Raw genomic sequence first — 55,877 nt, 5'->3', positions numbered from 1 at the left:
CCGAGTACGGCGTCCACTTCGCTACTGGCCGAATCGAGACCTGATCGCAGGTTCCGCGCGATATCGGCGACGAACTGTCCCACCGCCAGGACTTCGTCGGGTACCACCGTGATGTCGGCGGGCTGGTTCGGATTTCCCCCGGAATCGACCATGTCCCGCAGATTACCAGCGCTGTCTGCCGTACCCAACCAGTTCACGGCTGAGCTACCTGGGCGGCTCGAAAGCACGGCCAACAGCGCCCGAGTGGCGACCGAAGTCGGCGGGCATCCGCCCGGCGGCGGGCACAGCAGCACCGGCAATCGGGGTAGTCCTCGACGTGGGGTCAGGACGTATTCACCGATGCTCGCCGATACCCGCCGTAGGAACGCGGTATCGCGGCGCACGGATTTGTCGACGATTGCCGCGACGGCTGCTCAGGTTCTATGTGCGCTCCCGGCTTTCGCGCACCACTACTGTTCCCAGCGTGTCGTACTCCACGCGCTCGAACGTGGCGAATCTCAGCTCGTTCAGTGCTTTCAGCGCGGCGTGCGAGTTGTAATTGGTGGTCTCGCCGGACCTTGCCGGTACCCGGTGGCCAGTCCGATGAGTTGGGTCGGCGGCCAGAGAGCGCTGTTGACGAACACGGCATAGGTCTGCGGTCGGAATTCGCTCTCCAATTGTTCCGATCGGTGCACCGGAAACTGGGGAGCGTGCGCTGCGATCCGGAGACCGAGCGCGAACTGTATGCGGCGGCCGGCGAGATCGGCGAGGTCACGGGATGGCTGCTCTACGACGCAGGCAAACACGAACTCGTGCGGCAAGTGAACAACGAAGCATTGCACCTGACCCGGTTGGCGGGCGATCGGAGCATCGAGCTGCTGACCTTGCAGAACATGGCCATGCACGCCGGTGACCTCGGCCGCCCGGCGGAAGCGCTGCGTATCGCGAGAATGGTGCTGGAAACTCGGGCGCTCTCTCCCCGATTGGAAGCGCTGTTCCGCATTCGTGAGGCCCGCGCTTTGGCGCAGGCGGGCGACGAGGCCTCGGCCAAACACTCGTTCCGCCGAGCATGCTCCCTATACCTCGATGGCACCCGTGATGGCGACCCGGCTTGGGCCTGGTGGATCGACGACCGGGAAATGGCTTGGCACGAGGCCGTTATCCATAGCAATTGTGCCGACTGGAGTGCAGCGGTCGATACTTTCGCTGCCTCGGTCGAATTCACTCCCTACCGAGAGGTCCGCTCCCGCTACCACCACCTCGCCGCGCTGTTCAACGCACAAATTCGAGCGCGTGCGTGGAGGGACACTAGCGATACGGTCCGGCGCGTGATGCCCCTGATCGATGAGATTCGCTCTACCCGTACCGCGACCACCCTGTTGGATGCGATCGACTACCTCGACACTGTTGAATCTGCACCTTCGGCGCGCGACGATGCCGGGCAATTGCGGGAGATTCTGGCTGATGTGGGATACACGGGCCGCAGGTGAGCCGGGGATGCAACCCCGGCCACGACACCGCCCGGGCGAGGCCATAACAATCGGTATCGGAGCCGGTCGCCGCCGAGAGCGCGGGATGCGTCCCCGGATCGGCCAAGGCGAACACCCGGCCGTGCCGGGCCGGTCGCCCGTCGCCGGTCCTCGGTTCGGGCGGAAAGCAGAACACTCGAGACGAACACACCCGACCCACCAGTACTACCGGCAGATCATTTCCGGGTGGTCACCGGCGACAACGCGTACACGGTGTGGTCACAGCAGGTATCCAGAGCGGTGCCGGACATCCGGGTCGAGCGCCCCGGAACTCCCGCCGTATGGCCGGGCTGATCATGTGCATGCTGAAGAAGAAGCCCGAGAGCCGCCCGGCCGGGGCGGGCACGGTCCACACCGTACTGATGCGCCACGCCACACCGCTCGGTGACCTCGTCAACGACGTGAACAGTCCCGCCCGTATGTACGTGGTCGCTGCCGCCGTCCCCGCCGACGACCACTCCGCGGTCATCCTCCCGGACGAGCCGCGTCCCAGTGTCTCAGCTCCTCCGGTACCCACTGGAGATGTGAGTCGTGGCGATCTCCACCGAGCAATCGACCGGGCGCGCCGGTTGGCGGACGAGTCCCGCTACCATCCTGCAATCAGACACTTGAAAACGGTTGTCAGCGAGGCGATCCCGGTGCTGGGGCCGCGGGATGCCGATGTGGTGGACGCTCGGATCGAACTGGCCGGGTTGCGGTTCGACTCGGAGGACTGGGGCGAGGCCGGTGATCTCTACCGGGCCCTGATCGATGACCTCACCGCCGAACGCGGCCCCTACGACGATCAGGTCATGTACTGCCAACGCCGGCTCGCCGAGTGCATTCTCCATATGGGCCGGCGAGATGAGGCGGTGGACCGGCTGACGCGATTGCAGGGGCAGATGGACGCGCGGTACGGCGGAGCGGATCGCCGCGTCCGGGAGCTGGCGGAGCTGATCGAGAACATCCGGCGGTGAGGCGGTCGAGGTCATCGCGGCCCGGCCGTCGCTCGCCGGATGAAACACCCTCGGCACCGCATCCGGTCCGGGCCGCAGGGGCGTTACGGTGTACGCCGACCTGCCACGCGACCCCGGCCGCCGCCGCGGAAACTTCGGAACGAGGAGCCCATGTCGGGATATGTGTTCGATACCAAGCACGACCGCTACCCGGTGGCGGCCCATGTCTTTCTCATCGAGCACGGCCGAATCCTGTTGTTGCGGCGGGCCGGTCGTGGTTACGCCGACGGGCGGCTCGGGCTGCCGGCCGCCCATGTCGACCGCGGCCGGGCGCTGACCGAGTCGGTGGTCCGTGAGGTTGCCGAGGAACTCGGTATCACCCTCGCCCCGGATGATCTACGCCCGAGCGGCACGATGTTCCGCTGGGCCGGAGAACCTCGGGTCGATATCTTCTTCGCCGCGGAGTCGTGGCAGGGCACACCGGAGATCCGTGGGCCACACAAGTGCAGCGAACTCATCTGGGCCGACCCGGACAATCTGCCCGGGGACACGCTCGATTTCGTGGCCACCGCATGGGCGGATGCGCGAGCGGGCCGGATATTGCGGGAATTCGGTTTCGCGTCGGTCCCGATGTGAACGTGACCGGGTGCTCCGGTACGGCACCGCGGACCGCCGAGCGTGGTCGGCCGTGCCTATCAGGTCGGATACCGCCCGGATGAACTGCGGCGATATCAAGTCCGACTTGTTCACGGGGGAGTTGTGTATTGGCCCGGCGCCCGGGTGTGGTGGTGTGCTGCGGGGGTGAAATTCTCCGCACTCGTTCAGCTCGTCTCATTCGACCGCCGCCGGCTCGCCGCCGCCGCACTGGCGGTGTCCGCGCTCTCGGCGGCGACCGCATGCGAGGCAAGTCCCGGCACCACGGTCGCGACCGCGCCGGCCAGTACTACCGACCACACCGTGACGACGCAGCAGTTCGCCGATCTGGAAGCGGCGCACGGTGCGCGGCTGGGGGTGTTCGCGGTGGACACCGCCGACGGCCGCAGTGTCGCCTACCGTGACGGTGAGCGGTTCCCGATGGCTTCCACGTTCAAGGGTCTCGCGTGCGGTGCGTTGCTGCACGAGCATCCGCTGTCGTCGGGGTTCTTCGACCGAGTGATCCGGTACCCGCGTACCGACCTCGTCGCGAACTCGCCGGTGACCGAGCAGCACGTCGATACCGGGATGACGGTGGCCGCCCTGTGCGACGCCGCCATCACCGTGTCCGACAACACCGCCGGCAACCAGATCCTGAAACTGCTCGACGGGCCCGCGGGCTTCACCGCGTTCCTCCGCACCCTCGGTGACGACACTTCGCGACTGGATCGCTGGGAAACCGAGCTGAACACCGCGATCCCGGGCGACGAACGCGACACCACCACCGCCGCGGCGCTGGCCGCCGATTATCGCGCGCTCGTGGTCGGCGACACCCTCGCGGAACCCGAACGCGCGCAACTGGCCGCGTGGCTCGTCGCCAGCGCGACCGGTGGCAATCGCATCCGGGCGGGACTGCCCGCCGACTGGAAGGTCGGCAACAAAACCGGGTCCCCGGCGTACGGTTCCGCCCTCGACGTCGCCGTGGCCTGGCCGCCGGGGCGGGCTCCGCTGGTCATCGCGGTGCTCACCACCAAATCCGAGCAGGATGCCGAACCGGCCAACGATCTCGTGGCCGCCGCCACCCGGGCCGCTGTGGAAGCACTCGGGAACAGCCCGATCGGCTGACGCGGTACTCGGTCACCTCCCGGACCGAGCTGTGGGCCTACCGGCGACCGGTCGATTCCGGTAACCCGCGCGGTGTGGTCGAGAGGCGTGGTCCGGACCGCGCCGCGCGGGTCAGGCCGAGATGGTGCCGCCGTAGACGGTGAACCCGCGCCCCTTGGACTGGCACCCGAAGCTGCCGTGGAGCCCTACATCGCAGCGCGCGCCGGCGTGTTCGACGTAGGGCCCCCACGTGCCTACCCCGGTTTTGACGTCGCTGATCTGCGGGTTTCCGCCGGGCGGCGTATACGGCGTGCCACCGTCGAAGGTCGGGTGCGCGGGCAGCCACGATTGGTCGATGACGATCTCGCTCGTCTGCAACGGGATCGGCAGAAAGCGGTATTGGAGGCGGGTGGGTTGCGCGATATCGCAGCCGACCGTTCCGTCGCCGTAGATGGCGCAGCTGAAGGTTCCGGCGGTGAAGTGCACGGTGTCCGCTTCGGCGTGGGCAGGCGCGGTCAGCAGTAGCGGCGCCGGTCCCACGGCTGCCAGCACGCCGGCTGCGACGAAGGGGCGGCCACACTCTTCGGCGATCAGCCGTGACCGGCAGTGCGATGTGGATGGTCGAGCGCGGCGTAGAATCGGCTGCGTCAGAGGGCCGAACCTATGCAACAGCGATGGTGGATTTGGATTGCCGCGTTCCTGACGACATTGGGAATGTGCGCGGTGTTCGCGTGCAATAGCGGCACCCGACCCGAGCGCGCTCCGCCCGGTCCGGCGACCTCCGGGGTAGGGGCGCCCGTGCTGGTCGCGAAGATAGACAACAGCCCGCGGGCACGGCCACCGGTCGGGCTCGCAGCCGCCGATATGGTCTACGTCGAGCCGGTCGAGGGTGGTTCCAGCCGGTTGGCTGCGGTGTTCTCGACCGACAAACCCCCGGTGATCGGTCCTATCCGAAGCGTGCGGGAAACGGATCTGACGCTCTTGGACCAGTTCGGGGACCCGACGTTGGCCTCCTCCGGTGCCGCGCCCGAGCTGGTTGCCTCCGTCGATCGCTCGTCGCTGCAGAACGCCTCGGCCGATCGGCAACCCGGCGCGTACTACCGCGACTACAGTCGCGACGCCCCGCACAACCTGTTCGTCCGCTCGGATCGGTTACCCGTGGGCGGCGGCTGGCCGCCGGCTTCGCAACCGTACTTCGGTCCCACGCCTGCCGGTGGCCGGCCCACACAACATCAGGAAGCGCGGTATCCGGATACGCTGATCGGTTTCGACTGGTCACCCGAACATCAGCGGTGGCTGGTGTCCATGGATGGTGCCGCCTACACCGGTGCCGATACCGGACAGGTCATGGCAGGTACGGTCGTGCTGCAGAGTGTGCAGGTGCAGGACTCGGCCATCAGCGATACCGCGGGCAGCGTCTCACCGCTGGCCCGGACGACCGGTAGCGGTCGGGCACTCGTACTCCGCGACGGTCGAGCGTTCCGGGCCGAGTGGTCCCGGCCCTCCCCACAGGCCGGCACAACCTATACAACCTCCACCGATACCGCCATCCCCTTCGCGCCGGGGCAGGTGTGGACTGTCCTGATTCCAGCGCAGCTCTGGTCACCGGGGGCGTAAGCACCGCGAGCGATATCGTCGCCGTTTCGCACGTATTCCCACCGCGACTGCCCGTGCACCTGTATGGCGGGACTGATCATGTCCATGATTGCGAAGAAATCCGAAAGCCGCGCCGCCGGAGCCGATATCGTCCACACGGTATTGATGTGGCACGCGGCCGAGTTCGGCGCATCGACTTCCCGTCGATGGTCGAGGGGATGCCCCAGTACTGTGGACTGTGTCGAGCACGACGCAGCGAAAGGGTCAATTGATATGAATTCGGGTTCCGCGGCCGCCATGGAGAATATTCGTCAGGGCTACCTCAATGGCGATCCTGTCGCCACCGCCCTCTTCATTCCCCTGTTCTTCATCGCGGGCGCGTTCGCGCTCCTGCAGGGTCAACCTTTCTGAGCCCTCTGCCACAGAGAGAGCCGGACTACCCCAGGACGGGCGTGTCTCGCGTGCCATCGCGCGGGACACGCTTCCCGGTCGCCCGCGGGACCTGCATTCCGGGTGCTCGTCGCACTCGGGGGTGCGGCGCCTGCGCGATGAGGTGTGACCGGATAGTTTCTCGTAGGAATTTCTGGTGTCCGCGCCGCCCGCACTCCAGGAGACAAATCTCCAAGTCGGTGCGTGGCGGCTCGGCACATACTCCACTCATGAGTATCGAGCAGATCACGCCGAAATTGATCATCGAGGGCGCCGACGCGGCGATCCGCTACTACACCGACGTATTCGCTGCCGATCTTCAACAGCGGCACGAGGCGGATGGCAGGGTGGTTTTCGCCGCGCTCGAACTTCCGTGCGGAGCCGTATTCGAGGTGAAGGACGCCGACGATATCGACCACGACCCACTGCGGCTCGGCGGTCGCGGTCTTCTTCTCTCCGTACTGTCGGCCGATCCCGACCGCCTCGCCCGGCAGATGGTGGAGGCGGGTGGCGAGATCGTGTTCGAGGTGGCGGATCAGCCGTACGGGGCGCGTCAGGGGCGGGTGCGGGATCCGTTCGGTCACGAGTGGATCGTCGGAAAACCGATCCCGTGAGGCGGGGTGCGCCGTGATCTGTTCCGGCACCGGAATCGGATCGCGCCCGAGTTCGCGCCGATCGTGATCAGGAATGCCACGTCGGCCGACCGCGAAGCGGCGAGCGGCGCGCCCCCAGCGTCCTCGGACAATCCCCGCCGGCCCGCCCGGTCGGGGCCGACTTCCGGCCGGGTCCGCGTAGGTCAGGCGGGCACCCGGTCGCCGGTGAGGAAATCGTCGACGAAACGCCCCGCCCGGTCTTCCAGCGCCGCGTAGTGGGCCTGGCGCACCGCGCCGGTGAGTGCCTCGTCGAGCAGCAGATTGCCGTCGGCGTCCAGGCGCTGTCGTTTCTCCTCCGCACCGGGCAACAGCCCCACCGACGACTCGGCCAGCCCGCAGTAGTACGCGATACCGTCGTTGAGCTGCATGCCCAACGATTGCTGCATGAGGTCGACGGCGCTGTCGTCGTCCGCGGCACCGGCCAGGCCGAGCCACAGCATCCGTTTGCCCGCGAGCCGGGGTTTGCTGCGGCCGTAGGCGAATCCGTAGTTCCAGACGCGGTCGATCCAGCCCTTGAGGATCGCCGGGACCTGCACCCAGTAGACCGGGAACACCGCGACGATGACATCGGCGGCGAGGACGCGCCGCATATGGTTCTCGACCTCCGGAGAGTAGGTCTTCTCCCGGTTTCCCCATTCCGGAAGGTCGGCGGTATTCATCCGGGGATCGAAGTTCTCGGCGTGCAGGTCGAGCAGGTCGATGCGGTAGCCCGCCGCCGTGAGCCGCCGGGCGGCCAGAGCGGCGATATGGGCGGTCAGCGAGTCGGGGCGGGGGTGAGCGACGACGACCAGTGCGGTGCGGGTGGTCGGGGCGTCGTCGATCGTGCTGTGCGACACGGGGTCCTCCATCTCGATCCGGCTCTCCGGATGCTCGGTTGTGCGGTCTGATCTCATTCCACACGCCATCAGATGGACGATCTATGGGTAAAGATCTACATCTGATAGGAGTTCGTCTAACCTCGGTGGGGTGGACCCCTTGAGCACACTGCTGAGCGGCATCCGCGCCGAAGGTGCCGTACTCACCAATGCGGTGCTGGAAGCACCGTGGAGTATTCGGTTCGCCGACCGCGCACCGCTCACCATGATCACCGTGCTGCGCGGCGGGGGCACGCTCCTGCTGCCCGGCGGGAGCGAGCGCCGGATCGAGGCCGGCGACACCGCGATCGTGCGGGGCCCGGAACCCTTCCTCTTCGCCGACCACGCGGACACGGTGGGCCTGCCCCACGACGAATACGAGGTCGCCTGTTTCGCGCCGGACGCCAAATGCGATGCGGCGCTGGACGACGGCCGCTGGGGCGACGACCTGGCCGGCGAGACCGCGCTGATCGTCGGCGCCTACCGGGCGTCGGGGCGGCGCCACGAACGCCTGCTGCGCGCGGTGCCGCCGATTCTGGTGGTCTCCGACGAGGTGGAGGTGTGCGCGTGGATGGAGTCGGTGGCCACGGATGCGGTGCGCCGGCCGGCGGGTGCGCAGGCACTGATGGACCGGCTGCTCGACTGGGCGCTGGTGTGCACGCTGCGTGATTGGTTCGACCAGCAGGACGCGGGCGCACCGGGCTGGTATCGCGGGCCGGCCGATCCGGTGGTGGGGCCGGCGTTGGAGGCCATGCACGGAAAGCCCGCCGCCGGGTGGACGGTCGCCTCGCTGGCTTCGGAAGCGGGGGTATCGCGGGCGTTGTTCGCACGGCGGTTCTCCGAGATCATGGGGCAGTCGCCGCTGGCGTATCTCACCGAATGCCGGATGGACGAGGCGGAAGAGCTGCTCGCCGATCACAGCCTGACGGTGGCGCAGGTGGCGAGGGCCGTGGGTTATGCGGACGCGTTCGGTTTCAGTGCCGCGTTCAAACGGCATCGAGGTATCCGGCCGAGTGATTTTCGTGCCACCGCCGATATCGGAGCGTGAACTGCGCGTCCGGCGCCCGACCGGGCGGGTGCCGGACGGGTGTGGGAGGGTCGGAGAGTCCTACCGAAGATCACGAAAGGTTCGATATGTACAGCAATATCCGACATTTCGGCTTCGCCGCGGCGCTGGGGGCTCTGGGCGTTGCGGCAGCGTACGCGGCACCGGGTGCGGGAGCGGCCGTGACGGGAGTGGAGGTGGCCGCCGGCCCGGACGGGCTGCAGGCCGGGTGCGCCTATACGGTGACCGCGACGGTCGACGCACCGCCGTCCGAGGCGGGTGAGGTCACCATCATCAACAGTGGTGGGGAGGTTCCGGGTGGCGGAGAGCGCCTGGGCCAGGCCGTCTATCACCCCGAGAACGGGACCGCGACCTTCGAATGGACGCCGAAATATCCCGGCCGTCAGAACATCACCGCACAGCAGTTCACCCCGGGGCAGTACACCTCGGCGAAATACATCGAAGTCGATGTGCGAGGGCAGGGACTCGACGCCGGTAGTTCGTGTCTGCCTCTTCCGTAGGCGATTCCACGCACGCCGCCGGATCCGATGATCGGTATGCCCGGCCCGGGATCGGGTACCGAGGCTGCCGCGGCAGAACGGATAGTGGCGGCCGCCGGCGTGGCGCCGAGGTCGTGCCCGGCGATGAGCCCCGCCCGAGCGGCGCTCATCGCCGGCAGGAAGAGCTAGCCTATACCGATCGACTGTGCCACGAACGGCCAGGAGGTGCGCAGATCGTCCTCCCAGTAACCCCAGGAGTGTGTGCCGACCGGCCGATCGTCCAGCGTCACCGGGATGTCCAGCTCACGCAGCCGGTTCGCCAGGTTCACCGTGCAGTACCGGATGGCGGCCTCGATCGGCCCGCCGAACGCGAGCTGCACCGGGAGTGGAATGCGACCTTCCTGTACCCGGCGATCGAAGGGGGTGTCGTGCGGCGCTGCCGGAATACCGCTGCCCGTACTGAGGTAGACCTCGGTGCCGCGTAGTCCTTCCGCATTGACCAGTGGGTCGTTGGCCCGCCACAGCGGCCCGTTCTGCGGACCCCACATGTTCTCGACGCTCTGCCCGCCACCCCACAGTTCCACGGTGAGCCGGACGAACTCGTGGCCGACCGGGTCGGAGGTCTGGGCGCAGCCGCTGTAGGAGGCCACACTCTTCCAGAAGCCGGGTTTGGCGATGGCCAGGTTCAATACCGAGGTGCCGCTCATCGAAACACCCGCGAGTGCCCGGTTGCCGTCGGCGCCGAGGAACTTCTCGATCACGGGCGGTAGTTCCTCGTTGAGGAATGTCTGCCATTTGTTACGGCCGAGGGCGGCGTCGTCGCGAATCCAGTCGGTGTAATAGGAATTGGCGCCGCCGTAGGGTGTGACGACATTGACGTCTTTACCGCTCAGGAACTGGAAGGCGTCGGTCTGCTTGTCCCAGCCGCTCTCGTTCGGGCCGCCACCGGAACCGTTGAGCAGGTACAGTGTCGGCCGCGGCCGCGACGTATCGGCCGCGCGGATCACCTGGATGGGGATCGGCCTGTTCATCGCGGGGGAGAAGACCGTTACGGTCTGCTGCCGGTCGCTCACGTTCTCCGCGGAGACGACGTGCGCCGCATCGGGGGCCGCGGTGGCGGGGCTCGCGGTGCCCGCAAGCCCGGCCGCGGCCAGCGCGGCCGCCAGTCCCCAGCGCAGTGCGCTCGTACGTGTCCATCGCCGTGCAGTCACAGTCGCGAACCTCTCGTGTCGTCGGCCGGGGTCTTCTGACCTCGGCACCTGGAACGGCATCGGGAGGGAATTCGCGTGGGTCCTGCTTCCGGTTTGGTGGTGCGCCGGAGTTTTTCGGAGCCGACCGTGCACGGCGGGTGGCGCACCGGGATTCTCCGGGCACTCCGGCCGCCCACGATCGACGAACAGAACCGGGTGGCGAGGAGCTTCCTCGTCGCCCGGTTCCGGCTCGCGCGGTTCGCCCGGTCGGGCTCAGACCGCGGCGGTCGCCAGCGCCTCGGTGGCCTGGACGGCCTGCCCGACCCCGGCCACGATCGCCGCGGCACGCAACGCCTCGAAGATCACCTCGCGCGAAACACCCGCCTCACGCAGCGTGTGCTCGTGCGCTTCCAGGCAGTGCCGGCAGCCGTTGATCGAGGACACCGCGAAGGACCAGAGTTCGAAATCGGCCTTGTCGACGCCGGGGGCGCCGATGATCTGCATGCGCAGACCGGCCCGCAGATCGTCGTACTTACCGTCCAGGAACGCCTTGCTCCGGTAGAACACATTGTTCATGCCCATGATGGAGGCGGCGCCCAGCGCGGCGTTGTAGGCCTCGGCGGACAGCACATCGGCCGCCTCTTCGGCGATCTCCCGCAGGGTCGCCGTGGAACGGGTCGCGGCGGCCGCGGCCAGTAGGGTGCCCCACAGCTGCTGCTCGTTGAGCACCGTCGTCCGCGAGATGGACGAGAGGTTGAGCTTGAGGTCCTTGGCGTACTCGGGAAGCGAGCTCTTCAGATTGTCGATACTCACCAGTTCTCCTTCCGCTCAGACGCTCGCGGCCAGCAGTTCGCGCGCGTCGATGGTCGGGTCGCCCTTCTTCCAGTTGCAGGCGCACAGCTCGTCGGACTGCAGCGCGTCCAGCACCCGCAGCACCTCGTCGACATTGCGGCCCACGGAACCGGCGGTCACCGACACGAACTGGATCTCGTTGTTCGGGTCGATGATGAAGGTGGCGCGGTCGGCGACGCCGTCGGCATTGAGAACGCCGGTGGCGGTGGCCAGTTCACGCTTGAGGTCGGACAGGATGGGGAAGGGCAGGGTCTTCAGGTCCTCATGCTGGGCCCGCCACTGGAAGTGCACGAACTCGTTGTCCACGGACGCGCCGAGGACCTGGGCGTCACGGTCGGCGAACTCCTCGTTCAGCTTGCCGAACGCGGCGATCTCGGTCGGGCACACGAAGGTGAAGTCCTTCGGCCAGAAGAACACGATCCGCCACTTGCCCGCGTGATCGGCGCTGGTGACCCGGGTGAAATAGTCGTCCGGCTGCTGAGCGTCGACCTTGGACAAGTCACCGCCGATCACCGCGGTGAGGTCGTAGGCGGGGAACTGGTCGCCGATGGTCAGCAGGGGCATGCCCGAAACTCCTTCTTGTATCAGTGGTACCGGCGTGGTCGATTTCCAGCCGGTAAGGCGAAAGCTCGTAACTAATCTTGCCGAAACACCGGCAAAAGGCAAAAGTGATGAGTGGCACTAGACTGATAGGTATGTCCGATCAGTCTTATCAGCCCACCCTGTCGCAGCTGCGTGCGTTCGTCGCGGTCGCCGAATACCGGCATTTCGGTACGGCCGCGGCCCGGCTCGAGGTGAGCCAGCCCACGTTGTCGCAGTCCTTGGCCTCACTGGAAAGCGGACTCGGACTGCAGCTCATCGAGCGCAGCACCCGGCGCGTACTGGTGACCGCGGCAGGAGCCCGGCTGCTCCCCGACGCCACGGCCACGCTGGAAGCCGCGGACCGTTTCCTGGCCTCGGCGACGGGTGAAACCCTCGCCGGGGTACTCCGCATCGGAATCATCCCCACTGCAGCCCCCTACATCCTCCCAGCTCTGCTGCCCACCCTGCATCGCAAACTTCCCGCGCTGACCCCGCAGGTGATCGAGGACAAAACGGCCCGCCTGATCGACGAACTGCGCGCCGGACTGCTCGACGTCGCAGTGCTCGCCCTTCCCGCCGAGGCTGCGGGTCTGGTCGAGATTCCGCTGTATACAGAGGAATTCGTTCTGGTGACCCCCGCCGGCCACGCATTGGCCGGTCGGGCCGATCTCGAACCCGCGGCGCTGAGCGCGCTCCCGATGCTGCTCCTCGACGAGGGGCACTGCCTGCGAGACCAGACCCTCGAGCTGTGCCGTTCCACGGAAGTCCACCCGGGCGGGGTCGGGGACACCCGCGCGGCGTCGTTGTCCACGGTGGTCCAGTGTGTGGCCGGGGGGCTCGGGATCACTCTCATCCCGGAGATGGCGGTCGCGGCCGAGACCGGCCGCGGCGCACTCGAAACCGCACGTTTCGCGAATCCGGCGCCGGGACGCACTCTCGGCTTGGTCTTCCGTGCCTCCAGCGGCCGGGCCGACGACTACGCCTACCTCGCCGAAATTATCTGCACCCAGCGGCCGTTCTGACCCTTTGTGTGCTTCCGCCGGGTACGGGGGTCGGGTGCAATGCCGCGAGTCGGCGGATCGAGGTGGGTGTCAAGTCGCGGTGGTGGGTTTCGGGTGATCTGAGATGGGACAGGGGAACTGCGGGTAGAGAGGTTGTCGACCGAGATCGTCCTCGTTGCAGGAGCTCCACTGTTCGTTCGCACCGCGCACAAGGAAACATCGATCGTAAAACCTATAAAACCCGCATCAGCGTGCACCCCTACCCGGTTGACAACCGGACAGAAACACTAACTGCGCTGCATTGCCGTTAACCTGGGTGATAGATATCGACGGCACTGCCATTGGCAGCGTAAAGGTCATCCGTACATCTGCATCATCTGATAGAAGAACATGATCGAGGTGTTGAACGTATCACCGAAATGGAGGACAAGTCCGTTCATCATGGCTGCGTCTCTCCTTCAGTAAGGGAAGTGGCACTGGGAGGTGCTGCGCTATCTCGGGGCCAATGATACTGGTCCGGCGCTGACTACACCAGAGATCCCCGTGGGGCGAGGTCGGTGCCGGATCAACCGAGGTTCTGCAACATTTGATACATGAGGTTGAAATCTATGTTAAAGACAGGGCCGAGATGAATTACGATAGACCCCAGCATTGTGGCAATTTCCTTTCTTGTACCTTGCCGACCTCTCGTCTCTTTTCGCCGGACCGTGCAGGATGACGCCAGCCATAAAACAACTGAACGATCACCACATGGCGTCGAGTGTCGAGTGCTGCGCGAGGAAGTCCGATCGGAACCCGCTCTTCCGAACTACCTGAGCTCTTTCCCGCCGCTGCATCCGGCTCCGCTGCTCAGAATCTACACGACCAAGCGGTTGTTGCTGTCATCTACGGTAAAGGCGCGGCCGACCTTTGATAAAGACACGCGCCACCGCTCTCTGCTCGGTCGACGCCACACAAGTTCCAGCACCGTTGGAGTGAGCAGCATCCGGATCGAGGTGGCGTCCAGCACCATTTTCACCGCCGCCTTGTACGCCGCCCGCGATCGGGTCATCCAGGCTGACGGTGTCATCGCCGCCGCACCGTCGATTCATCGGCAGCGCTGTCCTGGCCGATCCGCTACCGGCCCGCCGGATACGCACCGGCCCGCGCGTGGTCAACGCGGCATCACTTGCGCGGAGTCGGCGAGCGGGGTCGGCTGTGCCGGGGTCAGTTGCCACCGGCTGCGTCCGAGTGGTCCGCAATATCGAGGACGGCGAGAAACGCCGATGCCGCCGGGCTGCGGGAGAAGCTGTTCCAGATGAGGTACTCGACCCGGGCGGGGGCATCGGCGACCTCGACGGTGACCACGCCGGTGAGCTGCGGTGTGTAGGCGGAAGGCAGCATGGCCACGCCCAGGTCCTGTTCGACGAGGCGGGCGATGTACTCGGCGGAGGACACCTCGAAGGCGACTTCACGGTCGATTCCGGCGGCGGCGAACGCCTGATCGGATTGCGCGCGCCCGGCGGTCCCGGCCGGGAGGTCGACGAAGGTTTCGGCGGACAGGCGCAGCAGGTCGACCGAGGCCTCGCGGGCGAGTGGATGTTCGGGAGCGACCACGGCGACCAGGCGATCACGGGCGAGTTCGTGAGCAGTGACACCGCGAGGACGCGCGGTGGTCGGCAGACCGAGAAAAGCGATATCGAGTGCGTCTTCGCGTACCTGATCGGTGAGCTCGTCGCTTGCCCCCATCCGGAGGCTGATCCGGACATTCGGGTAACGGCCGCGGAACTCGCGCAGCGCGGCGGGGAGGTCGACCGCGGTGACCGAGGGAATCAGGCCGACAGCGAGCCGGCCGCGCACCTCGCCCACTGCGGCGGCGGCCGCGGCGACGGCGCGTTCGGCGGCGTCCAGGCATTGGCGCGCGGCCGGGAGGAACGCAACGCCTGCGGGGGTCAGCCGGACCCGGCGGCTGGTGCGCTCGAACAGTTTCGCGCCGAGTTCGCGCTCCAGGCGGGCGATCTGGTGGCTGAGCGCTGATTGGACGACCAGGCAGCGCTGGGCGGCTCGGGTGAAGTTGTGTGTTTCGGCGACGGCCAGCACATAGCGCAGCTGTTGCAGCTCCATGGGATCAATCTTGTATCGAGATCGTTCGAGTGACAAACATGTGTTGGACTCATCGAAATCGCGGAGCGAGACTTCGAGAGTGAAAAGTCCAGCTGCCCAAAAACTCCCCGCGGGCGTCGGGGATTCGCGCCGGGGCGATCTGCCCCGGGCCGCGCTCACCGCGTTCGCGCCGGTCGCCTGGGGCACGACCTATATCGTCACGACCGAGCTGCTCCCGCCGGGGCATCCGTTCTTCGCGGGTCTGCTGCGCGCGCTACCGGCCGGACTCATCGCCCTGGCGATCACTCCGACCCTGCCGCGCGGAGCGTGGTGGGGCCGGGCCGCGGTCCTGGGGGTGCTCAATATCGGCCTGCTGTTCCCGCTGCTGTTCATTGCGGCCGAACGGCTGCCCGGCGGGGTCGCCGCCACGCTGGCGGCCGCGCAACCGCTGGTCGTCGCGTTGCTGGCGGTAGCCGTGCTGCACGAGAGCCCGTCGGGGTGGCGGATGGCCTGGGGCACGACCGGATTGGTGGGCGTCGGTCTGGTGGTGCTCGGACCGGCCGCGGCGTTCGACCTCATCGGGGTCGCCGCCGGACTGGGCGGCGCGGCCTCGATGGCGCTGGGCCTGACGCTCACCAAACGTTGGGGCCGGCCCGCCGGGGTGGGCCCGACCGCTTTCGCCGGTTGGCAGCTCACGGCGGGCGGGCTCTTCCTGGCGCCACTCACGCTCCTGATAGAGGGCTCTCCGCCGGCGATCGGGCTGTCCGCTGCATTCGGGTATCTCTGGCTCGGCCTGTTCGGTGGGCTCATCGCCTATGTGCTGTGGTTCCGCGGTGTCACCACCCTGCCGGTGAACTCCGTCGCGATCCTCACACTGCTCTCGCCGCTGGTGGCCGCCGTTCTCGGTGCCGCCCTGCTCGGCCAGACCCTCGGCCCGATTCAGCTGGCGGGGTTCGGGCTCGCGCTGGCCGCGATCGTCGCGGGCCAGCTTCCCGGGCCGGTCAGGCGGCGCGGCACCCCTGTCACTCTCGCGACGAAGGAGATATCACGATGAAGATCGTTGTCGTCGGAGCCGCCGGGATGGTCGGTTCCCGGGTCGTCGCCGAAGCTGCTCACCGCGGACACGACCCGGTGGCCGTCTTCCGGAACGGGCGACCGGTCCTGCTGCCGCCCGGTGTGGTCGCCGTACAGGGTGACGCGAACGATCGCTCGCGGATCAGCGAAATATCGGCCGGTGCGGATGCTGTCGTGGTCGCCACCCGGCCGGTTCCCGGCCAGGAGCATACGGTGGCCGCGAGCACCCACACGCTCCTACGACAGCAGCGCTCCCGTGCTCTACGGTAACGGCCGCTTCATCCAATGCCCCGCGGTCGACCGCTATCACTTCAACGCCGAAGGGCTGATGGAAGAGGGCGAAACCCGCTACGACGCCTTCGATCACCCAGCGCGGTGGAATACTCCCGCGCGACGACAGCTGGCAGTTCAAGGCACTCATGTCGGCCTCGAAGATCCCGGCGCTACTGCAGCGCATCAAGTTCTAGCCGGCATTCAGGTCAGCGAACGGATTTCGGCGATCACGTATTCGGCTACCGAAGCGCCGCGAATCGCCGAATTCTGTTCGTCGCCGATACCCGAGCCGCGGAACGCCTCCACCGATTCCAGGTCCACCCAGCGCTCGAAGATATTGATGCGCGCAGGATCGGTGAGATCGGGGCTCAGTGCGAAATCCAGGCAGCCGGGCGTCGAGCGGGCCTGCTCGACCACCCCGATGCACCCGTCGAGGTAGGCGGCGCGGGCCGATGGATCGACGGTGAGATGTCCGGCGACGATGAGCATGCTGTGTCTCCCTGGGTATCCGGTGATGTCACCGTTCCCGACGGGTCGACACGGGCGAACTCATCGCTGATCCGCCAGCGAATCACCCGGCGCGAGTGGGCCGTCCGATGGCGGACCCTATCCGCCGGCGGACGCAAGCGATCAGACCCGAGACCCGAACCGTTCCAGGACGGCACTGGCCTCCTGGGTGGCGGTGCCCTCGGCGGCGAGATGCGCCATGGCTTCCGGGATGGGGCGGCCGTGGTGGGCCATGGCCTGGGCGTACAACCGGCCCGCGCGGTAGGAGGACCGCACCAGCGGTCCGGCCATCACTCCGGCGAAACCGATTTCCTCGGCGAGCTTCGAATGCTCCACGAACTCCTCGGGTTTCACCCAGCGGTCCACCGGGTGATGGCGCGGCGAGGGGCGCAGGTACTGGGTGATGGTGAGGATATCGCAGCCGGCCTCGTGCAGGTCGCGCATGGCCTGGGTGACCTCGTCGGGGGTTTCGCCCATACCGAGGATCAGATTGGACTTGGTGACCAGGCCGTCGGCGCGGGCCGCGGTGAGTACCTCGAGCGATCGCTCGTAGCGGAAGGCGGGGCGGATCCGCTTGAACACCCGGGGCACGGTCTCCAGGTTGTGCGCCAGTACCTCCGGGCGGGAGGAGAAGACCTCGGCGAGCTGATCCGGTTTCGCGTTGAAATCGGGGATGAGTAGTTCGACGCCGGTGGCCGGGTTGAGTTTCTTGATGGCCCGCACGGTTTCGGCGTAGAGCCAGGCGCCGCCGTCCTCCAGGTCGTCGCGGGCGACGCCGGTGATGGTCGAATAGCGCAGGCCCATGGCCTGGACGCTCTCGGCGACCCGGCGGGGTTCGTCACGGTCCAGCGGCGAGGGCTTGCCGGTATCGATCTGGCAGAAGTCGCAACGCCGGGTGCACTGTTCGCCGCCGATGAGGAAGGTGGCCTCGCGGTCTTCCCAGCATTCGAAGATATTGGGGCAGCCCGCTTCCTCGCAGACCGTATGCAGACCCTCACGTTTCACCAGGCCCTTGAGCTCGGTGTATTCCGGGCCCATGGTGGCGCGGGTGCGGATCCAGCCGGGTTTGCGTTCGATCGGGGTCTCGGCATTGCGGGCCTCGATACGCAGCAGTTTGCGGCCGGTGGGAGCTTGGGCGGAGGTCATGCTGCGTCCATCGGGCATGAGCGAGGGCCCTCCGTGGTTACGCTGCGCTGCCGCCTCCGGGCCTGACTCGCTCATGCTGTTGCACCTTTCGGATCGCGTGCCGCGGTGGCGGCGGCGTGGTCCGCGACGGCCGGGGTGGCGGCCCGCGGGATATCGTGCTCGGTGACCGGGATCGCACCGTCGAGCGCGGCCGGAAGGGTCTCGGCGATACGCGGCGTGACCTCGGCGACGGTGACCTCGCGGCCGAGCTCCTGGCTCAGGCTGGTCGAACCGACATCGCGGATCCCGCAGGCGACGATGGCGCCGAACGCGCCGAGATCGGCATTGCAGTTCAGCGAGATGCCGTGCAGGGTGACCCCCCGCTGTACCCGGATCCCGATCGAGGCGATCTTGCGCTCGGGCAGCAAACCGGACGCGGGCAGCCAGACACCGGAGCGTCCGGGGACCCGTCCGCATTCGACGCCGAGATCGGTGACGGTCCGGATGAGGGCCTGTTCGAGGCGCCGGACGTAGTCGACCACGTCGATCGGTTCGGCGAGCCGGATGATGGGATAGCCGACCAGCTGTCCCGGACCGTGCCAGGTGATCTTGCCGCCTCGGTCCACATCGATCACGGGGCTGCCGTCGGTGGGCCGATCGGCCTCCTCGGTACGGCGGCCGGCGGTGTAGACGGAGGGATGTTCGAGCAGGAGCAAGGTGTCGGTACCGGCGCCGTCCGCCCGGCAGGCGGCGAGTTCACGCTGCAGATCCCACGCCTGCTGATAATCGATGAGACCCAGTTCACGCACGTCGACGGGGGTGCTGTCGTAACGAGCCGACCGGGTTGCGGTGCGGGTGTTGTTCACCTTCATGACGTTACGCTCATCTCCAGGCTGAGCTGCATCAGCGTCAGATCCATCCAGCGGCCGAACTTGCGGCCAACCTCCGGAAGTACGCCCACCGTGCGGAAACCGAATCGTTCGTGCAGGGCGATGGAACCGGTATTGCTCGCTTCGATGGCCGCGACCATGGCGTGGATATCACCGGACTTCTCGGCGCGGCCGATCAGCTCGGTCAGCAGGGTGGCGCCGATCCCGCGCCGCTGGAACCGGTCGGCGATATAGACCGAATTCTCCACGGTGTGGCGATACCCGGATTTGGGCCGCCACGGCCCGTAACTGGCGTACCCGGCGAGTTCGCCGCCCACTTCGGCGACGAGTACGGGCCGGCCGTGTTCGGTGCGGTTGCGGAACCAGGCGATGCGCTCGTCCAGCCCGACGGGTTCGTCGTCCCAGATGGCCGTGGTCTCGGCGATGGCGCGATTATGGATCTCCAGGATCGCGGGAAGGTCCTCGGTGCGCGCCTCCCGGACCGAGGTGACGCCGGCGGTCATCGGCCCACCGCGGCGGCCAGTGCCGCGCCGACGGTGGCGTGCCGGAACTCGTACCCCGTGTCCTCGAGCACGCGCGGCAGGGCCCGCGGACTGTGCAGGATCGCTTCCTCCGCGAACTCGCCGACCACCAGGCGCAGCGCGATACCCGGGACGAACAGCGGTGTCGGCCGATTCAGGGCCTTACCGAGCGCGCGGGTGAAGGCGGCATTGGTAACCGGGGCGGGGCCCACGGCATTGAGCGGGCCCCGTACCGATTCGTTGGTGAGCGCATGCCGGATCGCGCCGATCTCGTCGTCGAGCGAGATCCACGGCTGATACTGGCGTCCGCTGCCCAGCCGGCCGCCCAGACCCAGCAGGAACAGCGTGCGCAGTTGCGGAAGCATGCCACCGGCGCCGGTGAGTACGACCCCGCTGCGCAGCAGCACCGTGCGGGTCCCGGCCTCGGCGGCCGCGTGGGTCGCGGCCTCCCAGTCGCGACACAGCGTGGGCAGGAAACCGGTTCCCAGCGGGCCGCTCTCGTCCACCGCGCGCACGCCGGTATCCCCGTAGTAGTGGACGCCGCTGGCATTGACCAGCGTCGGGACCCCGGCCCGGGCCACCGCCGTCGCGAGGACATCGGTCGGGGTGATCCGGCTGTCGCGGAGCAGTTGCTTGTACGCGCCGGTCCAGCGTTTGTCGCCGATACCGGCCCCGCACAGGTTCACCACCGCGTCGGCGCCGTCCAGGATCCGCGGATCGAGTTCACCCTGGGCGGGATCCCAGTGACGCTCGTCGGGCGCGGCGGCCGGGCGCCGGACCAGCCGGATCACCTGTTCCTCGTCGCGGCGCAACGCCGCGACGAGCGCGGTTCCGATCAGTCCGGACGAACCGGCCACCACAACCGACATCGCCATCGCCCCTTACAGGCCCAGATCGGCCTCGAACGCCGCCTCTTCGAGGCGGTGCCGGATGGTCGTGAGGAACCGGCCGGCATCCGCGCCGTCGACGAGGCGGTGATCGTAGGTCAGCGGCAGGTAGCACATCGAGCGGACGCCGATGAACTCGCTACCGGACTCGTCGGTGACCACGGTCGGGCGCTTCACGATGGCACCCGTGCCCAGCATCCCCGCCTGCGGCGGGACGAGGATCGGGGTATCGAACAGGGCGCCCTGGCTGCCGATATTGGTGATGGTGAAGGTGCCACCGGCCAGCTCGTCCGGCTTCAGGCCGCCGGTGCGGGCCCGGTTGGCGATATCGGCGATGGCCCGGGCCAGGCCGGCCAGCGACAGGTCGCTGGCATTGTGGATCACCGGGGAGAGCAGGCCCTGTTCGGTGTCCACCGCGATACCCAGGTGCACCGACGCGTGGTAAGTGATCTCCTTGCTGTTCGCGTCGTAGCTGGCATTGACGTTCGGGTGCACCCCGAGCGCCTCCACCACGGCCTTGGCGAAGAACGGCAGGAAGGTCAGGTTCACGCCCTCGCGCTTGGCGAAATCGGCCTTGGCCCGCTTGCGCAATGCGGCGATCTTGGTGACGTCGGCCTCGTGCACCTGGGTGAGCTGCGCGGTGGTCTGCAGCGACTCCAGGGTCTTGGTCGCGGTGATCTGCCGGATCCGATTGGCCTTCTTTGTGGTTCCGCGCAGGGCCGCCAGCGCGGGGCTGGGGGCGGCGGCCGCCTTGGCCGGTGCCGCGGCGGCGGGCGCGGCGGCCGCCGGTGCCGCGGCGGCCGGAGCCTTCTTGGCCTCGGCGGCGGCGAGCACATCCTGCTTGCGGATCCGGCCGCCGACCCCCGAACCGGTGACCGACGCCAGGTCGACGCCGTTCTCCTCGGCCAGTTTGCGGACCAGCGGGGTGACGTACGGGGTGGCGCCGTTACCGGCGGCGGCCGGGGCGGGAGCCTGGGCGGCGGGGGCCGGAGCGGCAGCCGCGGGTGCGGGAGCCTGAGCGGGGGCAGGTGCCGGTTCCGGGGCCGGTGCGGGAGCCGGGGCCGGCGCGGGAGCCGGTTCGGGCTCGGGGGCGGGCGCCGGTGCGGGAGCCGAACCGCTCGCGGGAGCGCCGGAGCCGATCACACCGAGCTGACCGCCGACCTCGACCACATCGTCTTCCTGCGCGGTGATCTCCAGCAGGGTGCCCGCGACGGGGGACGGGATCTCGGTGTCGACCTTGTCGGTGGAGACCTCGAGCAGCGGCTCGTCGACCGCGACCTCGTCACCGATCGCCTTGAGCCACCGTGTCACTGTGCCCTCGGTGACCGATTCGCCGAGCTCCGGCATCTTCACCGAGGTACCGGAGGCGGCGGAATCGGCGGCGGAGGCCGGGGCCTGGGCCGGGGCGGGCTCCGGTTCCGTGGGGGCCTGCTGGGTCTGCTCGGCGGGAGCGGACGTGGGTTCGGCGGCGGCCGGTTCGGGAGCCGGGGCGGGCTCGGCGGCCTCGCCGGCGTCACCGATGACACCCAGTTCGCCACCCACCTCGACGACGTCGTCCTCATTGGCGACGATCTTCGTCAACACACCCGCCGCGGGGGACGGGATCTCGGTGTCGACCTTGTCGGTGGAGACCTCGAGCAGCGGCTCGTCGACCTCGACCGTGTCTCCTTCCTGCTTCAGCCACCGTGTCACCGTTCCCTCGGTGACGCTCTCACCAAGAGCGGGCATCTGGACGGAGAAGGCCATGTCCGTTGACTCCTCTAACTGCTCGACGGGTCTACAACAGTTCGTTCCGGTGGAATCCTGTCGCGGGTCGCGGCGGTGTTCCAGCCGGCGTTCATTCTGCGCGGCGCCGGAGATCCGTGTGGTTGTTGTTCCGTCCACCATCCTTGCATTCGCCGCGCGACGCGTTTACCGGAGGGCATCCAATTTTGGTAGCTGGCACCATGGAATCACCGCCGGATCCGGCGGGTTTCGGGTGGTCAGCAGGAGGTCGGCTGCAGTGGGTTTGCTGGACCGTTTCCGTCGTGTCAGGGCCGGGCGCAGCGGAGTTTCCGGAGGTCGGGGCGGGGAGACCCGTTATCTGCGCGAATGGGTGCGCACACATACCGGGGTCGAGGGCTTTGTCGAACCGAAGACCACTGTGACAGATGTCACGGTCGTGCTGGTTGCCGTAGATGGTGAATGGACCCGGCGGGTCGTCGGCGAAGGCGGCGCCCGCCGCCTCGCGCGGGATCTGAAGATTCCCGTATACGACGTCGAGCGGACCGGGTATCCGCAGCGTATGCGCGATTACGACGCACGCCGGCGGATCGAGCGCAGACGGGATGTCGAGCGCGAACTCGGCGAGCCGTGACCTCCCACCGTGCCGGGACCGGGTGGGCACGCCACTGTTCCGGCCGGTGCCGCTCGCATGGCCCGAGCCGCGCGGGGCACGTGCGTCCTGCCGAATCTCGCGGCCGGTTCGGCTGCCTGCGGGATCGTCGGTAACCAGGCGCGCGCAGTGGCCCGGCGAGCCCGGATCTCGGAGGCCGGGCGCGCCGGTCGGCCCGCCGGCGGAAGCGCCAGCGGCAGCGCCAGCGGAAGCGCCAGCGGAAGCGCCGGGGCCGCGCCGGGGCCGCGCCGCCGCAACTCGGCGGCGCGGCCCCGGCCCGTTCTCGGTTGCTGGGACGACCGGACGGCCGCCCGGCAAACCGCCGGCCGCTATTCGGCGGCGATATCCTCCAGTACGGCGATGAGGGTGCGGACCGGGACACCGGTGCCGCCTTTGCCGATGTAGCCGAAGGGCCCACCGGTGTTGTACGCCGGGCCGGCGATATCGATATGGGCCCATTCCACGCCCTCGGGCACGAATTCCTTCAGGTACGTGCCGGCGACGAGCATGCCGCCCCACCGATGCGATGTCGCGTTGACCATATCGGCGACCTTGGAGTCCAGATCGGCGCGCAACTCCTTGGGCAGCGGCATCGGCCAGCCGTGCTCACCGACGGCCTGCGAGATCCGGGCCACCCGGTCGCGGAATTCGTCGGTACCCATCACACCCGGGGTGCGGGTGCCCAGCGCCACCATCTGGGCGCCGGTGAGCGTCGCGACATCGATGAGATAGTCCGGGCCGTCCTCACCGGCGCGGACCATGGCGTCGGCCAGGATGAGCCGGCCCTCGGCGTCGGTATTGGTGACCTCGATGGTGGTACCGCCGTACTGGGTGAGCACATCACCGGGCCGCTGGGCGGTACTCGACGGCATGTTCTCCGCCATCGGGACCGTCGCGATCACGGTGACCGGCAGGCTCAGCCGCGCGGCGAGCAGCGTGGTCGCCACGACCGCGGCCGCGCCGGCCATATCCGAGGTCATGTTCTCCATATTCGCGGCCGGTTTGATGGAGATACCGCCGGTGTCGAAGGTGATGCCCTTTCCTACCAGCGCGACCTTCTTCTCACCGCCCCGGTAGGTGAGCCGGACCAGACGCGGCGGACGCGACGAACCCTTGCCCACCCCCAGCACGCCGCCGAAACCGCCGTCTTCCAGGGCCTTCTCGTCGAGTACCTCGACCTCGAGGCCGGCGCCCTCGGCCAGCAGGGCGCTGCGGCGGGCGAATTCGGCCGGGTACAGATGGCTCGGCGGGGTGTTCACGAAATCACGGGCGGTGGCCACCGCTTCGGCGGTGAGCTGGGCGCGCAGCAGCGCGTCGCCGCCGAATTCGGGTTCCGGGACGAGCAGTTCGATACGGGCCGGCGGCGCGGCCTCCGGCTTCGGCGCGGACTTCGCGGAGCGGAACTCGGTGAAGGAATAGGCACCGAGGTAGAAACCCTCCACGGCGGCGCCGATATCCAGACCGGACAGGGTGGTGACCGCACGCGCGACCCCGGTCAGGGAGCGGGCAGCGACCCCGGCGCTGCGGCGGATCTGTTCGGCGTCGATATCCGCGGCGGCGCCGAGACCGACGGCCAGCACGCTGGCGACATCGTCCAGGCCGGCGGGCGCGGGAATCCGGACCAGCTGTTCGGCCTTGCCCGTGGCGCCGACCGCGGTCAGCTGGTCGAGCAGCCGGGTACGCACATCGGTGTCGAGCACATCGCCGAAGAGGTCCTCGGGGACGAGGACGGGACCGTCATCGGTGGTGGCCAGGCCGACGACGAGGACATCGGTGCCGGGTTCGAGGGTCTGGGTACGTGCCAATTCCGGTCCGAGCGGACGATCTGCGACTGCGGTCATGACCCCCAGGCTATTCGGTGGACCCGGTACGGCGTGCCGCGACGCCGTCCAGCAGCATGTCCACCGCGTCGGTGAGCAGTTCGTCGAAATCGAGGTCGGGCGGCGGGCCGGTGGGGCCGAACGCCTTGTACAGGGCCGGGCGCGCGACCGGGTCGACGAGCGCGGCCACTTCGGCGGGCACGTCGGCGGTCGCTTCCGGGCCGCCGATCCGGTCGGACCGTTCGGCGGTCCACACCAGGGCCAGCCCCTGCACCAGCGCGGAGTAACTCAGATACGTCGAGATCAGCTGTGTCCTGGACAGGTCCGGTTCGTCGAGCGCGCTCAGCGTCCGTTCCAGGGTGTCGAACAGGGACAGGCCCAGCGGCGGGCGGATCCGGGCCAGCACCGTGAGAATCCACGGATGCCGTCGGTAGATCTGCCATTCCTGTTGTGCCTCGTACCTGATCCGGGCCCGCCGGTCGACCAGATGCGGCGGCGGTGGTGGGGTTTCGGCGAGCACCAGATCGGTCATGGCGACGAGTAGCTGGGCCCGGTCGTCGAAGTACCGGTACAGCGCGGCGGTGGCCACCCCCAGCTCGCCGGCCAGGCGGCGCATCGTCAGGCCGTCGGTGCCCGCACGGTCGGCCAGGGCGACCGCCGCGTGGGCGATCACGAGTTTCGACAACCGTTGCGGCCGCGGGCGCGGCGGGGCGGCCGGTGCCCGGCGCCGGGCCCGGTAGGCGCGGGCCTGGCAGGAGCGGGAACAGTACCGCCGCCGGCGGCCGCGGGCCGGTTGCCGCAGGTCCGCACCACATAACGCACACGCTGTCACCGCGCTATTCCATCACACGAAATACCGTGACGAAATAGTGGTTTTCCGCTGATTGAGGACATAAGTTCGCTGGTGGTAACACCATTCACAGGAGGCGGTATGGGAACAGAACTGACCGTGCGGCGCGTCGGAACGAGTGATCTCGAACCGCTGACGGAGGCGTTCCGGAAGGCAACCCTGGACGAGGCGGTCACCGAGTGGATCCTGCGCGACTACCCGGTGGACGAGTTCCTCGACGAATGGGTTCCGCAGATCATCGACCGCGGCCTGCGCGACGACGAGATCTGGGTCGCCGGGGGCGACGGCGAGATCTGGGCGATCTCGATCTGGCAGAAGCTCACCTCGGCCGACCGGCTCATCGCCGAGGCCACCACGATGCGGGGCCACGCGGAACGGGCGCCGGACGTGCGTCCGCTGCAGCGGTCGGCCTATGTGACCGAATTGCTGGCCCGGGAGCATCCGCGCAGGTTCCCGCACAGCTACCTGGAACTGATCATCACCGTGCCGGAGTTCCGCGGGCGCGGTGCGGGCGCGGCCATCCTCACCGAACGGACCCGGCAGTTCCGCGCGGCGGGGCTCCCGGCGTATCTGGAGGCCAGCACCGAACGCTCGTCGCGGCTCTACACCCGGCAGGGTTTCGTTCGCACCGGCGAAACCCACACCCTGCCGGAGGAGGGACCCACATTGATCCCCATGTGGTTCGAGGCCTGACCCGCCGCGGTGGCCGCGGGCCGGGCACGGTGTGATCCCGGCCCCGGCCGGCACCGGGATAAGCTCGCCCGGTGAGTGACGCCGAGCTGCAACAGGGCCCTGTCCACGGAGTGCATGTCGAACTCGGAGCGAAATTCGCCCCGTTCGGCGGCTGGGAGATGCCGGTCTCGTACGCGGGCACCGTGGCCGAGCACACCGCGGTGCGGGAGTCGGTGGGGCTGTTCGATGTGAGTCATCTCGGGAAGGCGACCGTACGCGGTGTGGGCGCGGCCGAATTCGTGAACTCGGCGCTGACCAACGACCTGGGCCGGATCGGGCCCGGCCGGGCGCAGTACACGCTGTGCTGCAATGCCGACGGTGGCGTGGTCGACGATCTCATCGCCTATTTCGTGCGCGACGACGAGATCTTCCTGGTGCCGAACGCGGCCAATACCACCGCGGTGGTGCAGAAGCTGGCAGTGGCCGCGCCGCCGGCGATCACAGTCACGGGGGAACACCGCGACTACGGTGTCTTCGCCGTCCAGGGGCCCCGGTCGGCGCAGGTGCTCACCGCGCTGGGTCTCCCGGTGGATCTGTCCTACATGGCGTTCGTCGACGCGGACTGGTCGGGGCAGCCGGTGCGTGTGTGCCGGACCGGCTACACCGGTGAACACGGTTACGAATTGCTGCCGCGCTGGGACGGCGCCGAGGCCCTGTTCCGGGCGCTGGTGGAGCAGGTGCGAGCGACCGGCGGCCAGGTCGCCGGGCTCGGTGCCCGCGACACCCTGCGTACCGAGATGGGCTATCCGCTGCACGGGCACGAATTGTCGGCCGAGATCACGCCGGTGCAGGCGCGCGCGTCGTGGGCGGTGGGCTGGGCCAAACCGGATTTCTGGGGCAGGGCCGCGCTGGAAGCGGAACGGGCGGCCGGACCGGGCCGCACCCTGCTCGGCCTGGAAGCACTCGACCGCGGGATCCCGCGGGAGAACCAGGACGTGCTGCTCGACGCCACGAAGATCGGGGTGACCACCTCCGGGACCTTCTCGCCGACCAGGCAGATCGGGATCGCGCTGGCGCTGCTGGACCCGGCGGTGCAGGTCGGCACCGAGGTGACGGTGGACGTCCGCGGCCGGTCGCTGCGCTGCGCGGTGGTGCGGCCTCCGTTCGTCGAAGCACACACCAGCTGAGACGGTCGGGCCGGGTCGTCGTGACCGGCTGCGGCGCGGCCGGTACGGACATGCCCGGCACGCGAGACGGACCACCGCGGATTCGGTGCGGACCCAGGACATAGACTGCTGGTCATGACCGCTGCTGCACAGTTCGCCCGTATACCTCATCCTGCGCCCACCCCGGCGCAGCGGGTACAGGAGATTCTGTCGGCGCCCGGTTTCGGCCGCTATTTCACCGACCATATGGTCACCATCGATTACACCGAGGCCGACGGCTGGACCAACGCGGTCGTGGAACCCTACGGCGCCCTGACCCTGGATCCGGCCACCATGGTGTTCCACTACGGCCAGGCGATCTTCGAAGGGCTCAAGGCCTACCGCCAGCCGGACGGGCAGGTCGCCTGTTTCCGGATCGACGCCAACGCGGCCCGGTTCCGCCGGTCCGCGCGCCGCATGGCGATGGCCGAACTCCCCGAGGAACTGTTCATCGAATCGGTGCGCCAGCTGCTCGAGGTCGACGGGGAGTGGGTGCCCGCAGCGGGCGGTGAGGAATCGCTCTACCTACGGCCGTTCATGTTCGCCACCGAAGCCGGGCTGGGCGTGAAGCCCGCCTCCGCCTATAAATACCTGCTGCTGGGCTCCCCGGCCGGCGCCTACTTCCCGCGCGGGGTGAAACCGGTGCGCGTGTGGCTGTCGACCGAGTACGTGCGGGCCGCGCCCGGCGGCACCGGTGAGGCCAAGGTGGCCGGTAACTACGCGGCGTCGCTGCTGGCGCAGTCCGAGGCCACCGCCAAGGGCTGCGATCAGGTGGTGTGGCTGGACGCGGTCGAACGCCGCTATGTCGAGGAGATGGGCACCAACAACCTGTTCTTCGTCTACGGCTCCGGATCGGACGCGCGGCTGGTCACCCCGGAACTGTCCGGGTCGCTGCTGCCGGGGATCACCCGGGATTCGCTGCTGACCCTGGCGGCCGATTCCGGCTACCCGGTGACCGAACGCAAGATCTCCGTCGAGGACTGGCGGGCCGGTGCGGAATCCGGCGAGATCACCGAGGTTTTCGCCTGCGGCACCGCGGCCGTGATCACCCCGGTCGGTTCCGTGTTCGGGCCCGACGGTGAATTCACCATCGGTGGCGGCGAGCCGGGCGAGGTGACCATGGCGCTGCGTGACACGCTCACCGGTATCCAGCGCGGGACCTTCGCCGATGTGCACCAGTGGATGCGGGTGCTCTGACCGGACCTCGCAGTTCACCCGTATACCGAGCGCGGGGCCCGGTGCCCGGGGCCGCGCCGATCAGCCCGGCATGAGGGCGTGCCATTCGGCGAGTGACCGCGGCCGCAGCACATAGTTGTTATCGCGGATCGAGTCCAGGGAGGCGTGCGGGTCCGGGGAGTACCAGTGACCCGGGTAGACCTCCGGATTGATCGGCATATCCGCCAGGTAGCGCAGGCTGCGGAACATGGTGTCGGAGTCACCGCCCGGGAAATCGGTACGCCCGCAACCGTCGATGAACAGGGTGTCGCCGGCGATGAGTTTGCCGTCGACCAGGAAGCACTGGCTGCCCGGGGTATGTCCCGGGGTGTGTAAGAACTCGATTTCGAAGGCGCCGACACTGAGCTTGTCGCCGTGGCCGTGGCCGGTGAGCTCGCTGGGGGCGATGCCGGTGACATCGGCGACCCAGGTCTTCTCCTGATCGTTCACATGCACCGGAACCGTGGCCTGCTCGAGCAGTTCCCGTACCCCGCGCAGGGTGAACCCCATCATGGTGCCGCCGATATGGTCCGGGTGGTGATGGGTGACGAGCACCCCGGACAGTTTCAGTCCGTCGTTCTCGGCGATATCGGCCAGATCGCCGGCCGCGTAGGCGGGATCTACGACGACACAGTCACCGGTGTCCCGGTCACCGACCAGATAGGCGAAATTGCGCATCTGCGTGGCGATCGGATCCCCGACGGCGAAATCACGGCCGGCCAGGAGTTGACGGAAGTAGAAGCGCTCGGCTGACATACCCCCACCTTATGGGGCGCGGTGGACCGGTGAGACTCTGCGTTCGCACTATTGTGGCCTGGCGACATCGGACGGGACCGAGCTTTGTGGACCGAACAGCGTTCAGGTGGCTCAGACAGAGTGGGCAACCAGCGCGAAACCCAGGGCCGCCAGTGCGGTGGTGAGTTCCACCGCCGCCCCGAGGAGATCACCCGAGAGCCCACCGAACCGGCGGACCGCGTGGCCGACCAGGTGGATCGCGGCGGCGAGCGCCACCAGCGCCACCAGCGGCCCGGACCACGGCAGCTCCGGTACCGCGAAAACCGCCGCCGCCGTACCCGCGGCGGCCCAGCCGAGAACCGCGGGACGGGACTGCGTTCCGGCGACCATAGCCCCGAACCAGGTGCCGGGCGCCGGGGCGATCCCGCGGCGGCAGGCGGCGACCACCGCGACTCGGCCCAGACCCACCGCCGCCACGACCGCCGCCCAGTGACCGGTGGCCGCCAGCGTGGTGAACGCCCCCGCCTGGACACCGGCGGCCAGCACGATGGCGGCCACCCCGAACGGCCCGGCGCCCCCGCTCTTCATCACCTCCCGCGCGCGTTCGGGTGACCCATAGACTCCGAGGCCGTCGAAGGTGTCGGCGAGCCCGTCCAGATGCATACCCCGGGTCAGCAGCGCCAGGGCCGCGACCGCGACGAATCCGGCGGCGATCCCTGCGGGCGCGAGCACCCACAGCAGCGCCGCCGCGACCAGACCGAGCCCGAATCCGGCGACCGGGGCGAGCGCGATGGCCCGGCCCGCCGCCCGGCGGTCCACCTCGCTCGGTCCGCGCACCGGCAGCACCGTGAGCCAGGAGAAGGTGAGACGCAGCGGGGTCAGCATCGTGCTCGGCTCGTCGCGGCGGTCACTTCTGCAGATCGACGGTGGCCGGTTCGGCATCCGCGGTGCTGACTCCGGCGTCGGCGAAGGTCGCCATCTCCGCGAGCACTGCGACGGCGGCCCGCAGGACGGGGAGCGCGGTGAGCGCGCCGGACCCCTCACCGAGGCGCATATCCAGATCCAGTACCGGGGCGAGTTTCAGTTTGCTCAGCGCTTCGGCGTGCGCCGGCTCGGTGGACCGGTGGGCGGCCAGCCACCAGTGCGCCGCGCCGGCCGCCAGATCCTCGGCGATGAGTGCGGCCGCGGTGACGATGAGCCCGTCGAGCAGCACCGGGGTGCGTCGGGCGGCGGCCCGGGCCAGGAACCCGGTCATGGCGGCGATATCGGCACCACCGGCGACACGGAGCAGTTCGACACTGTCCCGGGCTACGGGCCGGGCCCGCCACATGGCGTCGCGGACGGCGGCCACCTTGCGCATCCACCCGTGATCGTCCACCCCCGTGCCCCGCCCGACCGCCCGCACCGGTTCGATCCCGGTGAGGGTGGCGATGAGCGCGGTGGCGGGGGTGGTGTTACCGATGCCCATATCCCCGGCGATCAGCAGGTCGGCCCCGGCGTCGATCTCCTCGTCGGCGACGGCCGCGCCGGCGGCGAGTGCGACGGTGACCTCCTCGGCGGTGAGTGCGTCCGCGCGATCGATCGCGCCGCTGGACCGGCGCACCTTGTGGGTGCTCACCGTGGGATCGGTATCGGCGTCCACCGCGATATCCACCACCCGCACGGTGGCCCCGGCGATTCCGGCCAACGCGTTCACTGCGGCTCCGCCCGCCCGGAAATTGGCGACCATCTGCGCCGTGACCTCGCTGGGGTACGCCGAGACGCCGTGCCGCGCCACCCCGTGGTCGCCGGCGAACACCACCACCCGCGCCTGCTCGAACTGTTTCGGCGGGCAGACACCCTGGCAGGCCGCCACCCAGTTGCCCAGCTCTTCCAACCGTCCCAGCGATCCCGGCGGTTTGGTCAGCGACGACTGCCGTTGCTCGGCGGCCGCGCGGGCACCGGCATCCGGCGGGGCCACGGGTGCGAATCCCTCTGTCACTGTTCGAGCCTTCCGATCGGGTGCTGTCGCGGCGCCACCGCGCCGGGATCTCTCTCGGCGGGCGTGTCCACTTCCCGGACAATATTGCCCGGTGCGCGGCGCACGTCGTGCGGTACCCGGGCGGTGGCGCCCCTGCCCGGGGACGGTGCCGGTGGCGAGGTGTCAGCCGCCGATCCGTTCGCGCAGGGTGGCCACCCCCGGACCGTCGAGTTCGGCGCAGTACGCGGCGCGCCCGGCCATCGCCATGACCAGCGCGAGCGTGCTGCCGCGCACCGATGGTCCGGTGCCGGTGTCGAAGGGTCCGTCGGTGGCCCGCAGGTGCAGGCCCGCGGTGGCGGTGCGGCCGGCGACCGTGAAATCGCGCGCGGCGAAGAAACGGGCGACCTCGGTCACCCCCGGCAGCGTCGGGGCGCCGGTCAGTCCGAGCGGGTACCGGATATCGCCGCCGTGCACCACGATCTCGCCGAGCCACGCGGGAGTGTGCCCGGACGGCGCGGTGGTGTTCGTTACCGCCGCGCGAAACCGTTCGAGCGTATCGGCCGGGCCGGCGCCCAGCTGCTCTCGCAGGCGACGCTCATTGTGCAGGTCGGCGTCGAAGCGGGCGCCGATCATGCTGCGGATCCACCGCAGCCGCCCGGTGCTCGCGGCCGCGGTGAGATGGGCGACGACCTCCTGTACCGACCACCGGCCGCACAGGGAGGGAGCCGACCATTGCTGTGGGGTCAGATCGGCCAGTTCGTCGGCCAGGGCGGCCCGTTCCCGATGGATCGCTGCCCAGATGTCGGCGCGCGGCATGGTCTGCACCGCACGATTCAAGCACCGCGCTCCGACATGACCGCGGCAGCGGGGCGGCAGGCCCGTCGCCCGGGATGCCGCCCGAGCGGCCGCGGCTCATTTCAGGCGCAGCGGCAGCCCGGCGACCACGAGAAAAGCCTCGTCACAGACCTGGGCCAGCCGCTGATTCAATGTGCCGATCTCGTCCCGGAACAGGCGACCCGACCGGGTCGCGGGGATCACGCCCAGTCCCACCTCTGGGGTGACGAGCACCAGCCGGTCGCGAGAGCCGGCTACGGCGTCGACGAGAACATCGGTATCCGGCCCGACCGTGCCGCGCGGGGCGTCCCAGGCAGCGCGGGCGTCGAGGCGGGCGGTCAGCCAGGTGCCGATATCGTCGACCAGAGTGGCGCCGGGATGAGGGGTGCGCAGTTCGGCCGCCGGATCGGCGGCGTCGATCACTGTCCACGACGCGGGACGGCGGGCTCGGTGCGCGGCGATCCGGGCGGCGAAATCGGTATCCGCGGGATCCGGGATCGCGGTGGCCAGGTAGCGCACCGCGCCGCCGGTGACGAGGGATTCGGCGAACGCGGATTTACCCGAGCGCGCGCCCCCGAGCACGAGCGTGCGCTGTCCAGAAGGAGGGACGGGTTCGGGCACCCGCGGATCAGATCGCGTCGCCGGGGGAGACCCGCGGCTTGGGCGCGCGCATCTTGCGCATCTGGGACGCGCGTACGAACGCGTACCAGCCGAGCCGGAAACCGGTATCGGTGGATTTCGGGAAGCGCTCCCGCACCCGACGGTTGACGACCCGGCCGAGCAGGAAACCCTCGGCCATCATGAAGACCATCATGACCAGCATGGCCAGCGTGACGATCGACTGCCACGCGGGAGCCGCGAACATGGACAGGATCAGCAGCAGCGCCATCGGCATGAACAGGCCGACCAGGTTGCGGCGGCCGTCGACGATATCGCGGACGAACGCGCGTACCGGGCCCTGATCGCGGGGCAGCAGGTATTTGTCCTCACCCGCCAGCATCCGGGCGCGCCGGTCCTGGGCGGCGGCACGACGCTCGGCGGAGGCCGCCTTGCGGTCCTCCTTGGAACCGCGCGTCTCCTTGCGCCGGGCGCGCGCTTCCTTCGATGTCATGGGGGGCGGGGCGACCGGCCCTCGGCGCCTGCCCTCGGCGTCGCGCCGACTCGGGGTGGGCCGGCCCTTGCCTGCCGTGGGCGCGGCCTTGGCCGAGGCCGCATCGGCCTCGGTGGCGCTCGCGGTGGCGGTCGCGGCCCGCGAGCCGTCAGCGGTCACATCGGTACCGTTGGGCTCACCGCGTCGGAACAACTTCACGGTAACCAGGCTAATCGGTCACCCGCCCCGGCCGTGAACGGGGCGGGGGCCGCGGTGCGGCCGGTCACTCCGCCGGGGCGGTCATGGCTCGGCTCACCTCGATGCGTCGCAATCGGTGGCACGGGTGGTGTGGCCGCGGGCCCCGGAGATGGCAAGATGGGGAATAGCAGCCCGTCCGAGGGTGTTGTGACACCCGGAACCGTGCGCTGTTCACGGACCGACCACGCTGTCCATAGGAGAGTTCATGAGTGTGCAGAACGACACCGCCACCACCACCCACGGTGTGCAGCTGACCGATGCTGCCGCGGGTAAGGCCAAGGCGCTGCTCGATCAGGAGGGCCGGGACGACCTCGCGCTGCGGATCGCGGTGCAGCCGGGCGGCTGCGCGGGGCTGCGTTACCAGCTCTTCTTCGACGATCGCACCCTCGACGGCGATCTGACCGCCGAATTCGGCGGCGTCACCCTGACCGTCGACCGGATGAGCGCGCCGTATGTGCAGGGCGCCGCGATCGACTTCGTCGACACGATCGAGAAGCAGGGCTTCACCATCGACAACCCCAACGCCACCGGCTCCTGCGCCTGCGGCGACTCCTTCAACTGAGTGCCCCGGGCCGGTGACAGCGCCGGCCCGGCAGTCTGCGATACACCCGGGTTACGTGACCATTACTTGTCACGAGGCCGGTTACGACACGTAGTCGTAGCCCCGGCGAATTGATACGGTGAACCCCAGGGGGCAAAGCCCCGTTCACTTTCTTGTTCGCGCTGATTCCGAAGGGGCCGACCTACGTGTCCATAGCTGTATCCGCATCCATCGCGACCGACCACCTCATGCGTTTCTCCGGCCGATTCGCCGATGTGCTGCTGCCCGATCAGCTCGAGCATGTCTCGCTGAGTTTCCTCGTCGACGATCTGGTGATCCGCCGTGGCGGGGTCGCCGGCAACATCGCCTACGCCATGGGCCTGCTCAAGCAGTCGCCGCTGCTCATCGGTTCGGTGGGACGCGATTTCGGCGAGTACCGGCAGTGGCTGGAGTCCCACGGTGTCGACTGCTCGGTGGTCCGGGTGTCCGAGTCCGCGCACACCGCCCGGTTCGTCTGCACCACCGATGAGGATATGGCCCAGATCGCCTCGTTCTATCCCGGCGCGATGAGCGAAGCAGGTGATATCTCGCTCACCGCGCTGGCCGAAGAGCGCAAACTCGACCTGGTCCTGGTCGGCGCGAACGATCCCGAGGCGATGTTGCGGCATACGGCCGAATGCCGGGAACTGGGCGTGCCCTTCGCCGCCGATCCCTCCCAGCAGCTGGCCCGCTTGGACGGCGACCAGGCCGTACAGCTCATCGAGGGCAGTGCCTACCTCTTCACCAACGAGTACGAATGGGGCCTGCTCAAGCAGAAGACGGGCCTCACCGAGGACGAGATCGCCGCCCGGGTGGGTGTGCGGGTCACCACCCTCGGTAAGGACGGTGTGCTGGTGGTCGACACCGACGGCAGCCAGACGCGCGTCGAGGCCGTGCCGGAGTACGCCAAGGTAGACCCGACCGGTGTGGGTGACGCGTTCCGGGCCGGTTTCCTCACCGCCCACGCCGCGGGACTCGGCCTCGAACGCGCGGCACAGCTGGGCTCGCTGGTCGCGGTACTCGTGCTGGAGACGGTCGGCACCCAGGAATGGGCGCTGGACGCCGATGCCGCGCTCAAACGGCTCGGCGAGGCCTACGGCGGGGACGCGGCCGCCGAACTCGAATCACTGCTGCGCTGAACCGCCGGTAACAACGAACGAGGGCCCCGCTCATCGAGGTGAGCGGGCCTCGTTGTCGGTAGGGGCTAGACCTGGACCGGATAGGTGGGCTCGGAGATCTCCGGCTTGATCCGGTCCTCCACGAAGATCCCGTGCCAGATCATGAACACCAGCAGGGTCCACAGGCGCCGGCTGTGATCGGAATCCCCGGCCCGGTGCGCGTCGAGCATGGCGGTGATCGCGGCCTTGTCCAGCAGATGATCGGTCTGCGATTCGGCGATCTGCTGTCGGGCCCAGTCGTAGAGTTCGGTGCCGCGCAGCCAGTGCCGCAGCGGCACCGGGAACCCCAGCTTCGCGCGATGCAGCACATGGCCCGGGACGATGCCCTCGAGCGCCTGCCGCAGCGCGTACTTGGTGGTGTCCTTGGTGATCTTCTGTTCCAGCGGGATCTGCTCGGCCACCCGGAAGACCTCGGAATCCAAAAACGGCACCCGTAGTTCCAGGGAGTTCGCCATGGTTATCTTGTCGGCCTTGACCAGGATGTCACCGCGCAACCAGGTGAACAGATCCAGATGCTGCATCCGCGTGACCGGGTCCCAGCCCGCCGACCGGTCGTAGATCGCGGCGGTGACATCCTGATGGGTCCATTCCGGGCGGAACTCCCGCAGCACCGACCGCAGCTGGGCGTCGCTGAAACTGCGCGCATTGCCGTAGTACCGTTGCTCGAGGGTCAGCGAACCCCGGTGCAGCAGACTCTTGCCGCGGGTGCCGTCCGGGATGAGATCGGAGACCCTCCCGGCCAGCCGGCGCAGCCCGCGGGGCAGTTTCTCGAACGGTGCCAGCGACAGCGGCTCCCGGTAGATGGTGTAGCCGCCGAACAGTTCGTCGGCGCCCTCACCGGACAGCACCACCTTGACGTGCTTACGTGCCTCTTTGGCGACGAAGTACAGCGGCACCAGCGCCGGATCGGCCACCGGGTCGTCGAGGTACCAGACGATCTCCGGGATGGCGGCGGCGAACTCCGCCGGGGAGACGACCTTGACGATATGCCGGGCCCCGATCGCGGCCGCGCTCTCCGCGGCCACGTCGACCTCGGAATAGCCCTCCCGCTCGAAGCCGGTGGTGAAGGTGATCAGCTTCGGGTTGTGCCGCATGGCCAGCGCCGCGATGGCGGTGGAGTCGATACCGCCGGACAGGAAGGAGCCGACGGTCACATCGGCGCGCATATGTTTGGCGACCGAATCCTCGAGCGCCGCGGCGATCTCCCGGTAGCGGGCCTGTTCGGAGCCCGCGGCGAAGGGGCGTACGCCGAATCCGGGAACGAAATAGCGGGTGATCTCCGGCTGCGCGCCGGGCCGCACCACCGCGTGGCTGCCCGACTCCAGCCGGCGGATACCGGCGTGCAGCGTCTCCGGCTCCGGGACGTACTGCAGCACCGTGTAGTGCTCGAGCGCCCGGTGGTCGAGGGATTCGTCCAGCCCGAGATCGGGCAGCAGTTCCAGCAGGCTCTTCTTCTCGCTGCCGAACGCGGTACCGCCCGGGCCGGTGGCCAGGAACAGCGGTTTGATACCGAACGGGTCGCGGGCGAGGAACAGCTCCCGGGTGTGGGTGTCCCAGATCGCGAAGGCGAACATGCCGCGCAGCCGCCGCACCGCCTCCGGACCCCAGTAATGGAACGCCGCGACGATGGCCTCGCCGTCGCCCTCGGTCGCGAATATGGACTCGTCACCGAATTCGGCCGCGTGTTCGCGGGCCAGTTCCTCGCGCAGTTCCAGATAGTTGTAGATCTCGCCATTGAAGGTCAGCGCGTACCGCTGCCGGTCGTCGGCCGGACCCCAGCGCAGCGGCTGGTGCGAATGCTCGATATCGATGATCGACAACCGGTTGAAACCGAAGATCAGCTGGTCGTCGTGCCAGGTGCCGCGCTCGTCCGGCCCGCGGTGCCGCACACAGTGCAGCGCGTCGTATACCCGCTGCACCGTTTCCGGTGTCGCGGTATCGGATGTCAGAAATCCGAGCAGTCCACACACTGCGGCGCTAACCTCGTTTCTACTGGTCGGGGATCCGCGCCCGGGGGAGTCGGCGCGGTGGGCGAAATCTAGTGTCCGAGTATGCCGCACGTATCGATTCCCCGTGCGATACACCTCCGTCCGCCCCGTGCGCCACTGTACGGAGTGTCGAAGCCGACCCGACGGCGTACCGGGCGCGTGTTTGGTCTACGCTGCGTAGTACTCGGACTGTTCCGGGTGGTGTCGCGCGGTGCGCGGAGCCGCCCGGGTAGCCCGAACGAGCTGTTTTTCAGCGTTCCCGGCGGCGGGTCCCGCCCCGGGGATGCGGTGTCGGAATGTGTGGCGACCAGGAAGGCGTTGAGCGTGGCGCACAAGGCGAGCGACGAGATCGGGGCACGGCCTGCCCGGCGGCGGGGTCGTGTCCTGCGGCGGGCCGGACTGGCGGTATCCCTCGGGATCACCACCATGCTCGTATCCGGCTGCTCGATCGACAATGTGTGGTTGCGGTTCGGCTGGCCCTCGGGTGTCACCCCGCAGGCCCACCGGATGCGGGAACTGTGGACCTGGTCGGTGGTCGCCGCCCTCATCATGGGTGTGCTCGTCTGGGGCCTGACCTTCTGGACCGTGGTCTTCCACCGCAAGAAGAAGGACTCGCCGGAGTTCCCCCGGCAGACCGGCTACAACGTGCCGCTCGAACTGACCTACACCGCGATCCCGTTCGTTATCATCGCGGTGCTGTTCTACTTCACTGTGGTCGTGCAGAACTACGTGCACGAGAAGGTCGACAACCCGGATGTGGTCGTCGACGTCACCGCCTTCCAGTGGAACTGGAAGTTCGGCTACCGCGATGTCGACCTGAAGAACGGGTTCACCTACAACGGTGTCGACACCACCCGGGAGAACGCGAACCAGCAGCAGCTCCAGGAGTACGCCAACCGGACCAACGAAGAGGGCCATCCGCAGCCCGGCCCGGTGCACGGCCGTCCCGAGAACGACATCCTGTCCTTCCTGCACTACAACAAGATCGAAACGATCGGCAGCAGCACCGAGGTTCCCGTCCTCGTGCTCCCGACCGGCAAGGTGATCGAGTTCCAGCTCGCCGCCGCGGACGTCATCCACGCGTTCTGGGTTCCGGAGTTCCTCTTCAAGCGGGACGTCATGCCGAACCCGAAGGAGAACAACTCCGACAACGTCTTCCAGATCAGTGAGATCGACCGGGAAGGCGCCTTCGTGGGCCGCTGCGCGGAAATGTGCGGCACTTTCCACTCGATGATGAACTTCGAGGTCCGCGCGGTTTCGCCGGATAAGTTCCAGCGCTACATCCAGGCGCGGGAATCGGGTATGACCAATGCCGCCGCGCTCGAGTCCATCGGTGAGTCGCCGGTGGCCACCTCGACCCAGCCGTTCAACACCGATCGCACGGTCAAGACCGACACCACCGAAAGCAAGTGAGGACTGATCTGAGATGAGGATCGAAGCACGGCTGTTCGAACTGCTCACGGTGTTCTTCATTCTCGTGGGCGTCATCTACGGCTTCTTCACCGCCCAGTCGCGGACCGGGATCGAATGGGCCGGCACCACGGCGATCGTGCTCACCGCCGGTCTGTCGCTGATCATCGGCACCTATTTCCGCTTCGTCGCCCGCCGGCTCGACCTGCGCCCCGAGGACTATGAGGACGCCGAGATCGTGGACGGCGCCGGCGACCTGGGCTTCTTCTCGCCCGGTAGCTTCTGGCCCATCCTGCTGGCCGGTGCCGCCTCGGTGACCGCCCTGGGCTTCGCCTTCTTCGAGCCGTGGCTGCTCGGGCTCGGTGTCATCCTGGTCCTGACCGCCGCCGGCGGCCTGGTCTTCGAGTACTATCTGGGCCCCGAAAAGCACTGAGCCGGTGGCGGCGTTCCGGCGCCCGCACCCGCACGACGAGAACCCCGCCGGCCTTCCGGACAGCGGGGTTCTTGCGTCTCGAGGATGGTGGGTTCCCATGGTGTGGGTGCAGTCGGCCATCCATAGAACGGCGACATTGAGCACTTACAGTGACGTGAGCGCGCCCACGTCGACCAAGACGTACGTCGGCACGCCCCGGTGTTACCGGAGGGGCGAAGTCCGTGGCCGGGGCCGTCTACCGTTCGTAGAGCGGCGAACGGTGAGCACTGATGGTGTCGGCCCGCCCGTACTCGGTCGGGCACACGCCCGCAACACCCCCGTCTACTCCGGATGGTCAGCGGTCCATAGGTCGGTCCCGCCCCGGCTTTGGAGCGTGTGCGGTCAGCCGTCCATAGGCCGGTGACCATTGAGCACTCAGGTGCCGTGAACCTCCCCGGACCGGTCCAGGCGCACGACAGCATGTACCTTCTGTCTCCTCTGGATGGTCGACCTCCGTGGTCGGAGCCCGCCCCCGATTCTGGAGCGGCGGAGTGAAGAATCGGGGTCACAAGGTCCCGACCCGCCCCGCCGGAGGCGGGGCAGATAAACACAGCTCAGTCGACGGATTCGTAGCGGATGCTGTTCTCCGAGCGGCAGATCTCCTCGATGCCGGTGACGATATCGCGCAGCTGTTCCGACGGCAGGGCGTGCGGGCGGAGCCGGCAGGTGAAGGTGATCAGGCCGTGGTCGGCGGCGGGCAGGTTGTTGGCGGCGGATTCGTAGCGCAGATACGGCGAACGCACCCCGTAGGTCATGGCCGAGATGACGGTGAAGCAGCCGGTACGTTCCCGATGGCCGTTGAACAGATCGTGCAGCCGGTAGAACACCGATGTGTAGTTGGACAGCGGGGCGAAGACGCCCACCCGGTAGGCCGGGCCGCGCTCGGAGGAACTGATCACCGTATCGGCAAGGTATTCGGCGTCGCGCAGGGTCAGGACCTTGGGGGTGAACATCACCGCACCCGCGGCGGCGTTGCGGACCGGCATACCGGCCTTACCGGGGGTCGCCGAGGCAATGGCGCCCAGCGATTTCCGGGCCCGGCTGCCGACCTCACGGCGGGCCCGCAGGGAGCGGGTGGGCGCGGTGGGGTAAAGGCTGGACCACTGGCCGAACCGCACCGTGCCGAGCTGCATCTGACCCGCGATGACCGGGCGGGACACCTTGAGCGGGGCGGTATCCACCCAGCGACCCACCTGCAGCACCGCGTCCCGGGGACGGGTGACCTCGGCGTAGGCGTAGTCGACGAAACTGTCGAAATCCAGGAAGCGGTGCGAATCGGTGGACAACCAGGTGTTGTCCTTGTCGACCTGCACGGTGTCGAGGGTGAGCGCGGTGATGATGCCCGCCCGGCCGCCGGCGCCCAGGATGCGATGGAACCGTTCTATGTGATGGGTGCGCCCGCAGGTGCCGATCCGGCCGTCGGTATCGACGTACTCGAGGTCGACGATCTGATCGATGAACAGGCCGTGTCGGTGCGAGGCGGTGCTCACCCCGCCCACCGAGGCGAACCCACCCGCGGTGATATCCCGATGGTCGCCCACCACGGGCAGGCCCAGACCGTGCGCGCCGAGCCGCCGGTCGATATCGGACAGCCGCGCCCCCGCCTGGACCCGTACCGTGCGACGGCCGAGATTCAGATCGACGATCGCGTTCATCCGGCGCAGCGACACCACGGTCTGCTGATCGGGCAGGGTGAGGCCGTCGGTGGCGGGATCGCCCCCGTGAACGGTGAGCGGCCTGGAGCGTTCCCGGGAATTCCGCACGGTGCGAACGACATCCGCGGTGTCGCGAGGCAGGTACTCGGCAGGAGAAACGATGTGCGGCGTGCTCATGGCACGAAAGCTAACCACAGCTGGGCTGCCGTGGCGATACTGGGTTTTGCTGTGTTTATTTGCGGCGCCTTCGGCGCCGCGGGGTCGAGGCCCCCGAAGGTCCCGCCGTTCAGGCCTCGAGACTCGCGCCTGCGGCGCATGCGCTTCGAGGCCTGAACGGCGGGACGGGCCTCGACCCTTTGTGGGCCTCGCTGAACTCGGCGCCGGGGTGGCGTCGAGGGGCGGGGTGGGGCGGTTGTTCGGTGGGCGGGCTCAAGCCAGGCCGTGGAGTCGCCGGCCGATTACTTCGACCCAGTCGACCTGTTCGAATGTGGCGAAATCTACTCGGATCGTGTCCATGACATCGCGGCCGGGGGCGAAGAGCGCGGCGCGTTTGTCGGCTTCGATGACCACGTACATACCGTGCGGGTCGGCCAGGAAGGTCACCTCGAGCTGGTTCAGGCGCGGGAAACGCGGTGACGGGCCGAATTCGATCTCCTGGAAGAACGGCAGCGAATGCGGGATCCCGTCCACCCGGCCGGCCTCCACATCGGCGTGCCGCAGGCCGAACCCCCAGGCCTCCACCGCCGCCAGCACCACGTGCTGGGGCGGCAGCGCGCCCACACCGATGGGGTCGGTATCGGTGGCGTCGAATCCGCCGTCCACGTCCACCCGGGTGCGGACGGCGACGGCGGTCCCGTGCAGGTGCCTGCCGTTGTAGAAGGTGATGGGTGTTTCCCACGGCACGAGCAGTTCGAACCGCCCTTCCAGCGGATACCCGGGCAGCAGTTCGAACGGGCCGAACACCGGCTGCCGGGCGAAGGCCATATCCACCAGCGCCTCGCCGTCGTCGTACTCGCGTTCGGCCCGGGTGACCAACTCCACCGCGACGCCTTTCACCCGGACCGGCCGATCATGACAGCGCATCCGGATGATTCCGTGCACCGCCTGCCCCGGTTGTACTCCGGGGGTGGACAACTCGGTCTCCACCTCGGCGGTATGCGCGCCCAGCGCGCCCAGCAATGTCCTGAACATCGAAAGTCTCCCTCCGGCCCCGCCGCACGTCTCCCCGCCGCCGTGCCTCGGTCCACAGCGTAGACGTAAACGCCCATCCGTGTGTTGCCCGAGTGGGAGGGTGGTCGAAACCATTGAGCGCCTGTGGAATATGGCTAGATCGGCGGGAGGAAGACCGGGCCGGTGCCGCGAGCCGACGAGGTGCGCGCTCCGGTGCGCCGCGATATGGTGTGCACCGACAGCGGGGCCTGGGAATTCCGGTCCCCGATCGACCTGTCGGCCCCGGAATCTGAAGCTTCTTCGACACGGGTAAAACCAGTATCTTCGACCATCAGTTGAAGGGATACGTCCCTTCGCACAAGGCGCTCTTCGGGTACGGTGCCGACCTGGCGCCGGAAGGTCGGCCGATACACGGATATGTCACACGCGATCCGCTGGGCCGAGATCTTTATGGTGGTCGTTTGTCCAGCTATGGCACGATCGCAGTGGTTTTCAAGCCGCAGGTCGCCGAGCGGGCAACGATTACGCTCAACGACTCTTTAGCCGTCGCAACGCATAATGACGAGATGAAGGTGGGCATGTCGCTTGCCGAGCCGCTTACGAACCCGACCTCGAATCTATTCCGGCGTAACGAAGATCTGTTCACACTCCAGAACCCCGAAAGTGTCAAACCATACATCGAAGCTCAGATTCATCGAGTGACCTCCACACAATCGGGAACAGAGTTATCGCCTCTACTGACCGATTCCATTGACCGCGTCACCTTTTTTCGGATAGGTCGGAGCATCCGCCGGAACTCTTCGACGCCCTTGATTCGAGGGGAATCCCGTATTCGTTCGCCCAGGACCCGACACCGAAGCCGACCATCGACATCGACATAGACTTCGTCTGACGATTTACCTACCGATCACAGCCCGAAAACCGCTGCCACCGAAGTTACTTTGCACTTCCTGACAGCCTCGGGATTCCGGGGCCCTGTCGTGGCGTCCGCGGGCGCTGAACTGCCTGGGTACCGCACCCACCGATCCGGTAGTGGTGCGGTGACTGCGGGAGCTGCGATCCGAACGTGTGACCCGCAGACCCACGATTGGCGGCTATCCGGCCCGGTGGGCCCGGTATCGCTGACCGCCACCACCGCCGCACCGCACGCGCTCGCCGATCTGGCCACCGCCGACGAAACAGCCGCCGAGGCATTGCTACACGGCACCTCCCTGGTGGTTTCGCTGCTCCTGGAGGACGATCCGCGGATCCAGCCGATATACGCCTGCGCACACCGCGCTGCTGCCATCCCGTCCGGAAATCGCTGTGGTAGAGGGGAACCGGGTCGGTCGTGTTCGGGCGCTGACCGTCTGACGCACGCTGGCCGGACTGCGCCGCGGTGAGGCGCGGGTGGAGGAGGAACCGTTCCGCCGCGGCGAGATCGCCGACACCTGGCGGCATGTGTGCCCAAGGCACGGACCGCGGCGGCGGTGTTCGCGGCATTCACCGCGGTGATCCTGCCCGTGGTGACCTTCCTGCTGTCGTGAAGCGAACCGGTCGCGGCCTGACCCTGCTGATCCTGGCGACGAGGCGGTGGTGGCGACGGTGATCGGGGCAGCGGTCGTGGGGTCCGCTGTCACCGCCGCGACCCTGTTCGCTGGAGCTCTGGTACTCGGCGCGGTGGGAGTGGAACCGGCCGGCCTCGATCGCTTTCGTGCGCCGTCTTGACGAAGGCCTGGCAGGCGGTGAAATCCTTGTCGCCGACGTCGGTTTCGACACCGCTGTTCACATCGACACCGAACGGATGTACCGCGGCGATCGCCTGCTCCACATTGTCGGCGGTCAAGCCCCCGGCCAGGATCACCGGCCGTCCCATCCGGGAGAGTTCGTCGACGATTCGGGCACTCACCGACCAGTCGTGGGTGCGGCCGGTCCCGCCCAGTCGGTCGGCGGTCCGGGAATCGAGCAGCACCGCGTCGGAGTCTGCCGCGATATCCCGGGCCCGGGCCACCGCGTCCGTGCCGGTCACGTGGACCGCGCGCACGATGGCGCGCCCACGTGCCGCGGCATGGACGGCCCTCAGTGTCGCGCGATCGACCAGGCCGTGCACCTGGATGGTGTCCACACCGACCCGGGCGGCCAAGTCGAGGATGGCGCCGGCCTCCTCCAGATGGGTGACCAGGACGCGGTTCACGAACGACGGAGTGGCCGCGGACAACTCCGCGGCCACTCCGGGCGTCAATGCGTCTTCGCTGTAATGGGTTGTGCCGCAGATGAATCCGACGGCATCCGCGGCGGCGGACACCGCTGTTTCCAGGTCCGATCGGGACCGGATACCGCATATCTTGGCGCGAACCGTCATCCGCCCGATGGTACGCGTCGCGTTCAGCTCGCGGCGGACTCCGGAATGCGCGGAATATGGGAGGAAGGTCCCGAGGGCACGTTCTTCTTCAAGCTGGAGGCGTAGACATCCACGTATTCCTGGCCCGACATCCGCATCAGCTCGTACATGACCTCGTCGGTGACCGCGCGCTCGACGAAGCGATTACCGCCCATACCTTCGTAGCGGGAGAAATCGATCGGCTTACCGAACTTCACCGTCACCTTGCGGCGCTTCCAGCGGAACGGTCCGGGCGGGCTCACCTCGTCGGTGCCGATCACCGCCACCGGAATCACCGGAACCCCGGTTTCCAGGGCCAGCCGGGCCATCCCCGTCTTACCCTTGTACAACCGGCCGTCGGGGGAGCGGGTGCCCTCCGGGTAGAGGCCGACCAGACGGCCCTCGTCGAGTAGGGCGCGGGCCGCGATCAGCGCGTCCTCGGCGGCATCGGCACCGCTGCGGTCGATCGGGTACTGACCGGAGGCGCTGAAGAAGAACTTCTGGAACCGCCCCTTGAGGCCAGGGGTATTGAAGTATTCGGCTTTGGCCAGATAGTTGATCCGGCGCGGGCTCGACAGCGGGGCGAAAAGCCAATCCGCGAACGAGAGGTGGTTCCCCGCCATGATGGCCGCGCCCTCGGCCGGGATGTTTTCCACGCCCTCCACCTCGGGTCGGTTGTAGAGGTGGATGAACGGACCCAGCAGCACAAACTTAAGCAGCCAGTAGAACATGACGTCCTTACTCCGAGAACCGGGATGGATTTGGGGGAATGCCTCTGCCAGCCGACTCTACCGCCGGTCACAGATCACATCCAAGCCCCGCGAACAATGTCACTCACACTCGCTGCCGAGATTTCACCGGTGCGTTTCGGTTACGTGAACGTGACAAGACCCTCTTTCGGGCGAACCACCGGATGTTCCGGCCCGGTGCCCCGGCCTTCACATGCCGGCGATGAGCGCGGAGCGGGCGAGTTCGGCGGCGCCGATCATGCCCGCGGCCTCGCCCAGCTGGGTGGTCCGGATCCGGGCGAGCGGCCGGTGGCCGTGGCCGGTGACCGCCGCCGCGTATTCTTCCCGGGCCTCGTCGAGGAACAGCGGCGCCGAGCTGCTCACCCCACCCGCGATGACGACCAGGTCCGGGTCGAAGATATCGCCGACGAAGGCCAGGCCCAGCCCGAGCCACCGGGCGAAATCGGCCATCACCCGGATGGCGAGCGGATCGTCGTCGTGGGCCGCGTCGGCGATGCGGCGGCCGGTGACCGCGCCGGGGTCGGCGACGAGCTCCCGGGCCAGCGCCGAGGACGCGGTTTCGGTGGCCAGCATTTCGATAGCCGTCTCGGCGAGGGCGGTCCCGCTGCAGTACCGCTCCCAGCAGCCCCGCTTCCCGCATCCGCAGTCACGTCCCCCGGGGACCACCTGCAGATGCCCGAGTTCGGGGGCCACGCCGTAGGTGCCCCGGTACAGGGTGCCGTCGAGCAGCAGCGCGGCACCGATTCCGGTACCGATCGCCACCAGCACCACATTGTGCCCGCCTGCGGCGGCGCCGAACCGGTACTCGGCCCACATCGCCGCGTTGGCATCGTGTTCGAGCAGGACCGGCAGGCCGAGGCGGTCGGTGAGCCGTTTCGCCACGGGCGCGTCCCGCCAGGGCAGATGCGGGGCGAAGCGCACCGTGGTGCGGTCCTGGGATATGAAACCGGCGACCGCCAGACCGACCGCGTCGAGCGTATGCCGGTCGGCGAGTTCACGGACCGCGCGATCGAGTGCGGCCTCGAGCGCGACCGCCGAATGCGGGGTCGGGTACTGCACCGTGTCCAGGACCTCGCCCGCGGCGTCGACCACCGACGCGCGGATATTGGTGCCGCCGATATCGATACCGGCGGTCAGCGGGGCGCCGGAGCGGGAGCCGGTCACTGGAAACCTCTGAGGAAGCCCCCGGCTTCGGCCGTCAGGAGGAATCGGGAAAAGTTCTTACACACGCTGCGCGCTCCTGTAAGTCTGAAGGAATGAGAACGGCGTACAAGGTCCGGGCATACCCGGATACCGAACAAGCGGCGGTACTGCGTCGTACGTTCGGTTGCGTACGCCTGGTCTGGAACAAGACCCTCGCCGAACGGCAACGTCACTACACCACCGAACAAAAGCCGACCTCGTATCGGGCAACCGACGCCGCCCTGACGGAGTGGAAGAAAACCGAAGAGCTGGCGTTTCTGTCTGAGGTGTCGTCGGTGCCGTTGCAGCAAACCCTGCGCCACCAGCACGCGGCGTTCGCGGCGTTCGTCAAGGGCAACGCGCGATACCCGAGGTTCAAGAACCGTCACGGCCGCCAGTCGGCGCACTTCACCCGCTCGGCGTTCCGGATCAAGGACCGCACCCTGTGGTTGGCGAAAACCGCGGCACCGCTGCGGATCGCGCGGTCCTGGCCGAACATCGACCTCGCCACCCTCGACCCCACCATGGTGGTCGTGTCCCGCGACCCGGATGGCCGCCGGTATGTGACCTTCGCGGTCGAAACAGGCGACCCCGCGCCATAGCCGGTGAGCGGGGAATCGGTCGGTGTCGACCTGGGCATCAAAGACTTCGCGGTCCTGTCCACTGGGGAGAAGATCGCCAACCCCCGACACATGGCCCGTCATGAACGCGGGCTGCGGCGCCAGCAACGGCGCCTGTCCCGCATGAAGAAGGATTCGGAGAACCGCGCCCGGCAGCGGGTGAAGGTGGCGCGTAAGCACTCCCGTGTGCGGGATGCCCGCAGGGACTTCCCGCACAAGACCAGCAGCGAACTCGTGCGACGGTTCGACACGATCGCAGTGGAAGACCTCGCTCCGAAGAACATGGTCGGCAACCGTCGCCTGGCGAAAGCGATCAGCGAATCGTCGTGGAGCGAGTTCCGGGCGATGCTGGAATACAAGGCTGAACGCGCGGGCCGCCAGGTGGTTGTGGTTGATCGCTGGTATCCGAGTTCGAAGACCTGTAGCGCGTGCGGACATCTGCTCGCCACGCTTTCCCTCGGGACACGGCACTGGACCTGCCCCGGCTGCGGCACCCGACATGATCGGGATTTGAACGCCGCTAAGAATATCCTTGTCGCCGCCGGGCTGGTGGAGACTTAAAACGCCTGCGGAGGCGACGTAAGACCGCAAGGGGCAGCCCTTCGGCAATCGCCGGTGAAACAGGAAACCCCGCAGGTGACTGCGGGAATCCTTCGCCTTCAGGCGTGGGGAGGAAGTCAATGCTTGAAGTTCACGGGTATGCCGACATAGCGCGTTTTTCCGGAATTCCCGCGGTGATCGCCGGGTGGATTCGCGGCGGCGCCGGTGCCGTCGGCCGCCGCGCCGTGACCATCGGCCGCGACGGAGTCGCCGGATGCCGCGTGGGCGCCGGTCGCGCCACGGCGGGACTTTTCGTGCCCGGTGCCGCTCTCCGGCCCGTGCCGATGCGCCACCACCGGATCCACCGGCACCCCGGCCAGGGCTTCCCGCAGCACCGTGACGATCGCGGTGCCGTGCGCGGCCACCGTGGCCAGGACCTCGTGATGTTCGCCGCGGACCAGTGCGGCCGCGGCGCAGAGCGGACACCAGGTGCAACTGTTCCATTCGGGTTGCCCCTCGGCGGCGGCCTCGCGCAGGACCGGTTCGACGCGTTCCAGTACGGCTTCGGCGAGCAGCCGCAGTTCGTCGGCGAATTCGGCGACGCCCTCGGGCTGGCGATAGCGGGTTCCGGTCACTTCGGCCACTCCTGCGGGTCGGGGCGGAAACGGATGACGAGGTATCCGTTGTCCAGCTCGGCGGTGCTTACGGTGCAGCGGCGTAGGACGGGCGCCAGGCGTAGCCGGCGGCGGACGCCGTCCGCTCCCACGATCAAATCGTCCTCCACTCGTCCCAGGCGCAGTGTCGCCGGATCGGCGATCGGCAGATGGATACGCATCGCGTACACCGACTGCAACCCCGCCCCCGATTCCAGTCGCACCGCGGGCACGGTGCTCGCGGTGCCGTCTCCCGGTATCGGCGCCGAACCCGGATCGTCGCGCGCCCCGCCCCCGCTGTCGAGCCGGACACCGTCGGTTCCGCTTCCGGGCGTCATCTCCGACTCCGCGACCACGCACGACAGCGCCGCCAGCGGGACCGGCCCCACCGGTTCGGCGCCGGTATGCTCCGCGACGAGTATCGGGACCTCCGGCATCGACCGCTGCAACCCGGAGATCACATCCCACTGTTCGGCGCAGCGGTTCAGGTACCAGCGCACGGCGGGATGCTGCGGTTCGGGTCCGGGTGGCGGTACCGCGGCGAGCACCTTGTTCACCACCACCGCATCCAGCCGCAATCCGAGCAGTGCCGTCGCCGAGCGCACCCGGGCGGATTCGGCGACCGCGACCCGTTCGGCCAGGGTGATCAGCCGGGCACTGGTGCGGTCGGAGTCGGCGAGCAGATCCCGGACCTCGCCGACCGCGGTGACGACCCGCTGCACGGTCGCCGCCAGGACGGCCCGGCGGATATCGGTACCGATCGAGCTCATCATCCGATGATGTGGTGGCCAGACCCGGTCCAGATACCCGAGCACGGTCTCGGGCATGGTGACGATGCGCAGCATATCGGCCGTCGGCGGACAGTCCAGGACGATCGCGTCCCATTCGTCGTCGGCCACGTACTGGGCGATCTCCACCAGCATCAGCAGCTCCTGCACCCCCGGCAGACCGGTGAGTTCGGCCGGGTCCAGGGCCGCCAGGTCGATACCGTGATCGTGACCCGGATCGGTGCGCAGCAGCTCGGTGAGTGCGCCGAAACGCTCCTCGAGCAGCGCCAGCGAATCGAGTTCGATCACCTCGAGGCCCGGAACGACCCGGATGATCCCGGGGACGGCGCCCGGATCGTGCGCGAACCGGAAACCGAGCGCGTCACCCAGTGAATGCGCCTGGTCGAGCGAGGCCACCAGAATCCGCTGACCCGCCCGGGCGCAACTCATGGCACGCGCACACGCCAGTGTCGTCTTGCCGACACCGCCCTTACCGACGAACAATTCGAGCCGCGTGCGCGACCGCGCGCCGCGAGCGGGCCGGCCGCCGCCGCGGGCATCGTCTCCCGAGCGCTGCGGCCCGGTCAGCCTTCGACCCGTTTCTTCAGTTCTTTGAGCGCGGTATCGGTGATCACCTTCTCCGCCTTGCGCTTGAACATCCCGATCATCGGGATCGTCAGATCCACGGTCAGTTCGTATAGCACCTCGGTGACACCACCGGGGTGCTCGACGAGCTCGTAGCGGCCCTCCTGCGTCTTCTGCAGGTCACCGCTCACCAGTGTCCAGCTCACGGCCAGCTCATCCGGCTGCCAGGTATAGGACAGCACGTAGGTGTCCTTCACCACGCCCGCGTCCAGCACGAAGCGCGCGGTACGCGCCCGACCGTCGGGCCCGGTCTCCAGGACTTCCACCGATTTGGCGGCCGATACCCACTCCGGGTAGGACGCCAGATCGGCGATAACTGACATCACCTGCCGCGCGGGTGCCGCGATGACGATCGATCTCTGGGTCCGGTCGGCCATTGGGTTTCAGGGGTTCCTTTCGGCGGTACGGTACGAAATCCGTCAGTTGTCGTGCGGAGCGACTCCGGCCGGGCGATCGTCCTCGAGACGGTCCTTGATCTCGAACGACATCACCTTGCCCGCCACCCGGCGCGCCCGGTTGGCGGCGGCCAGTTTGCGCGGCGGCAGCGGCTGCGGTGGCTCGGCATGGAGGAAGTAGTGCAGGATCACGCCGTCCAGCGACGGTTCCAGCCACACCTCCATGGTGCCGGACAGCGCGCCCGACACCGACCAGCGAATTCCCTTGTCACCCCGATCCTCCCGGATATCCAGTTCGAGATCGGGCCACCAGCGCCGCCAGTGTCCCGGGCCTGCCAGCGCAGCCGCCACCGCGGGGCCCGGAGCGGCGAGGAAGGTTTGGTCCGCGACCTGGATACTGCTCACCCGGGTGAGCGTAGTAGATGGCGAAGAAAGTGCTCATCGGCGCTGTGTTTTTTGGCGCCGCCTGCGGCGGCGCGGGGTTGCGGCCCCCTTGGTCTCGCCGTTTCGGCCTCGGGACTCGAGCCTTCGGCGCATGCGATGCGCGGTGGGCCGTCCATAGAGTGCGACCGTTGAGCACTTTCGGCCAAGGGGCGAGACGGGCCTCAACCTTTCGAGGTGTCTCGTAGAACTCGACGCGTACGGGTTGCGTCGGCCTTCGATGTTCGTGATCACATATCGACTCGACCGTCCGGGCGGCCTGGCGTCTGATCGCTTTCACGAACAGCGGCGCCCTCCCGGTGCCGAGTTCGGCGAGGCCCTGACAGGGTCGAGGCCGGTCCCGCAGTTCAGGCCTCGAAGTGCATGCGCCGCAGGCGCGAGTCTCGAGGCCTGAACGGCGGGACCTTCCGGGGCCTCGACCCCGCGGCGCCGCAGGCGCCGCAAATAAACACAGCATCACAACAGCTGGCGGAGGCGGGCGCCCAGGGTGTCCCAGCGCCATTGGCGTTCGACGAAGGACCTTCCGGCGGCGCCCATTTCGGCGGCCGCGTCGCGGTCGGCGAGGATATCGGCGATCGCGTCGGCGACGTGGTCGGCGCGGCGGCCGTCCACCACTCGCCCGGTTTCGCTGTCCAGCACCGTTTCCGGGGCACCGCCCGAAGTACCGGCCACCACGGGGACGCCGGTGGCCGAGGCCTCCAGGTAGACGATGCCGAGACCTTCCACATCGAGGCCGGCGCCGCGGGTGCGGGAGGGCATGGCGAAGACGTCGGCGAGGGTGTGGTGGGCGGCGAGTTCGGCCGCGGGCACCCGGCCGGTGAACACCACGTCGTCGGTGAGGCCGAGGGCGTCGGCGAGGCCGCGCAGCCGGTCCTCGTAGGGGCCGCTGCCGGCGATCACGAGCACGGCGTCCGGGATTCGTTCCTTGATCCGGTGCATGGCGATCAGGAGTACGTCCTGGCCTTTGCGCGGGACCAGCCGGGACAGACAGAGCACAGTGGGCCGGTCGCCGAGACCGTAGCGCTTCCGCAGTTCGGCGCGAGCGGCCGGATCGGGACGGAAGGTTTCGGTGTCCACACCGGGCGGCAGGTATTCGAGGGCGGCATCGGGTCCGAACGCGGCGGCGAACCGGCGACGCGTGTATTTGCTGACATAGGTGACGACGTCGGTGTGGTCCCCGATGATCCGGAGCGCCTGCCGGGCGGCCGGCAGCATCGACCAGCCGACCTCGTGGCCGTGGGTGCTCGCCAGGATTCGGTGGGCGCCGGCGCGGCGCAGCGGCGCGGCGAGTAGGGCCAGCGGTGCGGCCGCGCCGAACCACACCGATTCGCAGCCCTCGGCGCGCAGTACCTTTCGAGCGCGGCGCAGCACCGCGGGGGTGGGCAGCATGAGGGTGGTGGGGTGGCGGACCACCTGGAAGGGCTGTTTCGCGTCGAATCGGGTGTGGCTGTCCCCGCGCCACCGCGGTGCGTAGACGACCAGATCGTCCGGGGGCAGCTGCCCGGCCAGCGCCTGCAGATACGACTGGATACCGCCCGGCCGCGGCGGGAAATCATTGGTAACCAGCAGAGTTCGAGCCATGCGACCAACAGTATTGGCGTGCTGTCGACCGGGTCGCTCCGGGTGTCAGTAGCGCCGGGCGGAGTGGTATGGCGTGGAATCCATGGGGGCCACGGCCACCGGGACGCCGAAGGTCGACGCGTGCAGCATGAGCCCGTTTCCGGCGTAGATGCCGACGTGGGAGATGTCGTCGTAGAAGAAGACGACGTCGCCGGGCTGCAGTTCGTCGCGGCCCACGGGGGTGCCGTAGGCGGCCTGCGCCGAACTGGTGCGCGGCACGTCCTTGCCGACCTGCTTGAATGCCCACTGCACCAGGCCGGAGCAGTCGAACTGGTCGGGCCCGGTGGCACCCCAGACATAGGGATCGCCGACACGGGTGAGCCCGGCGGCCAGGGCGCTGGTGCCGCTGCCGGGTACCAGATCGCGCAGCAGGCTGTCGCGGTCGAATCCGGGTGGGAAGGGGGAGCCGGCCAGGGCGGCCCGGTCCGCGGTCGACAAACTGCCCCAGACTTCGATGACCCGCGCCACCGCGTTCTGCAGATCGGTCTGCTTGCGCCCGACATCGTCCCGCACGGTATTCGCCTGTTCGGTGGCGGCACGGGCGGTATCGGCGGCGGCACGGGCCGCGGATTGGGCGGTGGTCGCGGCGTCGGTGGCGCGTTTGTACTGCTTCAGCTGGTCGGAGGTCTGGGTGGCGACCACGTCCAGCGTGGACATCTGGTCCAGCAATTGCTGCGGTGAGTCGCTGACCAGGACCGAGAACAACCGGTTGGTGCGCGCGCCCTGATAGGCGGCGATGGCGGTGCGGTCGATCATCGGCCGGTACCGGGCCACCTCGTTGCGCGCGGCGTCGACGGCGGCTCCGGCTGCGGCGACCTTGGCGTCGGCGTCGCGCTGGACGGCCAGTTTCGCGTCGAGGTCGGCCTGCGCGGTGAGGGCCTGCTGATTGAGCTGTTCGGCCTGCCGGGACAGGTCGATCATCTGCTGGACCGCCTCGCTCGCCGAGGTCGGCGCAGGGACCGGATCGGCTCCCGCCGGGCCGCCGCCGTAGAGGGCCGCGGCCAGGAGCCCGGCCGCCAGAGCGGTGCGTGCCGGATGCCGGTCTCGCCTGTGGCCGGGCCCGCGACGCCGATCCCGCCGACGTCGTTGCCGCTGTTCGTGTCCTGCCACAGCCTGCCGTGCCCCGCTCTCCGTATGACGCTCTGTGCGAAGTAGCCCGTAAAGGTCTCGATTAGATTACGGACGGGTCCGCGGGGTGTCCAGTGTGATCCCGCCCGGTGATCCGGCCGACGGCCGGAGCCGGGCAGGTCCCGCCGGAGGCCCCACGGGTGCCGCTCAGTAGCGCCGCGCGCCGGCGACCGGCATGGAGGAGATGGGCGCGACCGCGACCGGGGAGCCCGCGGTGGAGGCGTGCACGACATTGCCATCGCCGGCGTACAGGCCGGAGTGGCCGCCGCCGTAGAACGACACGACGTCGCCGGGCTGCAGAGCGTTCATCGACACGGGGGCACCCGAGGCGAGCTGCGCGTCGCTGGTGCGCGGTAGCTCGCGTCCGGCCTGTCTGTAGGACCACTGCACCAGGCCGGAGCAGTCGAAGGCGTTCGGGCCGGCCGCGCCGTAGACGTAGGGGGCGCCGACCTTCGAGAGCGCGGCGTCGAGCGCCAACTGGCCCGCGGTCTTGGTGGGGGTGACGAACGGCGGTGCGACCGCGGCGCCGGGCGCCTGCACGCCGGGAATGCCCGCCGGGATCGGGATCTCGTTGGGCACCTCGAAGGTGCCGAAGCCGTCGATGGTCACCGGCTGGGCGGCGGCCGGTGCGGCGGGGAGCAGGAGTGCGCCCAGGGTGGCAGCGCCGACGGCTCCGGTTACGGCTACGCGCCGTGCCTGTCGCTTGACGGTGTTGAACGCCATGATGCGGTCCTTCCGATCTCCCCCGCCCGGTCGCACCGCCGATGGCACGCCGAACTCCGCGAGGTCTCGAAAAGATTACGAACAGATCACGGCTATTTGTAAAGCCCCTGGGCTCGATAAACATGCGACCCGCAGCTTTCGCCTGGCAAATTGTGCGAGCGAAATCACAGGGTCGGGGCGAATTGCGCCGAGGTTACGTGGGGGTGAGGCGAGGATGTGCGGACGTCGCCCGTGGCGGGGTTGCCGGCAGCGGAATCGATCGTTTTTCCCAGTTCGAGCGGGCGGATCTCCCTGCGGGGACAGTGACTGCGCTGAGGCGTCCGTTCCGGTTTGCTCCGCCGCGGCCTCCTGCTTTTGGATTCCATGACCATTTTCCACCGAACAGAGCAATTGAATAGCAAATGGACATTGAATGTGAACTGGGGCACAGTTAGGTGGTGAGTGGTCCGCCGACGGGGAATACGGACAGATTCGACGCCCATCTCGGGATCGCGCACTACGGTCCGGTACCGCGAACCTGTCGTATCCGGCCGGTAGCCTGCCGCCGTGTCCGAACCCGCCCCGCTGCCTGCCCGGCAACTGGCGTTCGACCAACTCGACACTCCGCTCTACGACACGACCTTCGTGGTGGTGGATCTGGAAACCACCGGCACCAGCCCGGCCGACCACGCGATCACCGAGATCGGCGCGGTCAAGGTACGCGGGGGCGAAGTGCTCGGTGAATTCGCGACCCTCGTCGATCCCGGACGGTCCATACCGCCGGCAGTCGTGCAGGTCACCGGTATCACCACCGCGATGGTGCGGGCCGCGCCACCCATCGAAGCGGTCCTGCCCGGATTCCTGGAGTTCGCCGCCGGCGCGGTCCTCGTCGCGCACAATGCCCGCTTCGATATGGGATTCCTCAAAGCCGCCGCGGCACGCACCGAGACCCCGTGGCCGCGCGCCCAAGTGGTGTGCACGGTCCGGCTCGCGCGGCGGGTGCTCGGCCGTGACGAGGCGCCGTCGGTACGGCTCGGGGTGCTCGCCCAGGTGCTCGGCGCGAGCACCACCCCGACCCATCGCGCGCTCGACGACGCCCGCGCCACCGTGGATGTCCTGCACGCGCTGATCGGCCGGGTGGGGAACCAGGGGGTACACAGCCTCACCGAACTGATCGACTATCTGCCCGAGGTCACCGCCGGGCAGCGGGCCAAACGCGCCCTCGCCGTCGACCTGCCCGCCGCGCCCGGTGTCTACCTCTTCCGGGGACCGTCGGACGAGGTCCTCTATATAGGCACCGCGGTGAATCTGCGCCGGCGGGTGCGCAGTTATTTCACCGGCTCGGAGACCCGGGGCCGGATCCGGGAGATGGTGCAGCTGGCCACCCGGGTCGATCATGTGGTGTGCGCGCACGGGCTGGAGGCCGGTGTCCGGGAGCTGCGGCTGCTCGTCGCGCATACCCCGCCCTACAACCGGCGGTCCAAATTCCCGAAACGCGCCTGGTGGATCGCGCTCACCGCCGAGGCCTTCCCGCGGCTGACGCTGGTGCGTGACCCCGGCGGTCCGGCGGTAGGCCCCTTCCACGCCCGTGCCGCGGCCGCCGAGATCGCTGCCACGTTGGCCGAGTACTGCGGTCTGCGTACCTGCACCACCCGCCTGTCCCGGACGGCCCTGCACACTTGCGCTCCGATGGCCGTCGGCGGTTGCCCGGCCGCGGCCCCCGAACCGCGGGCGGCGGCGGCCTACGCGGCGGCCCCCGCGGCCGCTCGTGCCCTGTTCACCGGCGCCGACGATGCCGCGGTCCGCACCCTGCTGGCCCGGATCGACGATTACGCGGCGAACGAACAGTACGAATCCGCGGCGCGGCTGCGGGACCGGACCGCCGCCCTCATCCGCGCGCTACGCCGCACCCAGCGGCTGGCCGCAGTGGCCCGTCCCGCCGAACTGATCGTCGCGCATCCCGACGGCGCCGGCGGTTGGGAATTCGCCGTAATCCGGCACGGCCGGCTCGCCGGGGCGGGCACGGCCGCGCGCGGCATCCCGCCGATGCCGGTAGTCGAGCAGATCGTCGCCGCCGCGCAGACCGTACGCCCCACCGGGTCGGAACCCGGGGCGCCGGACCCGGGCGAATTGCCCCTCACCGGCGCCGACCTCCGGCTACCGCCACTACTCGGCGCGTCCCCGGACGAGGTCGCGGTGATCGTCCGCTGGCTCGAACGCCCCGGTGCGCGGATCGTGCGCACCACCGACGGCTACGCCGAACCCGCCCACGGCGCGGGACGCTGGCTGGGTTGGGCCGAGGCAGCCGATACCGCCGCGGCTGCGGGCCGCGCTGCCGAGTCCTACGACGAACAACGCTCCTGAGGGCC

At 68.5% G+C, this 55,877-nt stretch carries 57 protein-coding genes (1 of these 57 running past the window's edge); 23 read left to right on the top strand and 34 right to left on the bottom strand.

The features are described 5' to 3' along the window. A protein-coding gene (locus NGR01S_RS13725; RefSeq protein WP_063036701.1) for a WXG100 family type VII secretion target crosses the window boundary here: on the bottom strand, positions 1-152 show its start. It extends 181 nt beyond the left edge of the window; 152 of the gene's 333 nt are visible here — the first part of the coding sequence; it begins with the start codon at positions 150-152; its stop codon lies beyond the left edge, outside the window. A gap of 270 nt (positions 153-422) precedes the next feature. Between NGR01S_RS13725 and NGR01S_RS13720 the strand changes: the two genes are divergently transcribed. From NGR01S_RS13720 to bla, 4 genes are all read left to right on the top strand, one after another. Further along, positions 423-1,469 carry an NsdA family TPR-like regulatory protein gene (locus NGR01S_RS13720; protein ID WP_507762094.1) on the top strand — a complete coding sequence of 349 codons (1,047 nt, stop codon included), beginning with the start codon at positions 423-425 and terminating at the stop codon, positions 1,467-1,469. A gap of 320 nt (positions 1,470-1,789) precedes the next feature. Further along, positions 1,790-2,464 carry a tetratricopeptide repeat protein gene (locus NGR01S_RS13715; protein WP_063036699.1) on the top strand — a complete coding sequence of 225 codons (675 nt, stop codon included), beginning with the start codon at positions 1,790-1,792 and terminating at the stop codon, positions 2,462-2,464. A gap of 150 nt (positions 2,465-2,614) precedes the next feature. Beyond that, on the top strand, positions 2,615-3,079 hold the full coding sequence (locus NGR01S_RS13710; RefSeq protein WP_063036697.1) for an NUDIX domain-containing protein: 465 nt from the start codon (positions 2,615-2,617) through the stop codon (positions 3,077-3,079). A gap of 165 nt (positions 3,080-3,244) precedes the next feature. Beyond that, positions 3,245-4,201, top strand: coding sequence for a class A beta-lactamase (gene bla / locus NGR01S_RS13705; RefSeq protein WP_063036695.1), 957 nt, complete (start codon positions 3,245-3,247; stop codon positions 4,199-4,201). Positions 4,202-4,312: 111 nt separating this feature from the next. On the opposite strand, the gene NGR01S_RS13700 is transcribed toward bla, so the two are convergent. After that, a complete protein-coding gene (locus NGR01S_RS13700; RefSeq protein ID WP_063036693.1) occupies positions 4,313-4,732 on the bottom strand; it encodes a hypothetical protein in 420 nt (139 codons plus the stop codon). Between the two features lie 246 nt (positions 4,733-4,978). Between NGR01S_RS13700 and NGR01S_RS13695 the strand changes: the two genes are divergently transcribed. From NGR01S_RS13695 to NGR01S_RS13685, 3 genes are all read left to right on the top strand, one after another. Further along, positions 4,979-5,797 carry a DUF3048 domain-containing protein gene (locus NGR01S_RS13695; protein WP_169811907.1) on the top strand — a complete coding sequence of 273 codons (819 nt, stop codon included), beginning with the start codon at positions 4,979-4,981 and terminating at the stop codon, positions 5,795-5,797. Between the two features lie 78 nt (positions 5,798-5,875). Continuing rightward, entirely contained in the window at positions 5,876-6,187 is a 312-nt protein-coding gene (locus tag NGR01S_RS13690) for a hypothetical protein (protein ID WP_157107251.1), read from the top strand. 248 nt (positions 6,188-6,435) lie between these two features. Further along, on the top strand, positions 6,436-6,819 hold the full coding sequence (locus NGR01S_RS13685; RefSeq protein WP_063036687.1) for a VOC family protein: 384 nt from the start codon (positions 6,436-6,438) through the stop codon (positions 6,817-6,819). A 182-nt stretch (positions 6,820-7,001) separates the two neighbouring features. Here NGR01S_RS13685 and NGR01S_RS13680 read toward each other — a convergent pair whose 3' ends face one another. Beyond that, positions 7,002-7,694 (bottom strand): NAD(P)H oxidoreductase, encoded by a 693-nt coding sequence (locus tag NGR01S_RS13680; protein WP_245664582.1) that lies wholly within the window; start codon positions 7,692-7,694, stop codon positions 7,002-7,004. 130 nt (positions 7,695-7,824) lie between these two features. Between NGR01S_RS13680 and NGR01S_RS13675 the strand changes: the two genes are divergently transcribed. Together NGR01S_RS13675 and NGR01S_RS32825 are read left to right on the top strand one after the other, a co-directional pair. Then, the gene (locus tag NGR01S_RS13675) at positions 7,825-8,760 is read left to right on the top strand and encodes an AraC family transcriptional regulator (protein ID WP_063036684.1); all 936 of its coding nucleotides are present in this window, start codon (positions 7,825-7,827) and stop codon (positions 8,758-8,760) included. An 86-nt stretch (positions 8,761-8,846) separates the two neighbouring features. Next, on the top strand, positions 8,847-9,278 hold the full coding sequence (locus tag NGR01S_RS32825) for a hypothetical protein (protein WP_063036682.1): 432 nt from the start codon (positions 8,847-8,849) through the stop codon (positions 9,276-9,278). 164 nt (positions 9,279-9,442) lie between these two features. Here NGR01S_RS32825 and NGR01S_RS13665 read toward each other — a convergent pair whose 3' ends face one another. The 3 genes from NGR01S_RS13665 to NGR01S_RS13655 all read right to left on the bottom strand — a co-directional run bounded on the left by NGR01S_RS13665 (position 9,443) and on the right by NGR01S_RS13655 (position 11,863). After that, positions 9,443-10,468 (bottom strand): alpha/beta hydrolase, encoded by a 1,026-nt coding sequence (locus NGR01S_RS13665; RefSeq protein ID WP_245664581.1) that lies wholly within the window; start codon positions 10,466-10,468, stop codon positions 9,443-9,445. 252 nt (positions 10,469-10,720) lie between these two features. Beyond that, on the bottom strand, positions 10,721-11,260 hold the full coding sequence (gene ahpD, locus NGR01S_RS13660) for an alkylhydroperoxidase, AhpD family (RefSeq protein ID WP_063036680.1): 540 nt from the start codon (positions 11,258-11,260) through the stop codon (positions 10,721-10,723). A 15-nt stretch (positions 11,261-11,275) separates the two neighbouring features. Continuing rightward, positions 11,276-11,863, bottom strand: a complete 588-nt coding sequence (locus NGR01S_RS13655; protein ID WP_063036678.1) for a peroxiredoxin — start codon at positions 11,861-11,863, stop codon at positions 11,276-11,278. 131 nt (positions 11,864-11,994) lie between these two features. Between NGR01S_RS13655 and NGR01S_RS13650 the strand changes: the two genes are divergently transcribed. Continuing rightward, complete coding sequence (locus NGR01S_RS13650; RefSeq protein WP_063036676.1) at positions 11,995-12,903, top strand: hydrogen peroxide-inducible genes activator; 909 nt, start codon at positions 11,995-11,997, stop codon at positions 12,901-12,903. A gap of 1,185 nt (positions 12,904-14,088) precedes the next feature. Here NGR01S_RS13650 and NGR01S_RS13640 read toward each other — a convergent pair. Then, complete coding sequence (locus NGR01S_RS13640) at positions 14,089-14,985, bottom strand: LysR family transcriptional regulator (RefSeq protein WP_063036672.1); 897 nt, start codon at positions 14,983-14,985, stop codon at positions 14,089-14,091. 79 nt (positions 14,986-15,064) lie between these two features. On the opposite strand from NGR01S_RS13640, the gene NGR01S_RS13635 reads away from it, so the two are divergent. Beyond that, positions 15,065-16,018, top strand: coding sequence for an EamA family transporter (locus NGR01S_RS13635; RefSeq protein ID WP_245664580.1), 954 nt, complete (start codon positions 15,065-15,067; stop codon positions 16,016-16,018). Continuing rightward, positions 16,015-16,308 carry an NAD(P)H-binding protein gene (locus NGR01S_RS13630; RefSeq protein WP_063036670.1) on the top strand — a complete coding sequence of 98 codons (294 nt, stop codon included), beginning with the start codon at positions 16,015-16,017 and terminating at the stop codon, positions 16,306-16,308. The genes NGR01S_RS13635 and NGR01S_RS13630 overlap by 4 nt, the downstream gene beginning before the upstream one ends. Before the next feature lie 204 nt (positions 16,309-16,512). Here NGR01S_RS13630 and NGR01S_RS13625 read toward each other — a convergent pair whose 3' ends face one another. From NGR01S_RS13625 to sucB, 6 genes are all read right to left on the bottom strand, one after another. Further along, entirely contained in the window at positions 16,513-16,800 is a 288-nt protein-coding gene (locus NGR01S_RS13625; protein ID WP_063036668.1) for a putative quinol monooxygenase, read from the bottom strand. 141 nt (positions 16,801-16,941) lie between these two features. Continuing rightward, complete coding sequence (gene lipA / locus NGR01S_RS13620) at positions 16,942-17,964, bottom strand: lipoyl synthase (protein WP_063036666.1); 1,023 nt, start codon at positions 17,962-17,964, stop codon at positions 16,942-16,944. Positions 17,965-18,035: 71 nt separating this feature from the next. Beyond that, positions 18,036-18,815, bottom strand: coding sequence for a lipoyl(octanoyl) transferase LipB (gene lipB / locus NGR01S_RS13615; protein WP_063036664.1), 780 nt, complete (start codon positions 18,813-18,815; stop codon positions 18,036-18,038). Then, on the bottom strand, positions 18,812-19,336 hold the full coding sequence (locus NGR01S_RS13610) for a GNAT family N-acetyltransferase (RefSeq protein WP_063036662.1): 525 nt from the start codon (positions 19,334-19,336) through the stop codon (positions 18,812-18,814). Before NGR01S_RS13610 ends, lipB begins: the two co-directional genes overlap by 4 nt. After that, on the bottom strand, positions 19,333-20,223 hold the full coding sequence (locus tag NGR01S_RS13605) for a TIGR01777 family oxidoreductase (protein WP_063036906.1): 891 nt from the start codon (positions 20,221-20,223) through the stop codon (positions 19,333-19,335). The genes NGR01S_RS13610 and NGR01S_RS13605 overlap by 4 nt, the downstream gene beginning before the upstream one ends. Before the next feature lie 12 nt (positions 20,224-20,235). Continuing rightward, positions 20,236-21,987 (bottom strand): 2-oxoglutarate dehydrogenase, E2 component, dihydrolipoamide succinyltransferase, encoded by a 1,752-nt coding sequence (sucB, locus tag NGR01S_RS13600; RefSeq protein WP_063036660.1) that lies wholly within the window; start codon positions 21,985-21,987, stop codon positions 20,236-20,238. A 256-nt stretch (positions 21,988-22,243) separates the two neighbouring features. Here sucB and NGR01S_RS13595 point away from each other — a divergent pair, with 256 nt between their 5' ends. Then, positions 22,244-22,597 carry a hypothetical protein gene (locus NGR01S_RS13595; RefSeq protein ID WP_063036658.1) on the top strand — a complete coding sequence of 118 codons (354 nt, stop codon included), beginning with the start codon at positions 22,244-22,246 and terminating at the stop codon, positions 22,595-22,597. Positions 22,598-22,944: 347 nt separating this feature from the next. Here the strand turns inward: NGR01S_RS13595 and NGR01S_RS13590 are convergent, their stop codons facing one another. Beyond that, positions 22,945-24,456 (bottom strand): leucyl aminopeptidase, encoded by a 1,512-nt coding sequence (locus tag NGR01S_RS13590; RefSeq protein WP_063036656.1) that lies wholly within the window; start codon positions 24,454-24,456, stop codon positions 22,945-22,947. Positions 24,457-24,466: 10 nt separating this feature from the next. Then, complete coding sequence (locus tag NGR01S_RS13585) at positions 24,467-25,267, bottom strand: TetR/AcrR family transcriptional regulator (RefSeq protein ID WP_063036654.1); 801 nt, start codon at positions 25,265-25,267, stop codon at positions 24,467-24,469. Positions 25,268-25,366: 99 nt separating this feature from the next. On the opposite strand from NGR01S_RS13585, the gene NGR01S_RS13580 reads away from it, so the two are divergent. From NGR01S_RS13580 to NGR01S_RS13570, 3 genes are all read left to right on the top strand, one after another. Further along, positions 25,367-25,978: a GNAT family N-acetyltransferase gene (locus tag NGR01S_RS13580; protein WP_063036652.1), complete on the top strand. Its 612-nt coding sequence runs from the start codon at positions 25,367-25,369 to the stop codon at positions 25,976-25,978. A 71-nt stretch (positions 25,979-26,049) separates the two neighbouring features. Continuing rightward, positions 26,050-27,144: a glycine cleavage system aminomethyltransferase GcvT gene (gene gcvT / locus NGR01S_RS13575; RefSeq protein WP_063036650.1), complete on the top strand. Its 1,095-nt coding sequence runs from the start codon at positions 26,050-26,052 to the stop codon at positions 27,142-27,144. 114 nt (positions 27,145-27,258) lie between these two features. Next, complete coding sequence (locus NGR01S_RS13570) at positions 27,259-28,359, top strand: branched-chain amino acid aminotransferase (RefSeq protein ID WP_063036648.1); 1,101 nt, start codon at positions 27,259-27,261, stop codon at positions 28,357-28,359. A gap of 60 nt (positions 28,360-28,419) precedes the next feature. Here NGR01S_RS13570 and NGR01S_RS13565 read toward each other — a convergent pair whose 3' ends face one another. The 6 genes from NGR01S_RS13565 to NGR01S_RS13540 all read right to left on the bottom strand — a co-directional run bounded on the left by NGR01S_RS13565 (position 28,420) and on the right by NGR01S_RS13540 (position 33,215). Further along, positions 28,420-29,133, bottom strand: a complete 714-nt coding sequence (locus NGR01S_RS13565) for an MBL fold metallo-hydrolase (RefSeq protein WP_063036646.1) — start codon at positions 29,131-29,133, stop codon at positions 28,420-28,422. Between the two features lie 111 nt (positions 29,134-29,244). Further along, entirely contained in the window at positions 29,245-29,997 is a 753-nt protein-coding gene (locus tag NGR01S_RS13560) for an adenosylcobinamide-GDP ribazoletransferase (protein ID WP_063036644.1), read from the bottom strand. A gap of 22 nt (positions 29,998-30,019) precedes the next feature. After that, positions 30,020-31,093 (bottom strand): nicotinate-nucleotide--dimethylbenzimidazole phosphoribosyltransferase, encoded by a 1,074-nt coding sequence (cobT, locus tag NGR01S_RS13555; protein WP_063036642.1) that lies wholly within the window; start codon positions 31,091-31,093, stop codon positions 30,020-30,022. 162 nt (positions 31,094-31,255) lie between these two features. Further along, positions 31,256-31,888 (bottom strand): maleylpyruvate isomerase family mycothiol-dependent enzyme, encoded by a 633-nt coding sequence (locus NGR01S_RS13550; protein WP_063036905.1) that lies wholly within the window; start codon positions 31,886-31,888, stop codon positions 31,256-31,258. Between the two features lie 96 nt (positions 31,889-31,984). After that, complete coding sequence (locus NGR01S_RS13545; RefSeq protein ID WP_063036640.1) at positions 31,985-32,527, bottom strand: bifunctional adenosylcobinamide kinase/adenosylcobinamide-phosphate guanylyltransferase; 543 nt, start codon at positions 32,525-32,527, stop codon at positions 31,985-31,987. Between the two features lie 7 nt (positions 32,528-32,534). Then, on the bottom strand, positions 32,535-33,215 hold the full coding sequence (locus tag NGR01S_RS13540) for a DUF3043 domain-containing protein (RefSeq protein WP_063036638.1): 681 nt from the start codon (positions 33,213-33,215) through the stop codon (positions 32,535-32,537). A 244-nt stretch (positions 33,216-33,459) separates the two neighbouring features. Here NGR01S_RS13540 and NGR01S_RS13535 point away from each other — a divergent pair, with 244 nt between their 5' ends. Both NGR01S_RS13535 and NGR01S_RS13530 read left to right on the top strand, forming a co-directional pair. Beyond that, a complete protein-coding gene (locus NGR01S_RS13535) occupies positions 33,460-33,816 on the top strand; it encodes a HesB/IscA family protein (protein ID WP_030523898.1) in 357 nt (118 codons plus the stop codon). Positions 33,817-34,001: 185 nt separating this feature from the next. Then, entirely contained in the window at positions 34,002-34,973 is a 972-nt protein-coding gene (locus tag NGR01S_RS13530; RefSeq protein WP_063036903.1) for a carbohydrate kinase family protein, read from the top strand. 65 nt (positions 34,974-35,038) lie between these two features. Here the strand turns inward: NGR01S_RS13530 and asnB are convergent, their stop codons facing one another. Beyond that, entirely contained in the window at positions 35,039-36,982 is a 1,944-nt protein-coding gene (gene asnB, locus NGR01S_RS13525) for an asparagine synthase (glutamine-hydrolyzing) (RefSeq protein ID WP_063036636.1), read from the bottom strand. Positions 36,983-37,426: 444 nt separating this feature from the next. Between asnB and ctaC the strand changes: the two genes are divergently transcribed. Both ctaC and NGR01S_RS13515 read left to right on the top strand, forming a co-directional pair. Further along, positions 37,427-38,413: an aa3-type cytochrome oxidase subunit II gene (ctaC, locus tag NGR01S_RS13520; RefSeq protein WP_084480976.1), complete on the top strand. Its 987-nt coding sequence runs from the start codon at positions 37,427-37,429 to the stop codon at positions 38,411-38,413. A gap of 13 nt (positions 38,414-38,426) precedes the next feature. Next, positions 38,427-38,843 (top strand): cytochrome c oxidase subunit 4, encoded by a 417-nt coding sequence (locus tag NGR01S_RS13515; protein WP_063036634.1) that lies wholly within the window; start codon positions 38,427-38,429, stop codon positions 38,841-38,843. Positions 38,844-39,436: 593 nt separating this feature from the next. Here NGR01S_RS13515 and NGR01S_RS13510 read toward each other — a convergent pair. The 5 genes from NGR01S_RS13510 to NGR01S_RS13485 form a co-directional block, all read right to left on the bottom strand. Continuing rightward, on the bottom strand, positions 39,437-40,714 hold the full coding sequence (locus NGR01S_RS13510) for an FAD-binding oxidoreductase (protein WP_063036632.1): 1,278 nt from the start codon (positions 40,712-40,714) through the stop codon (positions 39,437-39,439). Between the two features lie 252 nt (positions 40,715-40,966). After that, a complete protein-coding gene (locus NGR01S_RS13505) occupies positions 40,967-41,728 on the bottom strand; it encodes a sporulation protein (protein WP_063036630.1) in 762 nt (253 codons plus the stop codon). A gap of 1,594 nt (positions 41,729-43,322) precedes the next feature. Beyond that, entirely contained in the window at positions 43,323-44,048 is a 726-nt protein-coding gene (locus NGR01S_RS13495) for a phosphoribosylanthranilate isomerase (RefSeq protein WP_084480860.1), read from the bottom strand. Positions 44,049-44,071: 23 nt separating this feature from the next. Continuing rightward, a complete protein-coding gene (locus NGR01S_RS13490; RefSeq protein ID WP_063036626.1) occupies positions 44,072-44,797 on the bottom strand; it encodes a lysophospholipid acyltransferase family protein in 726 nt (241 codons plus the stop codon). Between the two features lie 207 nt (positions 44,798-45,004). Further along, entirely contained in the window at positions 45,005-45,979 is a 975-nt protein-coding gene (locus NGR01S_RS13485; protein ID WP_063036624.1) for an ROK family protein, read from the bottom strand. 92 nt (positions 45,980-46,071) lie between these two features. On the opposite strand from NGR01S_RS13485, the gene NGR01S_RS32510 reads away from it, so the two are divergent. Together NGR01S_RS32510 and NGR01S_RS32505 are read left to right on the top strand one after the other, a co-directional pair. Beyond that, positions 46,072-46,599 carry an RNA-guided endonuclease InsQ/TnpB family protein gene (locus tag NGR01S_RS32510; RefSeq protein ID WP_245664579.1) on the top strand — a complete coding sequence of 176 codons (528 nt, stop codon included), beginning with the start codon at positions 46,072-46,074 and terminating at the stop codon, positions 46,597-46,599. Between the two features lie 3 nt (positions 46,600-46,602). Beyond that, positions 46,603-47,178, top strand: coding sequence for an RNA-guided endonuclease TnpB family protein (locus NGR01S_RS32505; RefSeq protein ID WP_245664578.1), 576 nt, complete (start codon positions 46,603-46,605; stop codon positions 47,176-47,178). A 116-nt stretch (positions 47,179-47,294) separates the two neighbouring features. On the opposite strand, the gene NGR01S_RS32500 is transcribed toward NGR01S_RS32505, so the two are convergent. From NGR01S_RS32500 to NGR01S_RS13445, 7 genes are all read right to left on the bottom strand, one after another. Further along, on the bottom strand, positions 47,295-47,792 hold the full coding sequence (locus NGR01S_RS32500; RefSeq protein ID WP_245664577.1) for a hypothetical protein: 498 nt from the start codon (positions 47,790-47,792) through the stop codon (positions 47,295-47,297). Next, positions 47,789-49,081 carry an ArsA family ATPase gene (locus NGR01S_RS13470; protein WP_084480858.1) on the bottom strand — a complete coding sequence of 431 codons (1,293 nt, stop codon included), beginning with the start codon at positions 49,079-49,081 and terminating at the stop codon, positions 47,789-47,791. The genes NGR01S_RS32500 and NGR01S_RS13470 overlap by 4 nt, the downstream gene beginning before the upstream one ends. Positions 49,082-49,161: 80 nt before the next feature. Then, a complete protein-coding gene (locus NGR01S_RS13465; RefSeq protein ID WP_063036622.1) occupies positions 49,162-49,599 on the bottom strand; it encodes an SRPBCC family protein in 438 nt (145 codons plus the stop codon). A 42-nt stretch (positions 49,600-49,641) separates the two neighbouring features. Then, positions 49,642-50,022, bottom strand: a complete 381-nt coding sequence (locus NGR01S_RS13460; protein WP_063036620.1) for a hypothetical protein — start codon at positions 50,020-50,022, stop codon at positions 49,642-49,644. Between the two features lie 492 nt (positions 50,023-50,514). Continuing rightward, the gene (locus NGR01S_RS13455) at positions 50,515-51,639 is read right to left on the bottom strand and encodes a glycosyltransferase family 4 protein (protein WP_063036618.1); all 1,125 of its coding nucleotides are present in this window, start codon (positions 51,637-51,639) and stop codon (positions 50,515-50,517) included. 45 nt (positions 51,640-51,684) lie between these two features. Then, positions 51,685-52,698 carry an NlpC/P60 family protein gene (locus tag NGR01S_RS13450; RefSeq protein ID WP_063036897.1) on the bottom strand — a complete coding sequence of 338 codons (1,014 nt, stop codon included), beginning with the start codon at positions 52,696-52,698 and terminating at the stop codon, positions 51,685-51,687. A gap of 255 nt (positions 52,699-52,953) precedes the next feature. After that, the gene (locus tag NGR01S_RS13445; protein WP_063036617.1) at positions 52,954-53,529 is read right to left on the bottom strand and encodes a C40 family peptidase; all 576 of its coding nucleotides are present in this window, start codon (positions 53,527-53,529) and stop codon (positions 52,954-52,956) included. A 546-nt stretch (positions 53,530-54,075) separates the two neighbouring features. Between NGR01S_RS13445 and NGR01S_RS13440 the strand changes: the two genes are divergently transcribed. Next, entirely contained in the window at positions 54,076-55,872 is a 1,797-nt protein-coding gene (locus tag NGR01S_RS13440; RefSeq protein WP_084480857.1) for a DEDD exonuclease domain-containing protein, read from the top strand. Positions 55,873-55,877: the final 5 nt, after the last annotated feature.

This window comes from Nocardia grenadensis NBRC 108939, from assembly GCF_001613445.1.
Taxonomy (GTDB): Bacteria; Actinomycetota; Actinomycetes; order Mycobacteriales; family Mycobacteriaceae; genus Nocardia; species Nocardia grenadensis.
This window is presented reverse-complemented; position numbering and strand designations above follow the sequence as displayed.

Coding starts and splice junctions, on each gene's coding strand:
- NGR01S_RS13720 (WP_507762094.1), top strand. CDS start 423: ATGTGCGCTCCCGGCTTTCGCGCACCACTACTGTTCCCAGCGTGTCGT.
- NGR01S_RS13715 (WP_063036699.1), top strand. CDS start 1,790: ATGGCCGGGCTGATCATGTGCATGCTGAAGAAGAAGCCCGAGAGCCGC.
- NGR01S_RS13710 (WP_063036697.1), top strand. CDS start 2,615: ATGTCGGGATATGTGTTCGATACCAAGCACGACCGCTACCCGGTGGCG.
- NGR01S_RS13690 (WP_157107251.1), top strand. CDS start 5,876: ATGTCCATGATTGCGAAGAAATCCGAAAGCCGCGCCGCCGGAGCCGAT.
- NGR01S_RS13685 (WP_063036687.1), top strand. CDS start 6,436: ATGAGTATCGAGCAGATCACGCCGAAATTGATCATCGAGGGCGCCGAC.
- NGR01S_RS32825 (WP_063036682.1), top strand. CDS start 8,847: ATGTACAGCAATATCCGACATTTCGGCTTCGCCGCGGCGCTGGGGGCT.
- NGR01S_RS13655 (WP_063036678.1), bottom strand. CDS start 11,863: ATGCCCCTGCTGACCATCGGCGACCAGTTCCCCGCCTACGACCTCACC.
- NGR01S_RS13650 (WP_063036676.1), top strand. CDS start 11,995: ATGTCCGATCAGTCTTATCAGCCCACCCTGTCGCAGCTGCGTGCGTTC.
- NGR01S_RS13640 (WP_063036672.1), bottom strand. CDS start 14,985: ATGGAGCTGCAACAGCTGCGCTATGTGCTGGCCGTCGCCGAAACACAC.
- NGR01S_RS13630 (WP_063036670.1), top strand. CDS start 16,015: ATGAAGATCGTTGTCGTCGGAGCCGCCGGGATGGTCGGTTCCCGGGTC.
- NGR01S_RS13625 (WP_063036668.1), bottom strand. CDS start 16,800: ATGCTCATCGTCGCCGGACATCTCACCGTCGATCCATCGGCCCGCGCC.
- lipA (WP_063036666.1), bottom strand. CDS start 17,964: ATGACCTCCGCCCAAGCTCCCACCGGCCGCAAACTGCTGCGTATCGAG.
- lipB (WP_063036664.1), bottom strand. CDS start 18,815: ATGAAGGTGAACAACACCCGCACCGCAACCCGGTCGGCTCGTTACGAC.
- NGR01S_RS13610 (WP_063036662.1), bottom strand. CDS start 19,336: ATGACCGCCGGCGTCACCTCGGTCCGGGAGGCGCGCACCGAGGACCTT.
- NGR01S_RS13605 (WP_063036906.1), bottom strand. CDS start 20,223: ATGTCGGTTGTGGTGGCCGGTTCGTCCGGACTGATCGGAACCGCGCTC.
- sucB (WP_063036660.1), bottom strand. CDS start 21,987: ATGGCCTTCTCCGTCCAGATGCCCGCTCTTGGTGAGAGCGTCACCGAG.
- NGR01S_RS13590 (WP_063036656.1), bottom strand. CDS start 24,456: ATGACCGCAGTCGCAGATCGTCCGCTCGGACCGGAATTGGCACGTACC.
- NGR01S_RS13580 (WP_063036652.1), top strand. CDS start 25,367: ATGGGAACAGAACTGACCGTGCGGCGCGTCGGAACGAGTGATCTCGAA.
- NGR01S_RS13570 (WP_063036648.1), top strand. CDS start 27,259: ATGACCGCTGCTGCACAGTTCGCCCGTATACCTCATCCTGCGCCCACC.
- NGR01S_RS13565 (WP_063036646.1), bottom strand. CDS start 29,133: ATGTCAGCCGAGCGCTTCTACTTCCGTCAACTCCTGGCCGGCCGTGAT.
- NGR01S_RS13560 (WP_063036644.1), bottom strand. CDS start 29,997: ATGCTGACCCCGCTGCGTCTCACCTTCTCCTGGCTCACGGTGCTGCCG.
- NGR01S_RS13550 (WP_063036905.1), bottom strand. CDS start 31,888: ATGCCGCGCGCCGACATCTGGGCAGCGATCCATCGGGAACGGGCCGCC.
- NGR01S_RS13535 (WP_030523898.1), top strand. CDS start 33,460: ATGAGTGTGCAGAACGACACCGCCACCACCACCCACGGTGTGCAGCTG.
- ctaC (WP_084480976.1), top strand. CDS start 37,427: ATGCTCGTATCCGGCTGCTCGATCGACAATGTGTGGTTGCGGTTCGGC.
- NGR01S_RS13515 (WP_063036634.1), top strand. CDS start 38,427: ATGAGGATCGAAGCACGGCTGTTCGAACTGCTCACGGTGTTCTTCATT.
- NGR01S_RS13510 (WP_063036632.1), bottom strand. CDS start 40,714: ATGAGCACGCCGCACATCGTTTCTCCTGCCGAGTACCTGCCTCGCGAC.
- NGR01S_RS13505 (WP_063036630.1), bottom strand. CDS start 41,728: ATGTTCAGGACATTGCTGGGCGCGCTGGGCGCGCATACCGCCGAGGTG.
- NGR01S_RS13495 (WP_084480860.1), bottom strand. CDS start 44,048: ATGACGGTTCGCGCCAAGATATGCGGTATCCGGTCCCGATCGGACCTG.
- NGR01S_RS13490 (WP_063036626.1), bottom strand. CDS start 44,797: ATGTTCTACTGGCTGCTTAAGTTTGTGCTGCTGGGTCCGTTCATCCAC.
- NGR01S_RS32510 (WP_245664579.1), top strand. CDS start 46,072: ATGAGAACGGCGTACAAGGTCCGGGCATACCCGGATACCGAACAAGCG.
- NGR01S_RS13465 (WP_063036622.1), bottom strand. CDS start 49,599: ATGGCCGACCGGACCCAGAGATCGATCGTCATCGCGGCACCCGCGCGG.
- NGR01S_RS13455 (WP_063036618.1), bottom strand. CDS start 51,639: ATGGCTCGAACTCTGCTGGTTACCAATGATTTCCCGCCGCGGCCGGGC.
- NGR01S_RS13445 (WP_063036617.1), bottom strand. CDS start 53,529: ATGGCGTTCAACACCGTCAAGCGACAGGCACGGCGCGTAGCCGTAACC.